Genomic DNA, 57,671 nt, shown 5'->3' with positions numbered 1-57,671 from the left:
TCACCCGGACCTGGTGAAATAACAATGGCTTTCGGTTTCATTGAACGAATATCATTAACTGTTACAGTATCATTCCGAACAACCTTTACTTCTTCACCAAACTCTGCAATTTGATGATACAAATTATACGTAAACGAATCATAATTATCGATGAGTAAAATCATGAGCGCACCTCCAGCAATGCCTTTGCCTTATTTAACGTTTCTTCGTATTCTTTCTCCGGCACTGAGTCATACACTATACCGGCACCCGCCTGAACATAGGCTTTCCCATCTTTTACAATCATCGTCCGAATCGCAAGTGCTAAATCCATATTGCCTGAAGTGGATAAATAACCTATTGCCCCAGCATATATGCCGCGTTTGCGACGCTCCAAGTCATTAATAATCTGCATCGCTCGAATTTTCGGCGCTCCTGAAACAGTTCCAGCAGGCAGGCTTGATGCAAGAACATCGACTAAATGTGCATCATCTCGCAATTTGCCAGACACTTCCGACACGATGTGCATAACGAATTTATATTTTTCGATTTCCATATATTTCGTCACTTGCACCGTTCCGATTTGTGCAACGCGACCGACATCATTTCGTCCAAGATCGACTAACATTTTATGCTCGGCAATTTCCTTTTCATCCTGTAAAAGCGATGTCGCCAATGCTTCATCTTCTTGTGGTGTTTTCCCACGAGGTTTCGTTCCTGCAATCGGATTCGTCGTCACAATACCATCCTGAACTTTTACTAGGCTTTCAGGTGATGTTCCTAAAATCGTATAATCGTCAAAATCAATATAAAACATATAAGGAGATGGATTTGACGTACGTAATTTCCGATAAAGCGAAAATGGATTTTCACTATAATCCGCTTCAAAAGTTTGTGATAAAACAACTTGAAATATATCACCTTTACGTATATGTTCTTTCGCAGTTTCAACCATTTCGATAAAGCAGTCCTTTTTAATCGTTGGAGAAAATTTCACTTCAACAGGGTTATTAGGTGTTAACTGTGTTGCTTTAGTAAGCATCTGTTCAATTACATCCACTTTCTGCTGCATTTGTTCAGCGGAATAGCCTTTTTCAAAAAGATCGAGTGCAACAATCGAAATTTGCTGCAATAAATGATCAATTACGATAAATGTTTCATAAAAATATACATGAACATCTGGCATATTATAGTTGTCGCCTACAATTTCCCCTATATTTTCAAAGTGGAAGGCTGTTTCATAGCCGAAATAGCCAATTGCTCCACCGAAAAAGGCAAACGGAAATTGCTCATCACAAATCGGCAGTAATTCTTTTAACTTTGCCAGCACAGGGAGTTGCTCGGTTGCTAAAGGCTCGTCATGAATACGGAATGTGCTCGTTGTTGCATCACCTTTTAACTCCCCTACAGGATTAAATGCAATAAATGAATAGCGCCCATTATGTTTAAATTTAGCATTCGATTCAAATAATACTTTTTTTGTCCCCTGCACTGATTCATAAATAGAAATCGGTGTATAAGTATCTCCATTTATTTGCTTTACTACATAACTTCTCATCTCAACTACCATGCTCATCTCTCCTCAACTCAACTAAAAATGCATACAAAAAGGCCCTTTCGTTATTAAAGGACGAAAGAGCCGTGGTGCCACCTTTATTGACTAAAAAAATTAGTCCACTCAAATCTCGTAACGTGAGAGCTACGGCACGACATTTCCTTCGTGCAGCTAGAAATTCCATTCATAAAGTGCGTTTACTAACTTCCACCGACCGTTAGCTCTCTAGAAAACGAAACTTTACTACTCTTCTTTCATCATTGCTTTTACTATACATTATATTGTAAAGCTTAAATATATTTTTTTCAAACTATTTCGAATTAATTATAAATATAAAGTTGCCCGTGTGACTTTGCATAATATAGGCTTGCATCAGCATGAGCTGTTAATTGTTCATAAGAAGCTTGCTTTTCTGGCAATTGATTTGAATGTATAAAACCAAAATGTATCGGTACTTCCAAAATCCCCATTTTAGAATGTACTACTTTTGATTGTAGCTTCTCTTCTAACTCCATTAACAGTTCGAAAAATTCCGATTCTGATATACCCCTTATAAATGCCTCTCCTTCATTTTTGGATAGGACATTAACTTCTGCATTATGTTTAAAAATGAAGTGATAAACCGTTTCAAATAATGTAAACAACAACTGTTCTACGAATAACTTACCAAATAACTCTTCAATTTCATCCGTAATAAAACACCAATGGAAACAATACAGTGTTTCATTATTTTGAAGGGCATGTTCAACATGCTGTACGATTAGCTCTTTCGAAATGACATTTGGATACTTGATAGATAAGGTGGAAGTATCATCTTCAAATAAATCTGACAATACACTTTTAACATTATTTATATCCAACGGTTTTCGATGTGAATTTTTAATAATTTCTCTTAGCTCTTTTGTATATTGAAATTTATCACCTAGATTAAAATTATTAATATATTCTTCTATATTTATTAAAAACATAATATTTTGTTGCTCTTTAAATCGAAGGTATGCATATTCAAAAAATATAACACTTTCCTCTAGTTGCCCTAAGTTTAATGTTAAGATTGCTTCTGCAAACGAAATCTTTGCATCATAAAATGTTTGTCTATCTTTTATAAGTTTTAAAAAAACCTGCTTTACTTCTTGAAATTCCTCATTGTTGCCCATTGTTGCAAAATAATAGAGCGCCCCTATATACCCTCTAACAATCGTGATATTTGATTCGCAAATGTTATTTTTATAAAACTTCGCCAAGCTCATTCCTATTCTTGCTTTTTCCAATTCCTTTTTATGGACTAATTGGGCAGCAATATTATAATAATTCACCACAATTAGGTCATGATACTTTAAAAAATGTGCATATTTGATTGATTTTTTTGTTGCTTCTACCGCTGCATCAAAGTCTCTAACAATAACTTGTAAAAGGCTATATAAATAATAAAAATACATTTTATTTTCATCTTTCCCATATGTTAAACATAACTTTTCATACTCTGTCATAACAACGTGGAAATTTTCATAGCTTCCGTTTTCATAGTAAGCAGAAGCTAGATACTGATAACAGATCAGTGCATCATCATACCGTTTTTCTTGGAGCGTAATAGGTAACGTAATTGTTCCAAATTGGATAACTTCCAAAAATTTCAGGTCTTTATACAAATTTTTTAAATGTTCTATTTGATTTGAAATAATCATGGAACACGTCCACCCCAATCATTTATTAGCCCGAACACCGCTTCATAAACTTTGCTTGCATCATCAATTGCTTTTTCGAAAGTCCAAGACAATGGTATTTCATATTTTTTATGTATTTCGTGCAATTCATTTACGACAGTATTCTGCAACATAGCTAATTTTTTGGGATAATTCTCATATTCAATATATTTCGAGTCAAAAAAGGGTCTTAAACTTTTATTGCTATATTTCTTTAGTGCATCAAAGTTTTCCTTAACTTCTTCTTTTATAGCCATTTTCTTAGAAATAAAATCATCTAACTCATTATAAATATAAATAGCACATAAAAATGCTAACCTTTCATTCTCATAAAGAGCAAGCTGTATATAACGTTTTATTGGTAAAGTTTTAATAATCCCTAATATTGAATTCCTATATGGATAGATCATTGTATTTTCCGGATTGGATATACGATTGATTTCTTCATTAGATATTGAATACCAAATATCCAATATCCAAATAGAACGTTGGTAAGATTCTTCAACAAATGGAAGTACAAGTGTAAATAAATCAAGTTCATCAATCATTTGTTGAAATTGATTTAACTTCTCATCCGAAATTAAAAACATACAGTCTGATTTATCTAATTTAGCTTGCATGTTATCACCTCAAACAATTGTCAGTTTAATCCATCATATCATAATGTTTTCATAATATATATTTCATTTCTTTATCATTATTAAGTCAAAAAAAGTGATGAATGAAAAATAATCTTCAATCACCACTCCTTTATATTTTTTATAGAAATAGACACTATTTAATTTGAACGTTGGCAAATCATATCATATAAATATTTCGCCTGTTCGAATTCTGGCTGTAATGTATAAGCTTGTTTTAAATGATATTTTGCTTTGTCTGTATCTGTCGTGGAAACTGCATATAATACACCCAAATTGTAGTGTGCATCTGCATTATTCCAATCCTCTTCAATTACAAACTCCAATTCTGGTTTTGCAAAATCGAACATTTCCATTGTACAAAGTAATATGCCGTAAGCTAAACGAATTTGCAGATCTTTTGGCGCAAGCTCTGCAGCACGCTGCATATATGGCAATGCCAATTTAAAATGTTGCTCACGCTCAAAGGATTTCGCCAACATATAATACGCATCTGCTCCTTCTATACCAAAATCAATCGACTTTTGATACAGTTTTGCAGCTTCCGTATAACGCTCTGCTTCATAATATAGATTTGCTAAGCCATAATATGCCGTGGCCGCTTTTTCATCAACCGTTATCGCTTTTTGGAAAAATCGTTCTGATCTTTCGATATCTCCCATAGCTGCAAGGAGTGTACCAAAATTCACATAACCTATTGCATCATTTGGATTTGATTCAATTGCTTGGGTAAAAGCTTGTGCAGCTTCTTCATAACGCTTCTCCTGAAATGCTTTAATTCCAATTTCATTATAGTTTGTATCCATTATTCCACCTCAAAACAAAAGTATAGACGCTCAATTATTATGAACGTCTACCGTAAATTACCCTACATATGTTAACTTTTCGCTATTTTTAAACACGCCATCGATTGTACCGCCACCTAGGCACTCTTCTCCATCATACAGAACAACAGCTTGTCCTGGTGTGATTGCTCGAACCGGCTCGGCAAATTCAATATAAGCTGTACCGTCTTCACGCATTGTTACGGTTACCGGTGAGTCTTCCTGACGATAGCGGAATTTAGCCGTGCAGTTAAATGTGCCCGTTTTCGCTTCCCCTGTAAAACTCATTTTTACGGCAGTCAATGCATCGGAATACAGTGCATCGTGATGGAAGCCTTGGCCAACATATAATACATTGCGTGTTAAATCTTTACCTACAACAAACCATGGTTCGCCGTCTCCGCCGATTCCAAGGCCGTGACGTTGACCTAATGTATAGTACATTAAACCATCGTGTGTACCTTTTACTTCACCATCAAATGTTTCCATATTGCCTGGCTGTGCAGGAAGGTATTGGCTTAAAAATTCTTTAAAATTACGTTCACCGATGAAACAGATACCTGTTGAATCTTTTTTCTTCGCTGTAGCTAAACCTGCTTCTTCCGCAATTTTACGAACTTCAGGCTTCGGTAAATGTCCGATTGGGAACATGACCTTTTCAAGCTGATCTGAAGTTAACTGATTCAGAAAATACGTTTGATCTTTATTATTATCAATGCCTCGAAGCATTTTCACACCGTTTTCGTCATGTGCTACACGTGCATAGTGGCCTGTCGCTAAATAATCCGCGCCAAGTGCCAGTGCGTGCTCCAAGAAGGCTTTAAATTTAATTTCTTTATTACACATAACATCCGGATTCGGTGTACGACCTGCTTTATATTCTTCCAGGAAGTACGTAAATACTTTGTCCCAATATTGTTTTTCAAAATTGACCGCATAATATGGAATGCCGATTTGGTTGCATACTGCGATTACATCATCATAATCTTCTGTCGCTGTACATACGCCAAATTCATCTGTATCATCCCAGTTTTTCATAAAAATACCGATTACATCATAGCCTTGTTGCTTTAATAAATAAGCGGCAACTGATGAATCTACTCCACCACTCATACCGACTACAACTCTGATTTGAGATGGATCTCTTGTTTCTACCATTTACTATTCACCTTTTCTTAGACAAATCGCGTAAAAGGCGCGAAGTCTTCCTTATATATTTACGAAGTTAGACGTTTCACAATTTCAGCAGTACGCTTACCTGCTTCTCGCACTAACTCATCTGTTAATCCTAACCCAAAACTGAAACGAATGGAACTACGAAGCTCAGGCGCATCTTGTCCAAACATTGCCACTAATACATGGGATGGATCGATCGAACCTGCTGTACATGCAGAACCACTCGATACAAGTACTCCAGCCATATCCAGATTGATTAAAAATGACTCTACATCTGTTCCTGGGAATGTCACGTTAAACACATGTGCCAACACGTCTGTTTGATGACCATTTATATGGAAATCGATATTTGCCACTCTGAACTGTTCAATTAAAATATTTTTAAAATTATTATATTTTTCTTTGCGCAGCTGAAGCTCTTCTTCGACTAAGTCTGCAGCCTTTGAAAATGCTACAACAGCCGGTACATTTTCCGTTCCTGCGCGTCGTTTTTTTTCTTGAGAACCACCGTGCAGTAAGCTTGAAACTTTTACACCTGTTTTTGCATATAAAAAACCGATGCCTTTTGGACCGTTTATTTTATGCGCAGAAACACTTAATAAATCAATATGAAGTGCTTCAACATCAATCTTCTCTAAGCCAAAAGCTTGGACGGCATCAGTATGGAATGTTGTTATATGGTTTTTTAAAACCTCTCCAATTTCAGCGATTGGCTGAATCGTACCAATTTCATTGTTGCCATACATAATCGTTACCAATATCGTATCTTCACGTAAAGCAGCCTTTACTTGATCTGCACTTACTCGGCCTGTGCGATCGACAGGTAAATAAGTCACCGTAAAGCCTTCTTTTTCAAGCTTTTCACATGCATGTAAAACGGCGTGGTGTTCAATTTGAGTGGTAATAATATGCTTCCCTTCATGTTGGCGGGCATAGGCAGTACCAAAAATAGCCATATTATCGGCTTCTGTACCTCCACTTGTGAAAATTATCTCAGACGATTTCGCGTTGATTTTTTGAGCCAAGCTTGTTCTCGCCTCATCCAGTGCTTTACGTGCACGGCGTCCTACTGTATGAATACTTGATGCATTTCCACTTTCCTCCGCCATTGCACGGGCCATCACCTCAATGACTTCAGGTGCTACTGGTGACGTGGCTGCATGATCGAGGTAAATTGTATTTTTCAAACTAACTAACTCCTTTAAATAACACTAAATGTAAAACATATAGCCGTCAGATACTTCATTATTTGTATATTTCGCTAAATCTTCAATTGTAGTTGTGTCCAAAACATTTTTTACTGCATCCCGGATGCGCATCCACAATTCACGTTGAGGAGCCTCTTCATTTTCAATTCCTTCGACCGGTTGAATCGGACCTTCCAATACGCGAATAACATCTGCAGCTGAAATTTCGTTTGGCTTATGTGCTAACATATAACCGCCATAAGCGCCACGTACACTTTTTACAAGTCCTGCATTACGGAGTGGAGAAACTAACTGCTCCAAGTATGCTTCAGATAACTCTTTGTCTGCTGCAATTTGACGCAAAGGAATTGGTCCTCCTCCATATTGTTTAGCAAGTTCTATCATTATTGTTAAACCGTAACGACCTTTTGTTGAAATTTTCATTGTAACACCTCTATTTTCTAGTCCATTTATAACATCTATTATACCATAACTCCTTTTAAACCACTCGGAAATACTTTATTATAAATGATATAAAGTTTATGTTCTATAAAAAAGTAAAGGAGCGAACAATTGTGCAGAACGAACCGCTCGCCTATAAAATGAGACCTCGTACCATTCGGGAAATTGTCGGACAACAGAATATTATTGGCCCACATACACCACTTTTTAAAATGATTGAAAAAGACCATATTCCGTCAATGCTGCTATATGGTCCTCCAGGAGTAGGAAAAACTTCAATCGCAAATGCCATTGCTGGTAGTACAAAGCTCCCTTTTTTCGCTTTAAATGCAACTCATGCCGGAAAAAAAGACATTGAACAAGTTGTGATGGATGCACGGATGAGCGGAAAGGTCATTTTGTTTCTCGACGAAATACATCGCTTCAACAAATTACAGCAGGATACATTGCTGCCGCATGTTGAAAACGGCTCAATTATCCTTATTGGTGCAACAACTGAAAATCCATTTCACGATGTCAACCCAGCCATTCGTTCAAGGTGTGGGGAAATTTTACAGTTGGAACGGCTCACAATAGAAGATGTAAAACAGTTACTTCACATGGCATTAAAAGATAAAGAACGTGGATTAGGGAATGAAAAAATAGAAGCAACAACTACACAAATCGAAAATATTGCAAATGCTTCAAACGGCGATGCGAGGAAAGCTTTAACATTGCTTGAATCTGTATATTATGCTTCAGATGAAGTGGATGGAGTTACTGAATTAAATGATAATGCGATAGAGGCACTCGCTAAACGGATTGGTGTTTTCGGGGATAAAGGGGGTTCGAATTTCTATAATTTATTATCAGCCCTTCAAAAGTCTGTCCGCGGCAGTGACCCAAATGCAGCACTTTATTATTTAGCCCACTTATTGGAAAGTGGAGATTTAATTGCAGTATGCCGGCGACTTCTCGTCATGGCGTATGAAGATATCGGTCTTGCAAATCCAAGTGTAGGTGCAAATGTACAGGCAGCAACTGAGGCAGCCGTAAAGCTCGGTTTACCTGAAGCCCGTATCCCCCTCGCAACGGCTGTAGTGGAAATGTGTCTTTCTGACAAATCAAATTCAGCCTATAAAGCGCTCGACAAAGCAATAGCTGCGATCCATGATGGAAAAACAGGTGCTATTCCGAACCATCTTAAAGATGCACACTACGCGGGAGCGGCAACCCTCGGTCATGTCGGATACAAATACCCACACGATTCCCCAATTGGAACATTTGGAGGCTGGGTTCAACAGCAATACTTACCGGATGAACTAGTAGGGTTGGAATTTTATCAACCTGTCATTGCTGGGGAAGAAAAAAGAATGGCTGCAATTTATGAAAAATTAAAATCATTCCGCAATGAAACAAAAAGTTAATCTGCGGTATTCTAACTCATAATTATAAAAAGAGCCATTTTCAGCTTAAGAAAATGGCTCTTTCATTATTTTATTCGTAGGACTTCGTAAAAGCATAAAATTTTTCCATGCAGTTTTCTAAATTTTCTGCAACTTGCAACTCTACTTCTTCTTGACCACTTAATTGCTGGATACTCTTTTTAATTTCAGAAATTAATTCTTCATTATTTTCCAAAAGGGCATTTGGAATGCAGCCTGCGCTAATATGATAAAGCTCAATAATATGTGCACGTGCATCCGCATCATCTTCTGCAATTAAATTCGAATGAGCTAAACCAGTAAAATAAAGAAGTTTTGAAGTAATGTCCATATATAAAGTCCAGTAAGTAGTTGATGGTGGCATTTCTCCATTGCTTTTTGCAATATAATTAATAAAATTGAAAGCTACCTTCTGCAATAGCTCGTCAAGCTGTTCATAAGCTTTTGACCAATTAGGCTTTGTATCAATATTATCAAAAACGATATTATCCATTTTCAATTGTAGACTAGGTAAATTCAATAAATCATTTTTCATTTCAATTGTCATTCTATTGTCCTCCTTGCATCCCCATGCATTATAATCAATACGTATCTTTACTATAACAAAAAAAAGGTATTATACTGCAAAAACGAAGAATTAACTTAAATCCTGCCATATTTTTGCCATTATTAACCCCTTTAATAGAATATTATGTCATTTGCCATTGAAAAATTCGCCCTTCAGACGAGAAAAGTACTTTTCGTACAATAGCATATCTTCAGAACATGTGGCTATAGAGTGTACTTTAATCTTTCCATCTTCAAAAACTTTAATTAATTGATTAGAACTATAAAAAACCCATTTAAAAGGTGTAATCCACATTTCCAGATTACTTTCTTCATTTTCAAGAAAAAATTGTTTTTCTTTTATCGTTTTAGCCATCTTCCAAAACCCTTCACTTAACATGTAACTTTTCGTTGAAAAATCATACTCAGGTTCTACAATTTGCTGCGTATCATAAATGTGAATCATTTGTAAATCGGCATCAATCGCGATTTCTACTGTATCCACCAAATCGTATAGATTAAGCCCCCGGTACTCCAACTGTAGAATTGGCATTGTGGTAGTCCCCTTTCACACTCTTCTTATTATTTTATCACAATAATAATAACCAAAAAAATGAAATGAATAGTCATTCAAAAAGACGTGACAATGTGAGGAAAATACTGTATAAATTAATAAAAGCATGTAATTTGTTGTAAAATAACGACATTTTATGGAAAGGTGATATTATGATTCATCAATTAAATGCAAAAGATTTACAAGAAAAAAACACAATTTTAATGATTGTCTACGGGATGGCCGCTTTTTTAGGCAGCGTTGCCCAACTTATTATTGATCGTCCCATCGGAGTCGCTCTATCGTTAATTATCCCTTTGACTATTACACTTATATGTTACTTTATCCAACGAAAAGTAGTAGTATTGCATCCTTATTTTCCATACGTCGTTATCATCGCGTCAGTCTTGACTGTGTACGGTACAATCATTACCAATAAAGTAACATTAGCGACAATTATTTTAAGTATTTTTGTACTAATTTTAAGTAGTGTCCACAATCGAATAAAAGTTCTGTGCGCAGGATATATTGCCTCTACTCTTGGTTTGGTATTTAATTTCACTATGGATACTGAAGGTTTTGCCGTTGATCCAGCAAATGTTTTCGTAGTTCAAACCTTAATGTTTGTCGCTATTCTTCTACAAGTGAGACAAAATAAAAAAATGTTCAGCAATATTGAGAATTATATGATTCAGGCAAACGAGCGCGCTGTTCATGAAGAACAATTGCATCAGCTTCTGGAATCTTCCGTGCAAGGTATCACTTCGAAACTTGAACTTATAACAGACAGTACTAATCAATCGAGTGCTGCACATCAACAAATGTTGGCTTCTCTAAAAGAAGTGAGAACCGGGGCACATAAACAATCCGATCACGTACAATCCATTGTTCAAAACACCGATTTAACGAATAGAGAGCTACACTCCATCGTTACAGAGCTTAATAAAATTGTCACTGAAGCGGAAGATGGAAGTGTGAGTGCTGTAGATGGAGTCAATTCCATGACAAAGCTCAAGCAGGAAATTGATCAGTTTACTGCATTTTTCAATGACCTTAATATGACATTTATGTCCTTATCAGATAAAATAAATGAAACGAATCAGTTTGCTTATTCAATTCATAAAATTACGGAACAAACCAATTTATTGGCATTGAATGCCTCTATAGAAGCTGCGCGTGCAGGCGAACATGGAAAAGGATTTGCGGTAGTTGCACAGGAAATCCGTAAATTGGCAAGCTTGACAGATGATACTGTACTAAAGATTGATGAAAATTTAGCACAGGTCAATTCGTATAATAAACTTGCTCTTGATCGATTAACGTATGGATTAAATCATGTCGAAATCCAAGTTCAAATGATTGAAAATTCTAATAATACTTTCACGAATTTATTTCAAGCTATGAATAATTTACAGCAAAATTTAACTCAGTTTTCAACAAGCGTAAAATCGATAGAAAAAAATGGCGAATCAGTACAAGTTGCAACAAACGAATTCGCTGCAATTATTGAGCAAAGTACTAGCTCCATTGATGAACTATGCAACGTTTTAGAGAGAATTTCTAAAGATCAAGACGATGTGACGAAAAATATTGAAGAAACTTATCAACAAGCATTAAAAATAATTCAATAAATATATAGGTATCCGAAAGGACATCTCAGTAGACATCCTTTACGAAAAAAAGCTGTGTAAAAAGTCATTTTGACTTTTTACACAGCTTTTTCCTTATACTATCCTTGAACGCGGTTAATTTCCACATCTTTTAAAATGGTATTGATTACCCAGCTTGCTGAAATTAAACCAGCAACAGATGGTACGAATGCATTTGAAGAAGGCGGTAATTTTGCTTTACGAATTTCTGCTTCAGGTTTCCCTACATATTGCGCGACATCTGGACGTACAACAATAGGTGATTCATCAGAAAACACAACTGTAATACCCTTTTTGATACCCTCTTTACGGAGCTTAGTACGGATTACTTTTGCAAGTGGATCAGTATGTGTTTTCGAAATATCGGCAATTTGGAAACGTGTTGGGTCCATCTTATTAGCTGCACCCATACTTGAGATAATTGGAATATCACGCTTTAAACATTCCTTCATAATATGAATTTTGTACATGACTGTATCGGATGCATCAATAACATAATCAATCCCCTGTGCAAAAAACTCTTCATATGTCTCTTCCGTATAGAACATATGCATATCAATTACTTCACATTCTGGGTTAATATCTGCAATGCGTTCTTTCATAACTGCTGATTTTGACTTCCCTACTGTTGATAAATACGCAACTAACTGACGGTTTACATTTGTTATATCGACATTATCTTTATCGACTAAAATTATTCGACCGATACCACTGCGTGCACATGCCTCAGCTGCAAAAGAGCCCACCCCTCCTACACCTAAAATTGCGACTGTTGTATTTTTTAATTTTTGTAAGCCCTCTGTACCGATAGCTAGCTCATTTCGTGAAAATTGATGTAACATTTAATTTTACCCCTCAATCTTTATCATTCTACTAGGCATTATAACGACAACAATTCTTATATGCAAGCAACATATTAAAAGTATTCGAGTGTTGATAAAGTTTTAATTTAATCTTCCAGTTAAATAAAATAGTGTATTTTTCAACAAAAAAAATACCCTTCTAACTTATTAGTCGAAGAGTAGAGAAATTAAATACGAATCCCAAATGTGCCGTCTTGCTAAACAACATCGTTTTGATCCCGCATGAATAGCAAGGGGGTGCACTAGTCGTAACTTTAAACGTCCCGCTCCAAATGGGGCATGTTTGCCGCTACGGTAATAAGTAGCTCCCAACGATTTAATGTTCGGTCAAAAGTGTTAAGTAACAAATTTAGCGACGAACACTTTAGGATTCGTGTTAAATAGATATTAACATCAAATTTCTGATAATTCAATTAAAATATCATTTTTAGTTCAAAATAATAAAAATGTACTATTTCACTTGAAATATTTAGAAAAACTCGACAGCTTTAAACTTCTTTTCAAGCTGTCGAGTCCTTTGTTTTATTATTTTTTCAAAGCGACGCGAAGACTTAACTCTTCTAGCTGTGCATCTGAAACTTGTGATGGAGCCTCTGTTAATAAACAGCTTGCCGTTGCTGTTTTAGGGAATGCAATTGTATCACGTAAGTTAGTGCGGCCAGCAAGTAGCATCACTAAACGGTCAAGACCCATTGCTAAACCACCATGTGGAGGAACACCGTAGTCAAACGCTTCCAATAGGAAACCAAACTGTGCACGTGCCTCTTCTTCAGAGAATCCTAGAAGTTCGAACATTTTCGCTTGTAAATCAGGCTCATAAATACGTAATGATCCCCCACCAAGCTCATAACCGTTTAATACGATATCATATGCTTGTGCACGAACTTCTTTAGGGTTTGTATTCATTAACTCTAAATCTTCATCGAATGGACGAGTGAATGGGTGGTGCGCTGCATAATAGCGACCTTCCGCCTCATCGTATTCGAATAATGGCCAATCAACAATCCATAAAAATTCGAATTTCGACTCATCGATTAAGCCTAATTCTTTTGCTAATTTTAAACGTAATGCACCAAGTGCATCTGCTACTACAGAAGATTTATCTGCAACGAATAATAATAAGTCGCCTGCTTGTGCTTCAGTTGCTTCGATAATCCCGTTCGCTGCATCACCTTCAAAGAACTTTGCGATTGGGCCATTTAAGCCTTCTTCTGTCACTTTTAACCAGGCTAAACCTTTCGCGCCATATCGTCCTGCAAATTCACCTAATGCATCAATGTCCTTACGAGAGTAATTTGCCGCCGCGCCTTTTACGTTGATTGCTTTCACTTCTCCGCCATTAACTACAGCATTTGCAAATACACCGAACGCTGAGTCTTTTACGATATGAGAAAGTTGTTTTAACTCTAATCCGAAACGTACATCTGGCTTGTCTGAACCGAAACGATCCATAGCCTCCTTATAACTCATACGTGGGAATGGCGTTACAACATCAATTCCCTTCACATCTTTCATAACTTGTGTTAAAAGACGTTCGTTCATCTCAATAATTTCATCCATTGATAAGAATGAAGTTTCGATGTCCACTTGTGTAAATTCAGGTTGACGGTCAGCACGCAAGTCCTCATCACGGAAACAACGGGCAATTTGGAAGTACTTCTCGAATCCACCTACCATTAGTAGCTGTTTAAATAACTGTGGTGATTGTGGCAACGCATAAAATTCACCGTCATGAACACGAGATGGAACTAAATAGTCACGAGCACCTTCTGGAGTCGACTTAGTTAAGATTGGTGTCTCCACTTCAAGAAAACCTTCATTTTGCAGGAAGTTACGAATCGTACGTGTTACATCTGAACGCATTTTAAATGTGTCATACATTACTGGACGACGTAAATCTAAATAACGATATTTTAAGCGTAACTCTTCCGAAACTTCAACATTGTTATCAATTGCGAACGGAGGATTCTTTGCTTCGTTAATAATTGTTAACTCAGAAGCCACCACTTCAATTTCGCCTGTTTGCATATTTTTATTTACTTGTGACGCATCACGTAAAACAACTTTACCTTTTACTTCAATTACATATTCATTACGGATTTTTTCCGCTATCTCCAATGCATCCTTCGCTTGATCACCGAAAACTACTTGTACGATTCCTTCACGGTCACGCATATCCACGAAAATTAATCCACCTAAATCACGTCGTTTTTGTACCCAACCTTTTAAAACAATTTCCTGCCCTGCTTCCGCAGCAGTTACTAAGCCACATGCATGTGTTCTTTGTGCCATTATAATTCCTCCAACTATTTGTTTTCTAAAACGTAATGTACAAGCTGACCGAATTCCAATTTCGTCTGATCACCTGTTTTCATTGCTTTTACATTTACTACTTGTTCTTCCAGCTCTGTCTCACCTAGCACAATGACAAACTTTGCTTGGGCTCTGTCAGCAGCTTTCATTTGTGCTTTCATCTTGCGGTCCAAATAATCCATATCTGCTGAAATGCCTTTTGCACGGAATGTACTTACGAGCTCTACAGCTTTTAATTTCGCCTCTTCACCCATTGCTACTACGTACATATCTAACTCATTTTCAGTAGGCAATTCAATGTTTTTCGCTTCAAGCGCCAATAATAGGCGTTCAATTGAAAGGGCAAAACCAATACCTGGTGATTCTGGTCCGCCTATATCTTCCACTAACCCGTTATAGCGGCCACCACCACAAAGTGTTGTAATTGATCCGAAACCATCTCCAGTAATCATTATTTCAAATGCTGTATGGTTATAATAATCCAAGCCGCGCACTAAGTTTGGATCCACTTCATAGGAAATCCCTAATACATCTAAATATTGTTTTACTTTAGTAAAGTATTCGGCAGATCCTTCCGTTAAATAATTCGTTAATGCCGGAGCCGTTGCCATCGCTGGATGCTTTGAATCAACTTTACAATCTAAAATGCGTAAAGGATTTTTTTCCAGACGGCTTTGACAATCACTGCAAAGCTCCCCCACTATTGGTGTGAAATGCGCGATTAATGCACTGCGGTGTGCATCACGTGTATCTTTGTCACCTAATGAATTAATAACTAATTTTAAATCTTTTAAACCGAGTGTTGTATAAACATCCATTGCAAGTGCCATTACCTCGGCATCAATTGCAGGGTCGGCTGAACCGATTGCCTCAACACCAAACTGTACAAATTGTCTGTAGCGGCCCGCTTGTTGACGTTCATAGCGAAACATTGGTCCTGTGTAATAAAGTTTTACAGGTTGGTCTACTTGACCAAACATTTTATGTTCGACATAGGCACGTACTGCCGATGCTGTGCCTTCCGGACGTAATGTTAACGAACGATTTCCCTTATCCATAAATGTGTACATTTCTTTTTGGACAATATCAGTTGTATCACCTACGCCACGTTGAAATAGCTCAGTGGATTCAAACATCGGTGTACGAATTTCGTTATAACGGTATTTATCGCATAAATCTCTAATGACACGCTCTACATACTGCCATTTTTCTGATTGACCAGGTAAAATGTCTTGTGTTCCTTTAGGTACTTTAAAATTCATGAAAAGGACTCCTCTCTTATTTGACCAAACATTCGGGGAAAATAAAAAAGCTTCCGCCCCTTGCAAAAAATGCAAGGGACGAAAGCTATTATCATCTTCCGCGGTTCCACCCTAATTGATGTATTTCTACATCCTCTCGTATTCGGATAACGGCCGATTCCGTCTTCCCCTACTAGAAATTTTTTCGAGGAAACGCCTCTCAACTGTTGTTCACCTGTTACATACTGTAGGAAAGATTACAGCCCATGTCTTTCCCTCTCTTTTCAGCATTGGCAACCGCTACTTTTTTGGTCATTGGCAATGTTACTTTTGTTAAATTAACACTAATCTTAATGATGTCATGTCAAGTTGTCAACCATTTTCAATAAAACGCTATATTTTTTGTCATATTTACTTTTATAATAGAGGAGTATATATTTTTAGCATTGTAAAAGTACAAACCAATTAAAAGGAGGAAGCTATGAATAAAAGCAAAATATTAATAGGTCTATCACTTTTATTATTATTTACAAACATTCTCCCGTATAATTTTTCCAATAACCAAGTATCGGCAAATGGCGAGCACTTATTTGTAAAAGCAGAAAAATTATATTTGCGTGAAGGTCCTGGACTTTCCTACCCTGTGCTTGAGACATTAAAAGAAGGAACAGAGTTGCTGTCGATACAAAAAGAAGGAGATTGGCAACATGTCAAATATGGTGACGTTGAAGGATGGGTTGCAGCATGGCTAGTCAAATCAGTCGAAAGTAAATCGGCTGCTAAATCCGAAAAAACGGTCATTGCTCAAGTAAATGATTTAAATCTTCGTGCTGGTCCGTCATTATCTTCTTCGGTATTAACAAAGCTTTCTTCCGGGACGGAGAGTAAATTTTTACATCAAGAACAAGATTGGATTCAAATTCAAAATGGAGAACTGGTCGGTTGGGTATTTGAAAAATATGTGACGATTAAAGAAGAGACGATATTGGAAACACCCTCTACACCTTCGAACACCAACAATGAAGAGTCGAGTGTATCACCTCAGCAATTTGATCCAAATACATTCACCATTAATGTAAATGCCGTAAACATTCGGAAAAAACCTGATTTAACCGCAAAAAAACTTGGCGTGGCAACAAATGGCCAGCAATTTAAAGTAATTAGCCGGGATCATAACTGGGTTGAAATTGAATATAAAAAAGGAGATAAGGGTTGGATTTATAGCTTTTATGGAACATTTACAAAACAGCTGAAATCTGAACAATCTTCTGAAAAAGAACAAGAAGAGGCGAATAACTTTGTCACAGTAATTTATAACGGGACAAATTTACGTGAATCTGCATCCACTTCTTCAAATGTCGCGACTCGTGCAGATGCTGGTAATACATATCCGATTGTGGGAAATGAAGGCGATTGGTATAAAATCGAATTAAATGATGGGAGAACAGCCTATGTTGCAAACTGGGTTGTAACTGAGAGTAGTGCAACAGGCCAAACTTATCAAAACAATACAAAACAGTTAGAAGATCGAAAAAAAGGGACTTTAAAAGGCGTAACGATCGTACTGGATGCCGGTCATGGCGGAAATGATCGTGGGACTACAGGAGCTCGTGGGACAGATGAAAAAGATATTAACATCATGACAACAGAATTGCTCAGATCTAAACTGCAAGCTGCTGGTGCAAATGTTGTGATGACACGTGAGTCCGATGTGTTTGTCGACTTGCGAAAACGTGTCGCTGTTTCGCATCAGACAAATGCCGATGCATTCATCAGCATTCACTATGATGCAATTGAAGATAGTTCTGTTAGTGGCTTTACAACTTATTATACGAATAGCTATCAGCAGGAACTTGCCGAATATGTTCATGCAGGACTCGCATCCAAAGTTGACCTTAAAGACCGCGGAGCACGCTTTGGTGATTATTTAGTATTGCGTGAAAACCGTCAAAACGCTATTTTATTGGAGCTAGGCTATTTAAGTAATCCATCTGAAGAACGAGCAATTACTACAGATTACTACCGAGAACAAGCAACACTTGGAATTTATCAAGGTTTACTCAACTACTTTGATGCCCAACTTGAACAATAAGAAAAATGAGCTGTGTTATAAGTCCAAATTGACTTTAACACAGCCCTTTTTAATTATTCCTGGATTATTTGATACAAATAAAACAATTCATCTTCATTTAAAATTCGTGGGACAGGATACAACGGATTCGCCTCCTGTATAGCACGCTCGACCATTAATGGCACATCTCGGTTGGTGATTCCCTTTATTTTCGAAGGTATATTCATTTTTAGATTTAATGCTTCAATCTCCTCTATAAATAGCTGAGCTTTTCTTTCGTCATTATCATTAATATTCCCGATTCCTACAATATTGGCAAGTTCGGCTAATGGCTTTGTTGCACTATCCCCGTAAAAACGCAGGACATGCGGTAAAATTACAGCATTTGCAAAGCCGTGGGGAATTTGATAAAAGCCACCTAACGTATGCGCGATTGCATGAACATAACCAACATAGGCGCGTGTAAATGCAAGCCCTGCTAAATAAGAGGCGCGTTGCATTTCAGCCCTCGCTTTCATATCGGACCCATCCTCATATGCCCTTAACAAGTGCTTAAAAATAAGAATAACAGCTTCTCTGGCATATTTTCTTGTTTCTTCAGTATTGCTTTTTCCTATATAGGCTTCTACAGCATGTGTTAATGCGTCCATTCCTGTTGTAGAAGTGATGTGTGGCGGTAAATTAACAGTCAATACAGGATCTAGAACAGCATAATGCGGTACAAGTACAGGATCCATAATGGCAAACTTTTCATGTGTATCACTATTTGAAACAACTGCTGCAATCGTTCCCTCACTTCCAGTACCGGCCGTTGTAGGAACTGCAAAGAAGGGCGGTATTTCTTTTCTTACTTTAAATAAGCCTTTTAAATCAGGAATAGATTTTGTAGGTTGTGCGATACGAGCCGCGACCGCTTTTGCACAATCTATCGGCGATCCCCCTCCAAAGGCAATAATCCCCTCACAATCATGCAAATAATAAAGTGCCAATGCTTCCTCAATATTAGTGAATGTCGGGTTTGGCACAGTTTTACTGTAGATGACGTACTCAATATTTTGCTCATGCAGTTCTACTAATAATGAATCCATCAATTGGAGCTTATTAATCCCTTCATCTGTAATAATCAGGACAGTCTTCAAATTTAACTTCTGGATAAGTACCGGTAATTTCAATATACTGTTTTCGCCTTGCAGTAAATCAGGCTTTCTCCAGTTCATCAGCTTCATACCAATACGCATCGAACTTTGAAATGTTCTACAATAAGCTGTATACATCGTAACACTCCATTTCTCTCTATTTATGTACCCCTCCATTTAATATTCCGCATATCTGCTGGAAATTCCTTGCTTCACATAAAAATACCCAAATAAAAACGAACCCATTTCGGATTCGTCATTTCAATACTTATTCATTTGCAAAAAATACTTTATCTGCAAATGGTATAGGCTGTACTTCAAAGTCAGTTTCACTCATTGCTATAACAGATATATCTATGGACAGTTCGCGTAAACGCTCCGTGAAATCCGATTCAATTAATGGTTGGAAATCGTTAAACTGATTGTCCGTAATGATCATTAAATCGCGTTGATTATTGATTTTGTCCTGGTCAAATAGATCAAGTGCCTTCTGTAAAGCTGGGACAATTTGTGCATTACCATTTAAATGTTTGTATAAGAAGCGTTCAAACAATGTAATCTGCAGAGCTCCCTTTTTAAAGATAAGAGGTTCAGCTATTGTATGACTAAACGGAAGAATAATTAGATCCCTCTTTTGCAAAGCACAAAGGTTAAACAAGGGCAGAATTGTTCCTTTACTAAAGCTTTCATACTCACTCATTGAGTCAGATTGCTGTACAATCACAATCATAGGTGAGTATAGATTTTCCATTTCATCAAAAGGAACGTACAATACATTTCCACACGTTACTGTTCGATTCTTCAGTAATAGTTTTTGCTGTTCTTGTGGAAATAAAAAGTCCTTATCCTGTATTTTGGGCAGCGTTGCCTCTACTTCTTCAATCATTTCTTCAAGAGCAATGGAAATTTCAACTACTTCTTTAAACAATGGTTCATGCTTAAATTTAGCTAAAAGTATTTGTTGCTGCTCTTCTTCTAAAGCCTGAAATGATGCATTACGATATAGAAAATGAAGAATTTCATCTGTTAAAACAGTCCTATCATTTGTCATGCGAAACTCCTCCACCTGTTTTTCAAATCAATATCGATAGTATAGCGAAAAATAAAATGAAAAAGTAGTAATTTTAACTGACAAAGTCCAACTAACTTGTGTTAAGAACAATGCAAATTTGAATAAAAAAACGACATCCATAATTAAGGATGCCGTACCATACCGTTTAGTATGTAATTATAATTTTTGAGTTAAACCGTGTAATGTATCTTTTAACTCGCGGTCATGGTTTGAAAGCTCTACTAGGTTAGCTAAGCGTTCATGCAAAATTGGACGCTCAATTACCAATTGCTCATCTAACACTTGAACTAATAATTCAAGAAGCATACGATTTTGAACTAATAATGCTTCTTCCACACGATCAGGATTAATTGTATATTCTTTCACTTTTTTTGCCATTTAAAAACAGCCTCCCTTTTGTTTATACAACGTTATTTTAGCATATGTAGTTTGATTTTGTGAATTTTTTTCAAAATCATAGAGCCATTCAGACATTTTTAGTAATTTTACAGCAAACAATACATAGGCAAATTATTCCTTATGATATTTATACATGTGTTATAATTATTTTTACCTATTAAATAGGCATTTCTATTAATCAGCATTAGCTCGATGAAAGGAAGATTGATTTGCTACCAAATATTTCTCAAGTGGACTACGAAATTCGGTTAGTGACACAGTTACTAGCCATCCGTTTTTTACGTCCATTTAACGGAAAGCTGGCAACTTCCCGTGCCATATCAGACGATACGTATGGCTTTGTAACAGAAGATAGCTTATGCCGGGATTGGTTATTATCCATTTATAAAAGTTATTCATTTTATGATGGTTTTGAGACAATGGAAGATTGTCTATCATACATCTACTCGACGAGCTATGACAACGAATTATATCGTATCGTTAAATTTTATAATCAATATTATGCTGTTGTTTATGAAAATTCGCAGCACCAACAAGTAATTGGAAAAGATATTTCCTATTATGCGAAAAATAATCTTTTTTTATGTTCAAAACGTCCTCCATCAAACTTAATGGTAAGAAATCGCAGTAAATCAACACCTATTCCAATCATATATTATGAATTGAATGCCTTCGATCCCACAATAACAATATACAAATTATTAAACAATCATCCAACAGGTTATATCGAAGTTCCTAATGATGATAATATTGAGTATGCGGTATTGCTGGGAATAACCTTTAAAGATGTTTGGTATCGATGTGATACCCCACACGCCATCGCTCATAATCGCGCTATTTTAAATCTCTATTTTATGAAGGGCCATAATTTGACTTTATTTGGAAAATATTCGAAAGCAATTGCGATTAATCCCTTCCAGCGTCTCATCTATTTTCAAAAAGGAAGAATTGAACCATTCCAAATGGATGTAGAGGATTATCGAAATCAGCAACGGTTACTACCCTATCGTGAAGTTCGCAGATTCCAGGAATTCCTAAGAACTAGACCTGTTGATTTAATTTAAAACCGTCATACAATGGCACGGTATAGAAAAAGATGTGCTGATTGTATGAACAATCAACACATCTATTTGCATTTAACCTTCTATTTTTTTAACTTTTTCAATTATCTTTTCATAAATCGGTATCATATGCTGCTCCGAACATTTTTGAGCTACTTCATCGATGGCAATCCATCCTACCGCGCTATTTTCATCTGGTTTTGATTTAAGAGATGCGTCATCCGCAACTTCAAACACATATGTTGCATTAAAATGCAAATGCGCAGCGACATATTTCCCATTTTTCATATGTCCGATAACCGGTAATATATCTAGGGAAATCATTTCTTTTTGAATAGGCTTTACTTCTGTAAGTCCTGCTTCTTCCATAAGTTCCTTTTTTGCTACATTAAATAGATTCGGGTCCCCATCTGCATGACCGCCAGTCCACCCCCATGAGTTGTAAATATTATGGTAAACCATTAAAACATGTGTACGGGCAGGATTAAATACAAAGGCTGAAGCAGTAAAGTGCAGCACTTCATTATTTCGTGTAAGTACATCCGATAAAGTTACCATTGCACGCAACATAATATCCTTATCTGTTTCTTCCTGTTCATTAAAAGGTACGTATAATTGTATTTGATCATGTAAATTCAAAATGATTTTCCCCCTATCAGTTTCCCTTTTTTATATTGTAAGGGATGGAAATATAAAAACATAGCGAAAAGGAGCGCCTAAAATAAAACTTTAGACACTCCAACATATAATTCAAATTAAGAAATCAGTGATTTTACAACTTTTGAAATTGTTGCGCCATCTGCTTTGCCGTCCAATAATGGCTTTGCAATTTTCATTGCATCCCCCATATTCATGCCAGTTACAATACCGGCTGCCTGAAGTTCTGCGACAATCTCTTCTTCAGTTAGCTGTTTTGGTAAGAAGCTTTTTAAGATCACTAATTTTGCTTCTTCTTTTTCGATTAAGTCTGCACGGTCCGCTTGCTTTGCCCCGTCCAGTGACTGATTCGTCTGTTTAATCTCACGGTTAATGATTGCCGTTTCCTCTAGCGGTGTTAATTCAGAGCCTTTTTCTTTTTCGGCTGAATCCAATGCAGATTTTACAAGTGTTAAGACACCTTTAGCCAATGTGTCCTTATTTTTCATTGCTAGTTTTAACTGATCAAATACAATTGTTTTTAACATGTTTCAGACTCCTTTGAATTTATAAGCATAACAGACGCTTATCGTATTACCTTTATTGTAACATGTATCCAAGTAATACATGAATTATTTAGCTATGAATTGCAGGATAAAACTCTATTCCTGACTATTTTCTGCATAAAAAGAAAAGTATAAGAAGTCACCCCCCTATACTTTAAAAATTAGTTATTCAATTCATAGTGCTTGCCTTTTAAGAGATAGAATAAATGCTCTGCAATATTTGTCGCGTGGTCTGCTGAGCGTTCGATGCAACGGCATACATAAGATAAGCTCGTTATTTGTGACACCTGCTCATTGGAAACCGTTAATTTCATTAAATTACTGATTGTATTGCCGGTCAACTCATCAACCTCGTCATCAAGCTGTGCAATTTCTTTTGCTTTTGTCGTATTTTCTTCCAAAAATGCCTCGACAATTTGACGTAACATTAATATCGATTTATGGAACATTTCCTCAATTGGCTCAATACTCGATACAAATGGTTCTTTTCCGATTCGAATTGTTTCCTTTGCAATATTTACCGCATGATCTCCTATGCGTTCCATATCGGTAGCTGCTTTAATTACTACGATTAATCTTCGTAAATCCGTAGCAACAGGCTGTTGCTTTGCTATAAGTAAAATAACACGGTCATTAATTGTTTCTTCCAACCGATTAATTTTTAAATCCGTCTTTATTACCTGAAGAGCTAAATCAATATCTTTGTTAACAAACGCTTTAAATGCAGTTTGCAACGAATCTATACTTAAATCACAAATTTCCATTAAATCTTGTTGTACCGCAATTAAATCATGTTCAAATCGCTCCCGAATCATATTCACAAAACCCCTTCCCTATCCAAATCGACCTGATATATAATCTTCTGTACGCTGATCTGACGGCGTCGAGAAAATCGTATCTGTTTGATCAAATTCAATCACTTCTCCATTTAGGAAGAATGCAGTTTTATCCGAAATACGAGCAGCTTGTTGCATATTATGTGTGACAATTACAATCGAATATTGTTCTTTCATTTCCTGCACAAGTTCCTCTACTTTCAAAGTCGAAATTGGATCAAGCGCTGACGTCGGTTCATCCATTAAAATTACATCAGGTTCAATTGCTAAACACCGCGCGATACAAATACGCTGCTGTTGACCACCCGATAAACCATATGCATTTTCGTTTAAACGGTCTTTCACTTCATCCCAGATGGCTGCCCCCCGTAATGACTTTTCCACAATTTCATCTAAAATTTTCTTGTTTTTAATACCGTGGATCCGCGGACCGTAAGCGATGTTATCATAAATCGATTTTGGAAATGGGTTTGGCTTTTGGAAAACCATGCCGACTTTTGTTCGTAGTTCTTCCACCTCATAACCATTTGCAAAAATATTACGTCCTCTATAACTAATTTCACCCGCTGTACGTACGATAGGTACAAGTTCCACCATGCGATTTAAAGCTTTGATATACGTAGATTTCCCACAGCCTGAAGGACCGATAATGGCTGTCACTTCATTCTCCTGCATATTTAAATTAATATCTTTTAAAGCATGGTTACTCCCGTACCATAAGTTAAAATTATTTGATTGCATAACAATGGATTTACTATTAATTTCATGCACAGCATGCCTCGTTCCATTAAATTCAGTTAAAATTTGTACCATTCCATTTCACTCCTAGTAACGTTTTTGGAACTTATTTCGAATAAAGATTGCTATCGAGTTCATCGTCAATAGCACAACCATCAATACGATAATGCCTGCTGATGCAACATATTGAAATGCTTCCTGTGGACGCTTTGCCCAGTCAAAAATTTGCATCGGCAATGCCGTAAAAGTATCCAGGTAGCCAGTCGGCAAAAATTGTAAAATTACTGGGATTCCAATTACGACTAATGGGGCCGTTTCCCCAATTGCACGGGATAATGCCAAAATACTACCTGTCAAAATACCAGGAATCGCCGCTGGAATTATAACACGGACAATAGTTTGCCACTTTGTCGCTCCCATTCCAAATGAAGCTTCCCGCTGCTCGTTCGGTACTGCTCGGATCGCTTCTTGAGCCGCTACAATAATAACCGGCAGTATTAATAAACTCATCGTCAACCCAGCCGCTAAAATACTTTTTTCAAAACCAAACAATCGTACGAAAATTGTCAATCCAAGTAAACCGAATACAATGGAAGGGACACCCGCTAAATTGGAAATATTCATTCGTATAAAATCATTTAGTTTATTTTGCTTCGCATATTCTTCCAAGTAAATGGCTGTACTCACGCCTAAAATAATTGATACAGGTGCCACAACACTCATTAGCCAGAGTGAACCGATTAAAGCGGCTTTAATTCCTGCATTTTCAGGGATTCGAGAAGCAAAGTTTGTAATGAACTCCCAATCCAAAAAGCCTATTCCTTGCGATATAATCCGATACAGCAGCATCCCTAATGACACAAGAGCAAAGCTTGTGGCAATAAAAAAAATGAACTTCCACACTTTATTTGAAATGAGACGTTTATTCATTCGCTTCATGACTAGGTCTTCCTGTATATAGCGCATTTTAATACTCCTCTCTGAAGCGTTTTGAAATGTAGGATGCAAGTAGATTCATCATCAATGTAAATATAAATAATGTGAATCCTACTGCATAGATCGAGTAGTAAATTGTCGTTCCGTAACCTGCATCACCTGTAGTTACTTGAACAATATAGGCTGTCATAGTTTGAATGGAATCTGTAAACCCAAAGTCGAATTTTGGTGTAGATCCGCCTGCTAAGGAAACAATCATTGTTTCTCCTATTGCGCGGGAAATACCCAGTACAATGGAAGCGATAATACCGGATAATGCTGCAGGCAATACAATTTTAATTGCTACCTCGAACTTTGTTGCACCTAAACCTAACGCTCCTTCACGAATTGAACGGGGTACCGAGCTCATCGCATCTTCTGACATTGACGTAATCATTGGTAGAATCATAATGCCCACTACAATGCCTGGACTGATTGCATTGAAAATTTTAAGGTTCGGAATAAGTGCTTGCAAAATTGGCGTAATAAACGTTAAAGCAAAGAAACCGTAAACAATTGTCGGAACGCCTGCAAGCACCTCCAAAATAGGTTTAATGATTTTTCGTACACGCTCTGAAGCATATTCACTTAAATAAATTGCTGCACCTAAACCAAATGGAATTGCTACTAAAACAGCGATAAATGTAATTTTAAAAGTCCCTATTATTAACGGCAAGATTCCATACAACGGCTCTTTTCCCGAGAATGGTAGCCACTCTGTACCAAATAAATAGTCCATAATCGACACACGCGTGAAAAACTCTATCGTTTCAAAAATTAATGTAAATACAATCCCAAACGTTGTAAGAACCGAAATCGTCGCTGCCAAAAATAACCCTATCGGCACTAACTTTTCAATTACTTTCTTTCCTTTGCGATTGCGCGAACGCTCGATTAATTGTTGGACACTTGCTTGCTCCTGTTGTTTAAGAGCCATGAGCGAAAACTCCTTCCAAAATTCAATGATACATTTTACTGTTTATTTTCATCAAAAAACGTGAGGGGCATGAGAGCCACCCCACACTATTTCTCACTTCTCTTATTTTAAGCCTTCCAATACTTCTAAACTCTCATCATACTTTTCGGACGGTAAACTTACATAGCCAACAACTTCCGCCATTTCTCCGGCATTCTCTAAAGTAAACTTAATGAAATCATAAGTTGCTTCATTATCTTTTATCGCACTGTTTTTCACGTAAATGAACAGTGGACGGGACAATGGAGAATAGTCACCAGTTTCAATTGTGTCATTCGTAGGTTCGACACCATTCACAGTAACAACTTGCAATTTATCCTTGTTTTCCAGGTAATATGCATAACCGAAGTAACCGATCGCATTTTTATCTGCTGTTACGCCTTGGACCAATACATTGTCATCTTCAGATAATGTTGCAGATTTTACAATGTCTTCCCCATCTAAAATAACTTCATCAAAGTAATCATAAGTTCCTGAATCGGAGCCCGGTGAATAGAAAACAATTTCTTCTGCCGGCCAAGATGAATCGATATCAGACCATTTTTTTGTAGTTCCGTCCTCAATCCAAATTTGCTTTAATTGATCAACCGTTAAATCTTTTGCCCATGTATTTTCCGGGTGTACTACGACCGATAAACCATCGTAAGCCAATTCAAATTCCGTGTATTCAACACCCGCATTTTTAAGCTCTTCCACTTCCGAATCTTTAATTGGACGGGAAGCGTTAGAGAAGTCCGTTTCTCCATTAATGAATTTTTCGAATCCGCCGCCTGTACCGGATACACCAACTGCTACACGTACATCTTTTTGTACTGCTGCGTATTCTTCAACTAACGCTTCTGTAATTGGAGCTACTGTTGACGAGCCATCGCCTACTACATTACCTGATATTTGTGCACTTCCTGACTCAGCCTGTTCTGTTTGCGTTTCTGCTGATGTAGAAGATTCATCTTTTTCCCCGCCACATGCTCCTAAAAGAATTGCTGAACTAAGTAAAGCTGTTGATGTTAAGTACTGCCACTTTTTCATTTGTAATTCCTCCGCTTGTTTTAAAAATGTTTTTTCTTACAATTCCAACTATAATGAAAATTTGTTGAGCAAATATATTCCATTCGTTAATTGACCGTAAAGCTTTGTAAATAAAAAAGACAATTTGCATTATTTTCTGCAAATTGTCTCATTTTCTTATTATTGAACTTTTTTTACACTCTTTATGTTAATTAGTTTAACAGGATGTTCCGTAAATGTAGATTTATCCTTTTTTGTCTTTACAGTATGTACATGTAATAAAATTGTTTTTGCGTCTTTCGGATTCGCATACCCTTCAAATGTTACATTGTAAAGAACTGTGCCATCTCGCAACGTGACAGTAGCTTTTTTTGCATCCACCAGCTCCCTTAAATAAGGGTATGCTTTTACATTACGTTCTCTTTCTGCGCGTACTAGTCTTGGTTCTAATAATAGAAGAAGTCCTTCAAAAATAACGACGTAGATTACTGACATTAAAATGATTAACCAAGGTGGCATGTCCATAATGGCTAAAATCACTGCATTGCTTAAGGCACCAACAATGACGACTGTGTGCAAAATCTTTTTCTTCATTTTATATTTCTCCTTTAAAAAATCCCGTAGTATGAAACTACGGGAACTTTTTTATTCATTTACTGTTTCTACTTCTTCATCTTCATCCAGTTTTTCATCTGAATGCTTAATAATTGATTTTTCTACTTTACTAGTAGATAGACCCTCTTCTGCATATTTGTTTTTTAACTCAAAATAGGAATCAACTAATTCACGTGCTGTTAAATTTGCATGTGGCAAGTAATTATTATTGAAGATTGTAGTTGCCCATGGATAAATGATGGCATAGGCAATTTCAGGATTTTCAAATGGTGCATAGCCAACGTGTACGATATTAATCGTATTTGTTTTCCATTTATCTCGTTGTGGACCATAATAAACAACCTCTGCTGTACCTGTTTTACCCGCTCCTGTATAATCAGCTGTTTCAAACTGACGTTTAGCTGAGCCATTTACTCCAAAGTATACCCGACGCAAACCTTCTTGAACATGAGCAATTTCTGCTTCACTATTTTCAATTTTGTTTAAAATCGTTGGTGAAACTTCTTCAACCACTTGGCCTAAATATTTCCCATCTTTTGAAGGGTTACGAATTTCTTTCAGCATTCGTGGTTGAATACGGTACCCGCCATTTGCAATTGTAGAAATATATTGCGCCAACTGCATCGTTGTATAAGTATCAAACTGTCCAATAGCTAAGTTCAGCAATTTTACATCTGTATCCGGCTCTGCCTGATAACCAACTGTTTCTCCTGGCAAGTCAAGACCTGTTGGCACGCCTAAACCGAATTGTGCATACTCATTACGAATCGTTTGCAGCGTTCCTGGAGCTAGACTAAAGCGCATACCAGGTGAATACGTTCGACCGCCAATACCCATGGCAATTTTGAACATATAAACATTGGAAGACCGTTCTAATGCTGTTAAATCATCTAATATGACACTACCATGCTTATTAAATAGTGTATTTAATGTAATATTCCCGATACGCATTGGAGAATCGAGCATTCTTGTTCCTGGTTTTATAACTCCTTCGTTATAGCCCATTAATACAGTTGCTGCCTTTACTGTTGACCCTGCTTCATAGGCAGTTGTAAATGTACCATATGAATAATCGACAATATAAGGTTTGCCTGTCTCTTTATCTTTTTCTATTTTTTTGCCTACAACAGATAATAGTTCACCTGTTTTTGGACTCATTGCCACTAAAAAGGCACGATCTAATAATTCCGACCCATTTTTCGATTTTAAATCCAGTAGCTGACGCTCTAAAATTTCATCTGCTTTTTGCTGAAGTTCTACATCTAATGTAGTTACTAAATCCTTCCCTGGCAAACCATCAAAAGTCGTCACCGTTTCAACTACTTGACCTTTTTTGTTCGTAATATTTTTTACAACTGACTTTTCACCTTGTAGAATTTCCTCATATTGGGCTTCAAAATAACTCTCGCCTACACGATCATTTCGGGAATAATCCCTTGCTAAATAAAAGTTTAGTTTTGATTTCGGAACACCTTTACTTGGTACGGTTGTACGTCCTAAAATGGCTAAAGGTGATTGGCGGACACGCTTCCAATCCGTTGTTGTATTCACACCAGGTAAATCAGCCAATTGTTCAGAAACCCGTGCAAATTCTTCAGGTGTAACACTTTCCCCTTTAATAATTTGTGGAGATAAATTATACCCTGTCATCATTTCACGATAAATCGCTAGAACTTCTAAATCGAACTCAGTAAGTTGCTCAAGCTCTTTATCTGTAATTCGTTCACGTATTCGACGATCGAATTCTTGGTTGATTTCTTTTGTCTCCAGCTCTTCATTTTCGTTTCTGAACTTCGTCATTTCCTCTTGTGATACTTTTGCTAATGCATCTTCTTGGTTACGTAAAATCCAAAAGTCTAATTTATCTCGATATGTTACTTTATCAGTAGGCTGCTCGATCAAATGTGCAAGCTTTTCTGCTATTTCAAGCATTTCAGCAGATTTTGTCGTTTGCATTTTTGTATAAGTAATTGCATTTTCAGGCTGATTATCAACCAATATGCGACCATAACGGTCAAAAATCCTCCCACGCGGTACGCTTGTATTAACACGTACTTCCTCAGTACGTTCTAATTCACGCACATAATCCTCACCTTTAACAATTTGTAAATACCCTAGACGAAAAATTAGTACAGAGAACAGAACAAATATGGAAAAGAAAAGGATGTTCATTCGAAACGTTAAACTTGACCGTTGCTTTGCCTTCGGATTTTGCTGACGATTTGGCATAATTTTGCGCAACTGAAACTCCCCTCTCTTGCTTTATGTAGATTGTACATGAATGCTTAGTCATGCCTTTTAGTATAACACTGAAAACCTATTGAAAAAAGAGTTCAGATTTATATCATTCATCTTTTAGACGGTTCTATTGTCGTAAAGTTTCATAGGAAAGATGAAGGCTATGCTAAAGGTCGAAATGACATTTAACACAGCCTTCATTCGCAAAAAATATTTAATAAGTTAAGGATTAGGTAAGATAATCCCTGTCCTTACAACCCGTTAAATCATTTATAGATTTCTTACAACAAGTACATCGCATTTTGCAGTTCGTACAATTGCTTCAGATACAGAGCCCAGGAAAAAACGTGCTAGCTCTCCTTTACCTGTGACACCGCAAATTATTAGATCAATTTGTTTTTGCTTAGGAAAATCCCTTGCTATGATTTCCTTAGGTGTCCCATACTCCATTATTTTATATATACTGTCATAACCTAATTGTACTGCAATTTCTTCATATCCATCCAGCATATCCTTCTTACTTTTAGCATATTGATCCGCTAAATCAAAATTGTATCCTTCTGAAAACGCAAAGGAACGAGTATCAATTACATGAATGATATATAGCCTACTGCCGACATTGTTGATTGCAACTTGCACCGCTCTTTTAAATGCAATCTTCGCTTCACTTGACTCATCCACAGCGACCAATATATTTTTATACGTCATGCTCATTTATTCCTCACCTCTTTACACTTTATTCAGACACGATTGCTTTATATGTACTATCCTCTTCAAAAGAGGATATAAATTCAAAAAAAAACAGTTCTGAAACCGAAGTTCCAAAACTGCTTAAAAAAAACTATTAGTAAGTTGTCCAACCTGCATCAGCTGTAATAATCTGACCATTAATGAAACTTGAATCTTCTGAGCCTAAAAAGACTGCTAAGTTTGCGATTTCTTCCGGATTACCAACACGTGGAATCAACGCAGAACCTTTTTGTTGTTGCCCAGCACCATACTGGCTTATGTTTTGCATTGATTGTTGAATATTTGTCATAACAGCACCCGGTGCAATACCATTTACACGAATGCCTGATTGCGAGAACATGAATGCTGTATTTTTCGTTAACCCAACTACTGCATGCTTTGAAGCTGTGTAGGCAGCGCCTGCGCGGCCTCCATTTAAACCACCTGCAGAAATATTGTTTACAATGATACCATGTCCTTGTTTAAGGAACATATCAGTTGCTATACGCATCGACTTCATAACAGACGTTGTGTTTACAGCAAAAATCATATCCCAACGAGCATCCGTAATTTCATTTACTGGCTCAAAACCATCCATGATTCCAGCATTATTTACTAAAATGTCTAATTGACCAAATTTTTCAATTGTTGTATCAAATAATTGTTGTAAGTCTTCATCTTTTATTACGTTTGTTCCGATTGCAAATGCTGTGCCACCATTTGCCGTAATTTCATCTGCAACAGTTTTTGCGCCTTCTTCATTTAAATCGGAAACAACTACCTTGGCACCTTCTTTAGCATATGCTTCAGCAATTGCCTTCCCCATACCAGATGCAGCTCCTGTAACGATCGCTACTTTATTCTGTAATTTCAATTAAATCTCTCCTTTTAAATCGAAGTTATTGTACATCTGTTCAATAAAAATTATAATTGAAAGAAAAAAAATGCACAAACGACAGTTATATGAACTTTAGTTTATTATTCAACACTTTTTTAATTTTATGTTCATTAAAGGGGGAAATATTTTGGATTTACGTGTAAAGAAAACACACGACAACCTACAAAAGGCATTAATAGTTTTATTAAATCAAAAATCATTAGAAAATATATCGGTTGCAGAAATATGTCGCATTGCTGAAATTAATCGTGGAACTTTTTATTTGCATTATAAAAACGTACACGGAGTCTTTGAACGCTACTTTAATGATATCGTTAAAGATTTAAAACTTTCTTATGATTTTCCATATGATGTTACTAAAGATAATTTAGCTATGCTAACACCTGAAATGATTCAAATTTTTCACCACGTCAAAAAGTATGAAGCTTTTTACCGCATTGTTTTTGATGAAAAAACACCTATGCTTTACTATCACAAATTATTAAAGACGATTCGCTTATTCGTTATCGAATCACATACCAAAGAGACGGAGCACATGTCAGACCAGCAGCTTGAATACTTAGCAAGCTATACTGCAAACTCCATCATTGGCCTGCTCCTCCAGTGGCATAAAGAAGATTATGTACTTTCACCTGAAACTTTAAATCAATATATTTATGACTTTTCCCGCTTAAAAGAAACATTGCAAAAGATAATATAAAATAAACTAATGTGGAAGAAATCAATAAAAAAACGCATGGGAAGCGATAATACTTCCCATGCGTATCTTTCAGATAATTATTTTGCACCTGTCGCATTGCTTTCGGTGCAGAAGTAATTAAAATTGAATTTCAATTTTAATTATTTTGCAGCTTGGAATTTAGCTTCTACTACGTCCCAGTTCACTACGTTCCAGAATGCACCGATGTAGTCTGGACGACGGTTTTGGTAGTTTAAGTAATAAGCATGCTCCCAAACGTCTAAGCCTAGGATTGGTGTTTTACCTTCCATTACTGGAGAGTCTTGGTTTGGAGTTGAAGTAACAGCTACACCGTCACCTTCAACGATTAACCAAGCCCAGCCTGAACCGAAACGAGTTGTTGCAGCTTTAGCAAACTCTTCTTTGAAAGCGTCGAATGAACCGAATTTAGCGTCGATTGCTTTAGCAACTTCACCTACTGGAGTGTTTGAACCGCCTGGAGCGATTAATTCCCAGAATAATGTGTGGTTAGCATGTCCGCCACCGTTGTTACGTACAGCAGTTTGTTTGTCAGCTGGTAAAGCATCAATGTTAGCGATTAACTCGTTGATGTCTTTGTCAGCATATTCAGTACCTTCTACCGCTGCGTTTAAGTTTGTTACATAAGTATTGTGGTGTTTTGAATGGTGAATTTCCATTGTTTTTGCATCGATATGTGGTTCTAATGCATCGTAAGCGTAAGTTAATTCTGGTAATTTGAAAGCCATGTTTCTATTCCTCCCTGGAACATATAATTAATGTTGATTACAATACTAGGTTATCAAAAAATGATTCGTCATTCAATCAAAAAAACTGTAATAATAACATTTCAGTCTTTTGACTGACAACCATCTATTTCTTGCATTGCCTGTTGTCTGTAATCTTATTCAATACTAGTGTAAGCGATACAAGTTAAGATTTACAAATATTTGCTCCTTATTAAATCGCAATAATAAATATTACAATCATGACCACCTGTATTATTCCTTTTGTCACAACAGAAGTTAAAAATCCCACTACCGAGCCAATGCCTACTTGAATGGCCTGCTGTAAATTACTGCGAGTAACTATCAATTCACCAATGATAGCACCAATAAAGGGTCCTGCTATAATTCCCGCAAATGGAATGACGAATGGTCCAATTAATAGACCGATAGTGCTCCCCCACATCCCTGCTTTAGAACCTCCAAATTTCTTGACACCTATTAAATTGGAAATCGTATCAGCAACAAATAGCAAAACTACAAATAAAAGCTCAATTACCCAAAACCACCAAGGTAATTCTCCAAAGCCGTAAAATAAACCATAAACAATAAATCCGCCTAGTAAAAATATGACAGAAGGTATAATCGGATAGACTAAACCGATAAACGCGATCACAAATAAAGCTATAATTAGTACCCATGCAATGATATCTATATGTTCCACATCCTTTAAAAGCGTATTCACAAATTATACGAAAAAAACAACGAAAAGATTCAATTTTAACTTATCAAGTTCAAATAACATTTTGTTCATGTTAAACTACTGTTTAAAGGAGCCACATACATATGAAAATTTCGCACATGCAGCTATTTATTCATAGCTTAACCAACCCTAGAAAACTTGGACCTTATCGAATTCTTTCAATAGGAAAAGTAATGCAATATGCCTTTTTAATGATTACGCTAATAACAGCATTTTCATTCGGTCAATTTATTAATGGTGGAACAGACGAGATTTTCAGTTACTCTGAAATCGAACTGTATGCTCAAGATATTCAATGGATTGTTTATCCTATTGCCATTATTTTTTTATTCGTTTTAAATACTTCAATCTATTTTGTGAAAGTAAGTTTATTTGCGCTTGCAGGGCAGTTTTTTATTAAGCCGATGAAGCGTCGTGGAGAATATCGCCAAGTATGGCGGACCGCTGTATTTGCAAGTACATGGGGAACATTTATCACGATGTTCGGAAATTTATTTCCTATTTCATCAACAGTTGCTACCCTTATTAGTATTTTTATTACGATGCTATTTATTATAATTGCCTTAACGAAATATCCGATTGAAAAATAATAAATTCTCCTTATGAATCATATAGTTTAACTACCTGTGTTTGTGAGTTAAATTGTAGAGATAAGGAGGATTTTTTTGCGCTTTTTAATAGCTTCCATTGTGCTTTTATTAATTGCATTTGTCATTAAAGTAGATTTACAAGAAGGCACTCTGCCTTTAACATCCTTTTACGCCTCTACACAGTCCTGTGATGAAATCCTGCAAGAAAGCTATGTTGTCGTAAAAATCCAACAAGATGATACAATTTACAGCCTATTCTCAGCAACTCCCTCTCCAGTTAAAACAACTTTCCCTGAAAGACTTGCACAATTCTATAAATTGAACCCACATTTGAATTTACAGCCACTTGTTCCAGGTGACACAGTGTTCGTACCAATTATCTCTCATGCGAAGGAAAATTGCACAAAATGAATTCGTAACGTTTCTTCCTTGTTCTTCTTTTCATACACTGATAAAATAAGGAACAGTGACGGCTTACATATCGTTATATCTTTTAGGTGATGTAACAACATTAACAAGCCTGAGAAGGAGAGAATTTTTCATGAGTGAAATCGTTCACCGTACGAAAACACGTCCTGTACGTGTCGGTAACTTAACAATTGGTGGGAATAACGAAGTCATAATACAAAGTATGTGTACGACAAAAACACATGATGTTGAAGCAACTGTTGCTGAAATTAAACGTTTAGAAGAAGCTGGATGTCAAATTGTACGTATTGCAGTTCCAGATGAGCGTGCAGCTGATGCAATACCGGAAATAAAAAAACAGATCAATATACCTTTAGTTGCAGATATTCACTTTGATTACAAATTAGCATTAAAAGCCATTGAAGGTGGTATCGATAAAGTTCGAATTAACCCGGGGAATATTGGGCGACGCGAAAAAGTAGAAGCCGTAGTAAATGCTGCTAAAGCGAAAGGGATTCCAATTCGTATTGGTGTAAATGCTGGTTCTTTAGAGCGCCATATCCTTGAAAAATACGGCTACCCTACTGCAGATGGTATGGTTGAATCTGCGTTACACCATATCAAAATTCTAGAAGATCTAGATTTCCATGACATAATCGTATCAATGAAAGCGTCTGACGTTAACCTTGCGATCGAAGCCTATGAAAAAGCTTCTAAAGCATTTAACTACCCGCTACACTTAGGAATTACAGAGTCTGGTACATTATTTGCCGGAACAGTAAAATCCGCTGCGGGGTTAGGTGCCATTTTATCTAAAGGTATCGGTAATACACTACGTATTTCTTTATCAGCTGACCCTGTTGAAGAAATTAAAGTTGCGCGCGAATTACTAAAATCATTTGGTCTAGCTTCAAATATGGCAACATTAATTTCTTGCCCGACATGTGGTCGTATTGAAATCGATTTAATTTCGATTGCTAATGAAGTGGAAGAATACATTTCAAAACTAAGTGTTCCATTAAAAGTAGCTGTACTTGGCTGTGCAGTAAACGGACCTGGTGAAGCACGTGAAGCAGATATCGGAATAGCTGGTGCTCGCGGTGAAGGACTGTTATTCATGAAAGGAAAAACAGTTCGAAAAGTACCAGAAGAAACAATGGTGGAAGAACTAAAAAAAGAAATCGATAAATTAGCGGCTGAAATGGCGGAAAAACGCGAAGCAGAAGCAAACGTATAAAGAAATGGAGCAATGGAAATGACAAACTTAAAGCATCGATTTGGTATTGATATTGATGGGACAGTTACATGTCCTGCTACATTAATTCCACATATTAATAAACAATACAATATTAATATGACGCTACAGGATGTAACGGAATATGATTTTTTAAGCGGGTTTCCATATCCAGTTGATCGCGCACAATTTCAAGCTTGGTTTAAAGAAAATGAACCCCGCCTGTATGAAGTGAGTGAACTGGCTGCCGATGCACAGCATATATTGTCGGCTTGGCAACAGCAATATGAGCTTTATTATATTTCGGCACGTGGGGAAAATGTTTTTGACATTACGAAAACATGGTTCGAAAACTACAAAGTACCTTACGATCATATCGAATGTATCGGTAGTCACAACAAAATAGAAGTGGCAAAAAAGCATCGTGTAGAGGCCTTTTTTGAGGATAAACATGATAATGCAGTGGAAATTGCTGAGGAACTTAAAATCCCTGTCATCCTTTTCGATACGCCTTACAATCAAATGAGCGTACCGAATAACGTTGTTCGTGTTTATAATTGGACAGAAGCAAACGAATGGATTCAAAAGAACTTTTAAAAATCAGCACAAAATTAGAGGCGAGTTAAAAGCAAACACTTTTAACTCGCCTCTTGTTGATTTAAAATATACTCCCATATTCAGTAATCGTCGTTGCCAAGTCGTGGCGGTACTCTGCATGCTGCGGGTTTAAGCTATTGACATTCACTTCATTGCCACCGAGCGAAGAATGTATGTACAAGCCTTCCCCAATATACAATGCAACATGACCTGGGAACATAATTAAATCGCCGCGCTTTAGCCCTTCCTTTTCAATTTTACGTATTGGGAAACCGTCCAATATTTTTGCATCCCGGTAAATGTATGCACCATTCAACATATATGCCATGGATACAAGACCTGAACAGTCGATGCCTAAAGGAGATTTTCCACCCCAGCGATACGGTGTACCAATATATCGAAACGCATCCTGAACAACTTGCTCACGGAAAGCCAATTCATCTGTCGTGTACACTTTTACACGCTTTTGAATCCATTCGGAACGGACATAGCCAACTTCACCTGTTACTAACACTACCTTTGTCCAAGTAGCATCCAAATCTGCTTCCAGCACAACCTGAATAAACGAACCGCGCGTTAACGTAATAATTTTACTGCTTTGAATTTTCGGTCTAACTAGCACATCGGCAAAGTTTTGAATTACAACATAATCCGCATCAACCCATGAAAGTAAATCTTCACTTCCCATGTGCAAATTCGTTTTTAGAGTATAGCCTTCATAACGATAAAACGTTCGAATTTTTACCCATGTCTCTTCGATGTCCTCCAACACCTGAACTGGCATTCCATAAAGTGCTTCATCGGTTAACTCCGAATTTACATCTGTACTCTCGTGTAGATTTGCTATCATTACTTTCACTACTGCGTTCAAAATTTCCCCTCCCCACTATTTCGTAAAATGGTCATACACAACTTTCGAAATTGCTCCAATATATTGCTTTGCCTTATCGTTATCTTCAACTTCAGATATAAACACACCTATAAAATAGTCGCATTCTTTCGTAAAGACAATGCCTGCATCATGATCGACTGTATCAAGACCACCTGTTTTATGAGCCATTTTTACATGATCGACAATATAACGCTTAAGTGACTCATGACTGCGTTGACGACATAATATATCGATTGCTATATCATTCCATTTTTTTGAAAGTAGATGACCTTCATAAATTTGCTGGAACAAACGCTGTATATCAGAAGCATTCGTTACATTATCCATTCCTAGCTTTTGCCGTTGAAAATCCATCATTTTACGTTGCACACGCGTATTTTTAAGTCCGAATTCGTTAAAGTAATTATTCAACGTATCCATACCTAAAAAATCGATACATACATTTGTCGCAGTATTATCACTTGTAATAATCATCCATAACAATAACTCATACAGTGTAGCACTCGTTTGCTCTTGTTCTGTAAGGACACTAAAATCAACGACATTCTCGTCTGCAATTTCCACTATCTGCTGCAGGTCACCGTTCGTTTTTTGTAAATGTACCAAAATAGCCATTAATATAGGTACTTTAATAATACTTGCGCTACTAAATACTTCCTGCTCACGTAATTGAAATGCAGGGCTGGATGTTTTATAGTCCTCGACAACGATATGTACTTTGTAAGGACATTGCTCAATTAATTTCTCAATTTGATTTTTCATCCGGTTTACCCGACTACTCGTATCGTTTTATTCGTTGCATCCATCGTAATTGTTTTTCCAAGTGGTAATGACATTGTCGGCAACATATGACCACATGTGACATTCATTAAAATTGGGATATTTAATGGAGCCAAAATTTCTTCAAATACAGTAATTAAATCCAAATTATTTTCCGGATTTTTCGCATCCATTGGTCCGCAATCTGTCCAACCACCAAGTAAAATACCCGCCAGTTCATTTAGTTTCCCCGACGTTGAGAGTTGCGTTAACATACGGTCAATACGTTGTACATTTTCATCGATATCTTCCAAAAATAATATCTTTCCCTTTAAATCAATTTCAAAAGGTGTTCCTAAAGATGCTGTGACAAGCGTTAAATTACCACCTACCAATTGCCCTGTAGCAGCACCAGAAACAAGAGTTTCCAGCGGATCGTCTTTCGCATTTTCAAGTAAATAGTCGCTCCAATTGGTATTGGTAACACTTTTAATGAAATATTCCCAAGTATATTCATCCATATTTTCCTTTATGAATTCTGTCGATGGCATTGGCGTGTGGTAAGTAACAAATCCACATATCTGATTGAAAACGGTGTGCAGTGCAGTTACATCACTATATCCAGCAAAAACCTTCGGATTATTTGAAATCAACTCCAAATCAAGCATCGGTAAAATTCGTGTTGCCCCGTACCCACCTCGAATACAGAAAATACCGTCAATTTCAGCGTTGGCAAACATTTCATTTACCTCTTTTGCGCGTAATGCATCATCTCCACCGAAATAGCCATGACGTGTACGGCAAGTTTCACCAACTACTACACGAAACCCCAACTTTTCTACGGCTTCAATAGCAGGCTGCAAGCGCTCAGTCGGTGTAGCACCTGATGCACTTATTAGCGCAACGGTGTCCCCCATTTTTAACGACTTCGGGATCACAATACTCATCGATTACACTCCTTTTCCTACAAGAACAGCTTTGTATTGTTCTTGTTCCTCTTTATTCGCCAATACGAAATGACCTTCTTCAATCTCAACAAATTCAGGTGGATCCATCTCATATTGATGAACGGATGGATCGTAAACTTGCAGCTTTTTTTGGCGTTCCTTAATAGGGTTCGGCTCGGGTACAGCAGTTAAAAGTGCTTGAGTATACGGGTGAAGCGGATTGTTAAACAGCTTTTCCGTTTCTCCAAGCTCAACAATTCTCCCTTTATAAATTACAGCAGTACGATTTGTAATGAAGCGTACAATAGATAAATCGTGAGCAATGAATAAATAGGTTAAATCGCGGTCCTCCTGCAAATTAGATAATAAATTCAATACTTGAGCACGAATCGAAACATCCAAAGCTGAAATCGGTTCATCCGCTACGATAAATTCCGGCTCCATCACAAGCGCACGAGCAATCCCGATACGCTGACGCTGACCACCAGAAAACTCATGGGGGAAACGAGAAGCGAATTCCGGGAGTAACCCTACTTCCATTAATGCTTTTTTTACTTTTTCAATACGCTCTTGCTCACTGCTATACTTTTTATTATTTATTAATCCTTCCGAAACGATATAATCAACTTTCGCACGCTCGTTTAATGAAGCACCAGGATCTTGGAAAATCATTTGTATTTTTTGTGTAATTTCACGATCCCATTCTTTTGTTATGCGCCCATTGATTGGTTTACCATGAAAGAGAATCTCTCCGTTTGCAACTGAGTTGAGACGCATTATCGCTCGCCCTATCGTTGTTTTACCTGACCCTGATTCACCTACAAGACCGAATGTTTCTCCTTTATATATATCGAAGCTTACATTATCAACCGCTTTAAATTGTTTTTTTCCTGTACCGAAAATGATATCAATATTTTTAATTTCAATTAGTTTTTCTCTAGAAGTTTTACTCATATACTTATTGTCCCTCCCCTTTGAAAAATGCTAGCAACACTTCTGGAGGACTTACCTGTGGCGCTTTTGGATCGAGAAGCCATGTCCTTGCATAATGTGTATCGCTAACTTTAAAGAAAGGAGGACGTTCAACAAAATCAATTTTTAAGGCATACTGATTTCTCGGTGCAAACGCATCCCCTTTAATTTCCTTAAATAAATTCGGAGGCGTACCTTTAATCGAATAAAGCTCTTGCCCTTTTATTCCTAGCTGGGGTAAGGATGAAATTAGTGCCCACGTGTACGGGTGTTTAGCATTGAAAAATACTTCGTTCGTTTGGCCAACTTCGATAATGTCCCCTGCATACATTACCGCAATTCGGTCGGCAACTTTTGCGACTACACCTAAATCATGCGTAATGTAAATTGTCGTCAACAAATATTTCTCCTGCAAGTTAGTCAATAGCTGTAAAATTTGCGCTTGAATGGTTACATCTAAAGCGGTTGTCGGCTCATCACAAATTAAAATCTGGGGATTGCATGCAACTGCGATTGCAATAACAATACGTTGACGCATGCCTCCTGAGAATTCGTGCGGGTATTGCCCATAGCGTCTTTCTACCTCATGAATCCCAACATCGCGCAGTAACTGCAACGTTTTTTCATAGGCGTCTTTTCCTTTTAATCCTTGATGTAAAATAACACTTTCTTCAATTTGCTTGCCAATCGTTTTTAGCGGATTAAGTGACGTCATCGGATCTTGCGTCACCATTGCTATTTTTTTACCTCGCACTTTAAGCCAATCTGCTTCTGTTTTGAATTTTGATAAATCATGCCCATCAAAGATGATTTGACCTGAGTCAATATAACCGTTTTTATCGAGTAGTCCCATAATGGATTTTACTAAAACGGATTTACCTGATCCTGATTCCCCTACAATCGCAAGGCTTTCCCCTTTATATAAATCCAGTGAAATATCACGGATGGCTGTTAATGTTTGACCTCGTAATTTAAATTTAATGACTAAATTTTCGATTGATAATATTTTTTCCTGTTCCATTTAACGCCTTCCTCCCTATACGTGATTTTTCGGATCTGCTGCATCTGCAAATGCATTACCAATAATATAAAAAGCAATTGTAATTACACTCAGCACAATACTCGGGAAAATAAGCTGGTAACGTAAATCTGGTGACATCATCAAGACACGACCTTCGTTAATTAAATTCCCTAACGATGGCTCGCTTACCGGTAAACCTAAACCGATATAAGTTAAAAATACTTCAGCCCCAATTGCAGCTGGTACCGCTAAGCTCATACGCAGCATAATTACCGAAATTAAATAGGGAAGCAGGTTTTTAATAATAATCTTATAGCCAGGTGTTCCTAATGTTTTTGAAGCTAAATTATACTCCCGATCTCGTAGTATAACGATTTGGTTCCGTAAAAATCGCGCCATTTCAACCCAGCCGGTAATACACATTGCAATAATAATTGTCGAAATGCCCGGTCGTAAAATGTAGGCCATTAATATTAAGACAATCGTAGTCGGAATGTTGTCCACTATGTTATAAAGCTGAGTTATCGGCATTTCCAGCTTTCGAGAGTAGCCCCACAATGCCCCGACTGAAAAGCCGATGATTACTTCAATAATGGCAACCGCAAAGCCGATAAATAACGACGTTCTAGTTCCTTCCCAAATACGTGACCATAAATCTTGACCAATTGAGTTTGTACCGAATATATATTCGTCGTTCGGTGCAACATTTCGATCCTGCATTCCCGTTTCAGCATTAATATAGATTTGTGTAGGTGATTTTTGATCTGGTAAATACGGCTGAATAAATGTAAATAAAATTAAACCGATTACAAATATTAATAAAAATACCGCTATTTTATTTTTCCTAAAGGAACGGAAAGTAGATCGCCAATAGGAGTAATTTGAATACGCTGTCTCTTCTGCTTTCGCATCATCAACAGTGGCAAATTCAAATAAGTGATCATTTAATTGGTTATTCGATTTTTCCGAAATATTCTGAATTTCTTTTGTAAATAATCCCATTAGCGTACACTATCTCCTTTCCCTAGCTTAATTCGAGGATCGACAATCGCCATTAAAATGTCCCCTAAAATTAAACCGATAATTCCCAGCGAAGAGAACACTAAAACGAGCCCTTGTACCACGTTGTTATCCTGACGTTGAATCGCATCAACTAACAAACCGCCCATACCAGGTATAGAGAATAACGATTCAATATAAATCGAACCTGTGATTGTAAATAAAATTGTTGCAGGTAAATACTGTGCCATTGGTATAAAGGCATTTCGCATTACGTGACTGAACATAATTGTACGCTCTGTAACCCCTTTTGCGCGCGCCAGTTTAATATAATCCTTATTAAGCTCATCTACCATATAACGACGCATCCACATGGCATAGGAAGCAATCGGTCCCAAAGCTAAACAGAATAACGGTAATATAAAGCTCTTAGGATTGTACTCATCAAATAGCATCGGTAAATTAAACCAATCGGAAATATACATTTGTATCATTAAGAAATAGACCATTGCTGGTACGGCTACTACGAATACAATATAGCCCGTTCCGAGACGGTCAAGCCAACGCCCCTTAAACTGAGCCATAAATATACCAAGGGGCACACCGACAAGTAGAGATAATGCTACGGCTCCTAACCCAAACACAATCGAATACATCATTTTATCTTGTATAATGTCCAAGACAGGTACATCAGTACGGTATGTAACCGATTTTCCCAAATCCCCTTGAAATAGACCGATATAGAAATTTTTAAGTTGGATTAGTAAAGGGTCCCGTAAACCTAAATTTGTTAAATAAACTTCTTGTTGCTCCAGCGACATCTTTTCCGCTGCTGCTCCTAAATAGCCTTCATCCGGCATCAATCGTAACAGGGAGAAAACAATCGTAACAATAATAAATAATGTCAAAATTGATTGTCCTAAACGTTTAGCGATATACTTTATCAAACATGTCTCCTCCTTACAATAAAATAAGAAAGGAGATGCAGAAATATTCCTGTCATCTCCTAATCTTCATGCATTTAAAAAGCGCTAAATTAATTAATTAGAAGCATTTGCTAAAGCTTCAGCACGTGCTTTTTCCCATGCTTCCTTAGCAGACTTAAATTCTTCATTACTCATTGGCTTTTCTAGGATAGATTGACCTTTAAATTTCTCGGATGTTACACCAAATGGTGAATATTGTGATTCAAATGGATTTAATTTTGAAGCAACATAGCCACCGCCACCAACAGCGTATGGAATTACAAATGCTTCTTCAATTAAAAATGCTTCCGCTTTTGCAAATAGTTCATATCTAACCGCTGGATCTACTTCAGCTTTTGCAGCTGCTACCAGCTTATCGTACTGACCATTGTATCCTTCTGCCAATTCTGGTTTGTTATACGATCCACCTTCAGTAAATGGATCTGTATAAGTGGATGGATCTGCAAAGTCTGGACCCCAGTTCGCTTCAATCATAGAGAACTTACCTGGACGACGAATTTCACCTAGGAAGCCTGTTGCAGGACCTGCATAAAGCTCAACATCGATATAATCTGCACCTAATAAGTTTTCCAGCTGTTGTTCAACAACTTGTGAGCGGTTTGCCCATTCAGGCGAACCCGAGTTATACGGCAGCACAACTTTTACTGGGAATGTTGCTTTACCATTTAAAGCTGCCATAGCTGCTTCTTTATGTTGCAATGCTAAATCTTTATCAAATGAATCATTTTCAGTAATAGCTTTTAAAGGCTCTAATAATGTGTAATCAACACCTTCAACGTCTACGAAGTTTTTCGGTGTAATTGTGTTCGACAATAGATCTTGAGGGTTGTATGGCTCAATCGTTAACATCGCTGATACACGATCTAACGCATGGTATAGTGACTTACGGAAATCTTTGTTATTTACTACCACTTTCCAGTTTTCCGGTTCATACTCTGCATCATATTGTGGATCAAAGTTTAATGCATAGAAGTAAGTATAGAAGTTGTTGTTGTTTTGACGTACTAAATCCTTTTTGTCTTCGCTATTTAACCATTCATCTAAAATGGATGTCGGAATAACTGCACCATCAATTTCACCACGTAAAAATAGTTCTGGTGCTACAGTAGCTGCTTCTTTATTGTACTTATAACGAATTCTGTCGATTTTAACAGTTTCTTTATCCCAATATTTCTTATTTTTCACAAGGACACGTTCATTTTGAGGCTCAAACTTATCTAAAATATATGCGCCGTTGTATAGAATATTTTCTCGATTTGTACCGAATGCATCGCCTTTTTCAGCTAAAAACTCACCGCTTACAGGGAAGAAACATACGTAGTTTAACATTGATAAGAAGTATGGCGTTTGACCTTCCAACGTATATTCCACTGTCTTTTCATCGATTGCTTTTATACCAACCTGAGCGAAATCTGTCACTTCTCCGTTGTAAAATGCATCACCGTTTTTAACAACAGTTGCAATCCATGCCGTCGATGACTCATTTTTTGCATCAAGCACGTAGTTTAATCCGTCAACGAAGTCTTGAGCGACAACATCTGCCACTTCTTTCCCTTCGTGATCTACCCATTTCACATCATCGCGTAGTTTGAATGTCCAGACCGTCGCATCATCATTTGATTCCCAACTTTCAGCCAAGCCAGGTTTTACTACTCCGTACTCATCGTACTCAATTAAACCTTCAACGAGATTTGCAGATAATGCGAACTCATTAGTTTCTGCAGTTTTTAAATAGTTTAACGTTTTAATTTCGCCAGAATAAACAGTTCTATATTCTGACGTTTCACCTGAATCTGTAGAATCACCGCATGCTGCCAATAATAGAGCAAACATACTCACTACAATAAATAAATATTTTTTCATGAACTTTCCCCCAATTCTCTATTTTTATTTGGCTATAAAAGCCTCTATTAAAAACCCAATTCCCGAATCATCGCTCATTTGAATGCTTTCCCCTTCAAAGAACGGCCCTCCATCGATTGGATCCTTAACACATAAGCTCGGTCCATCTAAATCAACCATCGTTACATTTTTATTCGCTGCAGCAAAATGTGCCGCTGCACTAACACTAATTTTTGTTTCAAGCATACAGCCAATCATGCATTCCACCCCATTAGCTTCTGCAATGGAGTTAATTTGCTGGGCTTTTGAAATACCGCCAGTTTTCATAAGCTTAATATTTATTAAATCCGCTGCACGCTTTTCGATAACTTCGATTGCTTGCTTAGGCGAAAATACACTTTCGTCTGCTAAAATATTTGTATATGTTTGACTCGTTACGTATTGCATGCCGGAAATATTACTATAATGAACAGGTTGTTCAACCAACTCAATATCAGCTCCACGATCTTCCAGCTGTCCTATAATTTTCACAGCTTCTTTCGGTGTCCATCCTTGGTTCGCATCAACACGTAAAACGACGCCTGGTCCGACAGCGTTTCGAATAGCTAATATACTGTTTACATCACTATGTGGATTTTTTCCTACTTTAACTTTTAGAATAGAAAACCCGCGTTTAACTGCTGCTATACTGTCCTTCACCATTTCTTCTTCGTCATTTACACTGATTGTAATATCAGTCGTAATCTTGCTCCGATATCCACCGAGCAATTTATAGAGTGGAGCATCGTATTTTTTGGCCCATAAGTCATAAAGAGCAATTTCGACCGCTGCCTTTGCACTTGTATTTTGATACATACATTTATCGATTCGTTCACAAAGCAGGGCAATTTCATCAATTTCTATTCCAATAATGACCGGTGCAATGACCTCTTCAATTGCATAGCGAATTGATTGAAGCGATTCTCCTGTAATAACGTGTGTAGGCGCCGCTTCCCCAATCCCAATATATCCATTGTCAGTATAAATAGTTACGAAGATATTTTGTATATTATTTACAGTGCGCAATGCTGTTTTAAAAGGTGTAATAAGTGGTGCTTCAACTAAACCAACGTCTACTTTTTTAATTTTCATAAAACCACCCACCTTAAGTTAAAAACTGCAGCAGTCGAAGTACCTCAAAGTAATCTGTCGTTTCAAACTGCACGGTATTGTGCGCTTTAAATTTAGCCCCGGGATAAAATGAGTTTCGATATGCTTTTATATGGTCTTTATAAATAATCTCTACATTAAATTGTTTGGGCAGTTCGATTTGAAGCTTACTGCGTTCTATTTTCATTGCTTCTTCAATCAGTCTTTTCGTTTCTTTTAATGTAGTTTGTGGGCTAACACTGATTGTTGCATGACCGATTCCTTCTTTTGTTGCAAACGTTATGATTTCGTCATTATGGCGGGAGATGTGCTCTGTTAATGCTTTATCGCCACTAACGAATGCTACAGGCACGCCATGCAGTGCAGCTGCGTATGTATTAATTAGAAACTCACTTGCATATTCGCCATTGATTTTGACATCTGCCAGCAGGCTTAACGTATGGGCAAGCGGGTTTTTTTCACTCCCCCCCTCACTGTGGTAACCGATAAAGATTGCGCGATCAAAGCTTTCATCCAATCCAGCAACCATACACATTGGCTCTTGTGTCCAACCACGAATAATTTTAACGTTCTCCGGTAAGTTTTCGATTAAAATATTACGCCCAGAATCATGAGCATCTTTCAGTAATATTTCTGAAGCCCCACCGGCAAATGCGCCCTCTATCGCAGCAAGCACTTCTTTTGTCATTTGTTGCTGAAATTGTACATAGTCAGAAGTATTTAGTTCGGTTTCACTCCATACGGTCGTTCCTGTAATTCCCTCAATATCTGCACTTATATATACTTTCATCTGAATTTATACTCCTTTAGTTCATTCTGTTCAATTGTGGCGATAATTGGACCATACAAGCATTGGTCTTTATTTGATTTCCGCGCCCATGCTCTATTTCCATAATCATAATGCCACCACTCTGCTTCGTAATTTTGAAATCCTGCTTGTGTCATGCAATGAAACAAGATACGCCGATTGATATGCGCTGCTTCATTTTCCGAACGATGCTTTTCAAAATAGGCGGTAGCCGATTTTTCCTCCGTCGCATCAAATGCTGTACCTAAATCCAACGGATATCCCCGCTCGTCGCCTAACGTTAAATCAATTGCTCCTCCTGTTAAATGTGGCGATGGAGAACTGTTTTCTATGCTTGGAAATGCAACATACTTTAACGTCTCGTATTCGATTTGTTCAATTGTCCATTGCGGAAATTTTAATCGTATTTTATTTTTAATATCGTTATATAAAAACGACTGAACTTGCAGCGGGCGAAACCCATCGTACAAAATAAAGCTCATCGTTTCCGGTATTAGCTGAAGTGCTTTTATTAATTTACTTGCAGCTTCCTGCCGCAAATATATTTTATTAAGACTATTTGGGATACCTTCAAAAAAATATTGTGGCTTGAGATATAATTTATTTACTATTGGCTTTATTTCCACTAAAGGATCCCCGTTTTCCATTAAAGCAGGAATCTTTTCCGCTGTTGCGTTTATGGATATGGGAAAAGAATAATTTTTTATAGTGATGAATACCTCCTACCTATTCGAACATCAAAATAATTTTCTAACATAATTTTAATGTGTTTGAAAAACAAAAGTGACTTACATTATTAATATGTCTAAAAATTTTGATTTTTCAATCTTTTAAGTATAAATTTAAAATATCACATATATTTCGATTGTGGAAGTTTTTTTCTTGTAAATTTGCTATTAGTTTAATATCAATGTAATGACCCTCTGTAATGTTACATTTTTTGTAAAATTTATTATATTTTTATATGAAAAAAGTCTTTCACAGAATAATAATGTAAAAGACAAGCCATTGTAGAAGGTTTCCACTTAGAAAATTGTATTTGATTATTTAAAAGAGTAGTTTTTGTACTATATGATTATGTCTGCCAGTTGTTGTTTCTGCCTGTGACAATGAATTAATAATCGCTTCTTCTGTCGCTTCGGCTGCTGCCATAAATAAAGAGTTCATTACTTCTTGGTCGTCACGCAATTGCTGGCGTATTTCCAAAGTATCATCGTAATGATGCTGAATTTTTCTAGCTGTTGTAAATCCGATTACGATATCCCCACTTCCATTTGAGAAATGGCTACCAGTGCGTCCTAATCCAATACCGCAACGTTTAATCACACGTTTTAACTGACGGCTGCTAAGCGGAGCATCTGTTGCAAGTATTATAATAATCGAACCATCAGTCGGACTCATAGTCGATTCACTGTTATTTGAAGTAGTAATGTAGCGTTCCTTTAGCAATTCATTTGCCTTTCCAAAATTACTTAATACGAGGCAACCGACTATATATTGTTCTCCATCATTATCATTTACGACACGTGATGAAGTGCCAATGCCCCCTTTATGACCAAAGCACATCATTCCTTTGCCCGCCCCGATTGCCCCCTCTTCGGCATGATTGTTGTTCGAGGCCTTATGAATCGCCTCTATGGCATGCTCAGGTTTTACAGGAAAATGTCGAATCGAATTTAAATAGCTATCATTACATTCACCAACTACTACATTCACCGTACCGGTCGTTATTCCAATTTCTTCATTTTGCTCAAGCAAATATTGGAGCGTGCCCTGTGTAACATTTGCAACGCCAAAAGTATTTGTAAGCATAATTGGGGATTCAATTAACCCTAGCTCTTCCACTTGAATTAGACCGGTCGTTTTTCCATATCCATTTAAAACATAGCTTGCTGCCGTTACTTTTTCCCGATATAAATTTCCTGTATGCGGTAAAACTGCCGTTACTCCTGTACATGCTGCATCACCAGAATCATTTATTGGATAATCCAGTGTAACATGACCAACCTTTACCCCTTCGACGTCCGTAATGCAATTTTTGTCTCCTGTATGTAATTGCCCGATCTTAATGCCCATATCGCGTACTTTCATAATCATAGCTCCTTTGTTTAGGGGGTTTTATAAATCTATCGTAATAGTAATTCCCAAAAAAGGACAGCAAAAATGAAAACACACCCCTCAATTTTAACTGAGGAGTGTATTACTAATTCAAAATGTTATACATCTGATCAAACTTCTTTAATTGAATTTATAATTCAAGAATCCCTCTCGTCCAACGATCTACAAAAGTCTCAAATGTAATGCCGTACCGGTTATACACTTCATGATATACAAAATAACTACCAAGCTTTTCAAGTAACTCATCATCGATTCGCATCTCCAACACTCACTTTCCACTTTTTTCACGACTCTCTATTCCATATACTATCCACTTATAAACTATTGTGACCCAACATCGAACATCGTATACATGAACAGATACAGCAAGATGAAAAATTAATAACATTTTTAATGGAAAATCGCTTTCTTCATTTTGAATTCCAATCTGTTACAAACATTTCACATTCTACTACTAAATTCATGCGTTTCCTTTTGCACATTTTAGTAAAATGATAGTAATGACAACATTGGAGGGACTCTAATGAGAAGTTCTATATTATTTTTAATTACGGCAATTTTGTTAGCAGGTTGCGGAGAAACGATTGGTGATGTTAAAAAGGCAGCAGCTGGTATTAACTCCAAGGCTAATGAAGCGGCAACCGCCATTTCTACCGATGTACATTCCATTCGTTCGGTCGAAATTGAGTTCGACAATGAAACTTTTACAATTAACGATTTATTTAAAACTATATTACGCGATGTGCAGTGGTATTATGACGAAAATGAGGACGAGCAACAATTAAAAATAACTGGTACATGGCAGGATAATGGACTTTTTGCAGATGGGAATTTTTCAGAAGCCGAGAAGCAACAATTGATTGAAAATAGTAAAATTGAGGTCGTTTTGTATTTCCATAAAGGGGTGCTAGAGGAGAAAAAAACAACTGTCAGCATGAATCAAAATGGACAAACAATTATTGATCAAAAAGGCAGTGAATCCCTTCACCACTTTTACAAGGTCTACACGATGAATTGAAATTTTGTTTACTCTTTCCTGTTAAGGGAAATAGACATATGTAAATACTTTTAGGAGGTTATACTATGTCAAATGGATTTTCAGATAAAGTAAAAGGTACTGGGAACAAACTAAAAGGGGAAGTAAAAGAGTCAGTCGGTCGAAATACAAACGACCCATCCCTGCAAGCTGAAGGAAAACGTGATCAAGTAAAAGGTAAAGCACAAGAAAAAATTGGCGATGTTAAGAAAAACATCTCCGACAGAATGGACAATAGATAATAAAATACAAATCCCCAAAACTAGTAATCTATCGTTACTAGTTTTTTTTGTTAAAAATTCTTTAGTTTATTTCTAACAGCAAATAAGACTCAACTAAAAAGAACTTTTTATATATTATAATAATCCACTTCCTATTTATAGGGAATTTGTTATACTTTAGTAAATCTTATAATTAAAAAGGGGCAGTAACTATGACAATTGATCAATCTATACCCCTATCAAAAGATCGATTATTTAATTGGTTAAAAACCTTAAGTAACCAACTTTCGAAAGGTACGCTTATCATTGATATTAACGATGAGAATCTATCAATTCTACATGCAAACCCTTATTTTTTTAAATTAACTTCTTTTGAAAATGAACAAATCATTAATCAAAACATCAGCATTTTAAACGGAAAACGTACTAGTAAAAAGTCGATTGAAGCATTAAATTTACATTTAAAATCCGGCTCCCCTAAAAAATTAACGATTTTACATTACAATAAAGAAGGTTCTGCCTTTTGGAATTCGATTACATTGCATCCTATTAGGAATAATGAAAATATAATTCAATATATATTATTGACCTGCGAAGATACAACAGAAGAAACGTTAAATAAAATGATTTATAAATTGGAGCACGAAGTATATCAAGCGATCGATCATGAAAGTAATTTACAGTCAATATTGAATTTGATTTCGGAAAAAATTGAACTCTTTTATATTCGGGATGTCTATTGTACGATTCATTTATATAATGAAAACTATGATATTAAATCTATCGGTTCCTATACATTACCAGTACACGTAATTAATAAACTTGCCTTTTTTGAAATCAAATCAAATTCCAACTTCAATAAGAGCGCTATATACTTAAAAGATTTTACTGACACCCCACTATATAACGATATTTCAGAAAATTATGAATTAGGAACGATTCAAGGTTCCTGGACAAAGTTGATTTTGACGCCACAAAATGAAATAAGCGGTATCTTAACATTATTTAATCAAGACAGTACCGAATTAAAGCAAATTGATATCAATTATTTAAATCGATTAACGCTACTTATTCAGCTTGCCATTAAATATGCGGAACAAAAAATTCAACTGCGTCATTTAGCCTTTTATGATGTAGAGACTAATTTACCGAATTTACATTATTTTAAGACGCAATTTTCAAAATGGTTAAATACAGGGGATTCAGGTTTTGCTGCAATTATCCACCCTGCCGAATTTAACAAAATTGTGGATTTATATGGGCGTAGTGCAGGTGCTGACCTACTAAGTCAAATGGCCAATCGATTGAGCGAGTATTTAGCTGTAGATGATGTTCTCATTTCACGATTTTCTAATTCCATCGTTCTTGGAGTAAAAGGAGAAAGTGATAGTTTTACCTCTTATTATCAACAGATTGAGTTACTTACACTTATTCCCTATTTAATTGATGATAAAGAAACCTATATCACTATAAAGATCGGCTATACAAATTTCGACCAATCCTTAACAGTAGATCAAATTATACATCAGTCGGATATTGCCTTATCTAAAGCTCGTAACAGAAGCGGAAATAGTTTTGAAGCATATGAAGAAAACAGTACAAAGCAACTGATAGAGGAAATGGAGATTTTCAATCAATTGGCATACGCGCTCCATCACGAAGAATTTTTAGTATATTTACAGCCGAAAATAAATTTTACAACACTTGAGGTGGAAGGATTCGAGGCATTATCCCGGTGGAATTCAAGCAGACTCGGTTTTATTTCACCGATTAAATATATTCCAATAGCTGAACAAACCGGGAAAATAAAAGATATTGATTTGCTGAATTTTAAACATATTTTGAGTTGGCTACAAAATCGTTTGAATAAAGGGAAAAAAATATTACCTGTATCTCTTAATATTTCACCGGATCATTTTTACGACCCTCTATTTTTAGAAAATATTAGGAATATTTTTAATCAATTTAATATTCCTCCACAATATATTAAACTTGAGGTAACAGAAAGCATTGAATTAGTGGATTTGAGTAGAGCAAAGGAAATTTTAAATCAATTAAATGCACTTGGAATTGGATGTTCCATTGATGATTTTGGTGTAGGTTTTTCTTCCTTAAGCTACTTACCTCAATTGCCTTTTTCTGAAATAAAAATTGACCGTAGCTTTGTTAGCTCAATGAATGAACCCGGCATGTATGCGATTGTACAAACCATTATCCTACTTGCAAAAAATATTAAAATGCGAGCGATTGCTGAAGGTATTGAAACTAAGGAACAACTGGTAATGCTTCAGCAACTCGGCTGCCCTGCTGGCCAGGGATACTATTTCTACAAACCGATGTCGATTAACGATGCCGAACAATTATTGGACATAGAAAAAACAGCTGACGAGAAATAATTTCCATCCCCGTCAGCTGTTTTTTAGTTTAAATTATTTGGTAGATCCTCTGATAAAAATGCGATTAAATCCTGTAAGTTTTGCTCACTTACACCATGGCCTACCGGATATGATTTAAATGTAACATTCGTGCCATAATCATTGAAGAAACGCACTGCATGCTCCGCCCATTCAAATGGGTAATCGTAGTCATATTCACCATGGGAAATGAAAATTTTAGAATGATTCATCGTTTTTTTACTATACTCAAGTGCAGCAAACTCCGGCAAATAGCCACTTAACGCTGCTGTCCCACGAATAGCATCCCCCATAACCATTGCAAGGGATTGTGCCAATGCTGCGCCTTGATTAAAACCAACCACATAAATTTGTTGTTCATCTAAATTGTATTCTCGAACGGCTTCATTAATAAATGCTTCAATTCCCTTTAATACCTTATCAAAAATGGCGCGATTTGGTTTACCTTCCTCTTCGAAAGTATAGAAGGCATAGCCAGGTCGATGTTTAATAGGTCCTTGCAAACTAAAAATATGGCACTGTGTTGAAAATGAATTAACTAATTGTAATAAATCATTTTCATCACTTCCTAAACCGTGTAATAAAAAGATTGCAGGTTTTTTCTCTGCATTCATTACAGGGGCTTTGTGTAAAAAAGTAAATGGTGTATTCATTTTGTTGTATCTCCTTTTAAGAAAGCGTCATTTTATTGACGATTTGGTCGGTAAAATAAGCAACATAACCGTCCATCGTTTTTAACGTTTCGTCAATATTACCTTGTGCTAAAATTGTCGCTTTATTTGCACAGACTAATGTTAAAAAATCAACACGTAATGCATGCTCTACTGATGCATATGCATAATCATAAATTACATCTTCATCTTCTACTTTTAAAGTTTCATATTGCTGGTGGAAGGCTTTCGTATAATCATCCATCTTTTCCGCAACACTGTTACGAATTTGCATTTGATGTACCATTAATTCGTTTTCAATATATGATACAGTCGGTAATTCGCCTCCATTAAATGTAGAACGAACAAGTTCTGTCCACGCCATTTTATTTTCAACGAAGTAGGCCATATTTAACATTAGACGGTCATAAAAGTCTATTGTTGAAGTGGAAGATTCTCGTTTATCATTAATATTTTGTTGAATCATTGTTTGAAATTTTTGAGGATCTGCTTTACTGGATAATAAAAATAGTGCTTTTTCTACATATGTAGCAATGTCCTTTTGTACGGCTGTCATAATTATTCACTTCCTTATTCTGTTACTTCGTTTTCCAATTACTATCGTACCATTCCTCCAACAATATCGCACGTTTTCAAATACATTTCAACAGGGAGTTTGCATGGAAAATAAGCTATTAAATTGAATGCACTCTAAATAAGTGGGCATGAATACGAAATAAGTAAAAAATGCCACTTGCCCTAGTAGACAAGTGACATTTAAACTTTGAATTAAAGTGCTTTTACTTTAGCAACAACGTTTTCTACAGTGAAGCCATATTCTTTTATAACAATTTTTTCTGGAGCTGATGCACCGAATTTATCAATTGCAAGAACGTCACCTTCAAAGCCAACATATTTATGCCAACCGAATGAAGCACCCATCTCAATTGCTAAACGTTTTGTAACAGCTTTTGGCAATACCGATTCCTTGTATTCCTTAGATTGCTTTTCAAAGCGGTCCATAGACGGCATTGATACAACAGATGCATCAATTCCTTCTTCGAGTAGCGCTTTTTTCGCCTCTACAGCCAAGCCTACTTCAGAACCCGTTGCAATTAAAATAGCATCCGGTGTTTCTTTTATTGAAGCTGCAACCACATAGGCTCCTTTTTCAACACCATCATATACAGCATCTTTCGCTACGTCTAATACCGGTAAGTTTTGGCGGGATAATACTAATACAGTTGGAATTGACTTGCTTTCTACAGCCAATTTCCATGCCGCAACAGATTCATTAGCATCTGCCGGTCGAATTACCGAAAGATTCGGCATTGCACGTAATGATGCTAAATGTTCGACTGGCTCATGTGTCGGACCATCTTCACCTACTGCAATTGAGTCATGTGTAAACACATATGTTACAGGTAGGCCCATTAATGCGGATAAACGAATCGCTGGACGAACATAATCAGAGAATACAAAGAAAGTTCCGCCAAATACATTTAATCCGCCATGTAATGCCATACCATTCATTGCAGCACCCATTGCAAATTCACGAACACCAAACCAAATATTTCGACCTTCTGGAGTATCAGCGAAGAAGTCACCTGCGCCTTTAATAGTTGTTTTGTTTGAACCTGCCAAGTCAGCAGAACCACCAAAGAATGACGGAGTTGTTTTTGCAATAGCATTGATTGCATCACCAGAAGATGAACGTGTTGCTACTGCAGTGCCAGCTTCGTACACTGGTAACTCAGAAGCATAGTGTTCTGGTAATTTATTTTCCATTGCGTTCACAAATTGTGCAGCCAACTCAGGATATTCGTTTTTATAGTTCTCGAATAATTCATTCCATGTTGCTTCGGCCTGTACACCTTGTACTTCGCTTGCTGTTTTAAATGTTTCGTACACTTCATTAGGAACGAAGAATGATTCGTGTTCCCATGCGTATGCAGCTTTCGTTAAAGCTACTTCATCAAATCCAAGTGGTGCACCATGGCAATCTGCTTTACCTGATTTATTTGGAGAACCAAAACCAATCACTGTCTTAACTTCGATAATAGTTGGTCCACCAGTATTTTGTTTCGCTTTTTCTATTGCTGTATTAATTTCAACAATATCTGTGCCATTTTGAACTTTTAAATAATTCCAACCGTAAGATTCAAAACGTTTTTGGATGTTTTCTGAGAATGACTTTTCAAGATCACCATCAAGTGAAATATCATTTGAATCGTATAGCACAATCAGCTTATCCAATTTCAAGTGTCCTGCTAGTGAAATCGCTTCTGCAGCAACACCTTCCATTAAATCACCATCGCCACATAGCGCAAATGTATAGTGGTCTACGATATCTAAACCTGGCTTATTGTATGTTGCAGCTAAATGACGCTCAGCCATTGCCATACCTACTGACATCGCAATACCTTGCCCTAAAGGACCTGTAGTAGCTTCTACACCTACAGTATGGCCATATTCTGGATGCCCTGGAGTTTTTGAATTCCACTGACGGAAATTTTTAATTTCTTCCATCTCTAAACCATATCCACCTAAGTGCAATAAACTATATAAAAGCATTGAGCCATGTCCAGCTGATAATACAAAGCGGTCACGATTGTACCAATTTGGATTTTGTGGGTTATGACGTAATTGCTTCGTCCATAAAGTATAAGCCATTGGAGCTGCACCCATAGGTAAACCTGGGTGGCCTGAGTTCGCCTTCTCTATTGCGTCGATTGATAATGTACGGATTGCGCTAATTGCTAACTGATCCATCTGTTGTGTCATTATGTGACATCCTTTCTCGTACGATAATTCTACATCCTATAGTTTAGACAAATTCCCCTAAGAAAACAATCATTTCTAAAGAGTTTATTAATTTATGTCATACTTTATAAGAAATGTGTCATATTATTAAACATTCTAATTTAGAAAGTTTTTTTGCGATTTTATTTGTTTTAGTTTTTCAGGCGTTACATCATTGCCTTCTTCATCAATAACTTTCATATGCTCTATCGTATCCCGCATAGTCGATCGGAATGTGTCTAAATATTCCTTGCGAAGTGCCGTACGTTCCTTTGCTAGTTCTTCCGTTAACTTTCCTTCTTTTGCTAATTTTGAAAGCTCATTAATCCGAGCTAATTTTTCTTTTGATAACATCTCAATCTCACCTTTCTTCGTACCAATAATACAAAGGTATAAAAAAAAGACTGGAAGGGCAAGTAAAAACGCTTTGTGATAAGCCCCCAATATCTTAAAAACATTGAAATAGGAAGGTTTTTGTAAAGTAGCACTCTTAACTTTTGCAATTCAATGCATTAAAATATGGGCATCTTTTTATTCCCCAATCTTCCATATAAAAAAAGCCACTCCTTAATTAAGTGGCTTCGTCTAAAATAAATGCAAATTTTTCGATATTTTCATCTGCCTCAATAGGAATACCAAATACAATAACAGCTTCATTAATGATTTCAACTCCAGTAAGCTTATTTGTCATCCTTTCGTAAACCTTGGGATTCATTTTAATTTTCTTTACGTGCTTACCTTGTGAATATAGATAATCCAAATCTCGATGAATTTGTTCTAATAGAATGTCCAAATATTCTCCTCCTTTCCCGTTTAATAATTTCTGATTTATATTATTCCACAAACTAACGAAAAATATTTCATAATAGGAAAAAGCCATGTTCGAATGACATGGCTTCAGATTGTCGACAAAAGGCATCGAGAGCTCGTCTCTCGATGCCTTTTGTCATTTCTTTTATCAAATTAGGTCCCGA

At 36.7% G+C, this 57,671-nt stretch carries 59 protein-coding genes, 1 other RNA gene and 2 other annotated features (1 of these 62 running past the window's edge); of the genes, 12 read left to right on the top strand and 48 right to left on the bottom strand.

The genetic code is table 11. The annotated features are described in order from the left end of the window. The 8 genes from H9632_RS15695 to cymR form a co-directional block, all read right to left on the bottom strand. Nucleotides 1-164 carry the 5' portion of an anthranilate synthase component II gene (locus H9632_RS15695; RefSeq protein ID WP_191705015.1) on the bottom strand. Its footprint begins 418 nt before the window's first position, so only the first 164 of its 582 coding nucleotides appear in the window; its start codon is at nucleotides 162-164; its stop codon lies off the left edge, out of view. After that, nucleotides 161-1,549 carry an anthranilate synthase component I gene (gene trpE / locus H9632_RS15690; protein WP_191705014.1) on the bottom strand — a complete coding sequence of 463 codons (1,389 nt, stop codon included), beginning with the start codon at nucleotides 1,547-1,549 and terminating at the stop codon, nucleotides 161-163. Before trpE ends, H9632_RS15695 begins: the two co-directional genes overlap by 4 nt. A 53-nt stretch (nucleotides 1,550-1,602) precedes the next feature. After that, nucleotides 1,603-1,804: a binding site (T-box leader), on the bottom strand. A gap of 50 nt (nucleotides 1,805-1,854) precedes the next feature. Continuing rightward, complete coding sequence (locus H9632_RS15685) at nucleotides 1,855-3,219, bottom strand: hypothetical protein (RefSeq protein ID WP_191705013.1); 1,365 nt, start codon at nucleotides 3,217-3,219, stop codon at nucleotides 1,855-1,857. Further along, entirely contained in the window at nucleotides 3,216-3,857 is a 642-nt protein-coding gene (locus H9632_RS15680) for an ATPase (protein WP_191705012.1), read from the bottom strand. The genes H9632_RS15685 and H9632_RS15680 overlap by 4 nt, the downstream gene beginning before the upstream one ends. A gap of 158 nt (nucleotides 3,858-4,015) precedes the next feature. Beyond that, nucleotides 4,016-4,681 (bottom strand): tetratricopeptide repeat protein, encoded by a 666-nt coding sequence (locus H9632_RS15675; protein WP_191705011.1) that lies wholly within the window; start codon nucleotides 4,679-4,681, stop codon nucleotides 4,016-4,018. A gap of 57 nt (nucleotides 4,682-4,738) precedes the next feature. Beyond that, nucleotides 4,739-5,857, bottom strand: a complete 1,119-nt coding sequence (mnmA, locus tag H9632_RS15670; protein WP_191705010.1) for a tRNA 2-thiouridine(34) synthase MnmA — start codon at nucleotides 5,855-5,857, stop codon at nucleotides 4,739-4,741. A 59-nt stretch (nucleotides 5,858-5,916) separates the two neighbouring features. Beyond that, nucleotides 5,917-7,062, bottom strand: a complete 1,146-nt coding sequence (locus H9632_RS15665) for a cysteine desulfurase family protein (RefSeq protein ID WP_191705009.1) — start codon at nucleotides 7,060-7,062, stop codon at nucleotides 5,917-5,919. Between the two features lie 24 nt (nucleotides 7,063-7,086). Next, on the bottom strand, nucleotides 7,087-7,506 hold the full coding sequence (cymR, locus tag H9632_RS15660; protein WP_191705008.1) for a cysteine metabolism transcriptional regulator CymR: 420 nt from the start codon (nucleotides 7,504-7,506) through the stop codon (nucleotides 7,087-7,089). Between the two features lie 131 nt (nucleotides 7,507-7,637). Here cymR and H9632_RS15655 point away from each other — a divergent pair, with 131 nt between their 5' ends. Further along, the gene (locus H9632_RS15655; RefSeq protein ID WP_191705007.1) at nucleotides 7,638-8,930 is read left to right on the top strand and encodes a replication-associated recombination protein A; all 1,293 of its coding nucleotides are present in this window, start codon (nucleotides 7,638-7,640) and stop codon (nucleotides 8,928-8,930) included. 70 nt (nucleotides 8,931-9,000) lie between these two features. Here the strand turns inward: H9632_RS15655 and H9632_RS15650 are convergent, their stop codons facing one another. Together H9632_RS15650 and H9632_RS15645 are read right to left on the bottom strand one after the other, a co-directional pair. Then, a complete protein-coding gene (locus H9632_RS15650; protein ID WP_191705006.1) occupies nucleotides 9,001-9,495 on the bottom strand; it encodes a GTPase in 495 nt (164 codons plus the stop codon). A 147-nt stretch (nucleotides 9,496-9,642) separates the two neighbouring features. Further along, nucleotides 9,643-10,047, bottom strand: a complete 405-nt coding sequence (locus H9632_RS15645; protein WP_191705005.1) for an aminopeptidase — start codon at nucleotides 10,045-10,047, stop codon at nucleotides 9,643-9,645. A 173-nt stretch (nucleotides 10,048-10,220) separates the two neighbouring features. Here H9632_RS15645 and H9632_RS15640 point away from each other — a divergent pair, with 173 nt between their 5' ends. Then, nucleotides 10,221-11,678: a methyl-accepting chemotaxis protein gene (locus H9632_RS15640; RefSeq protein WP_191705004.1), complete on the top strand. Its 1,458-nt coding sequence runs from the start codon at nucleotides 10,221-10,223 to the stop codon at nucleotides 11,676-11,678. Between the two features lie 98 nt (nucleotides 11,679-11,776). On the opposite strand, the gene H9632_RS15635 is transcribed toward H9632_RS15640, so the two are convergent. The 4 genes from H9632_RS15635 to hisS all read right to left on the bottom strand — a co-directional run bounded on the left by H9632_RS15635 (nucleotide 11,777) and on the right by hisS (nucleotide 16,134). Continuing rightward, complete coding sequence (locus tag H9632_RS15635; protein WP_191705003.1) at nucleotides 11,777-12,538, bottom strand: tRNA threonylcarbamoyladenosine dehydratase; 762 nt, start codon at nucleotides 12,536-12,538, stop codon at nucleotides 11,777-11,779. A 194-nt stretch (nucleotides 12,539-12,732) separates the two neighbouring features. After that, a non-coding RNA gene (gene ssrS / locus H9632_RS15630) (6S RNA) lies at nucleotides 12,733-12,933 on the bottom strand. A 151-nt stretch (nucleotides 12,934-13,084) separates the two neighbouring features. Then, on the bottom strand, nucleotides 13,085-14,851 hold the full coding sequence (aspS, locus tag H9632_RS15625; protein ID WP_191705002.1) for an aspartate--tRNA ligase: 1,767 nt from the start codon (nucleotides 14,849-14,851) through the stop codon (nucleotides 13,085-13,087). A 14-nt stretch (nucleotides 14,852-14,865) separates the two neighbouring features. Then, entirely contained in the window at nucleotides 14,866-16,134 is a 1,269-nt protein-coding gene (hisS, locus tag H9632_RS15620) for a histidine--tRNA ligase (RefSeq protein WP_191705001.1), read from the bottom strand. A gap of 71 nt (nucleotides 16,135-16,205) precedes the next feature. Beyond that, nucleotides 16,206-16,438, bottom strand: a binding site (T-box leader). A gap of 156 nt (nucleotides 16,439-16,594) precedes the next feature. On the opposite strand from hisS, the gene H9632_RS15615 reads away from it, so the two are divergent. Then, nucleotides 16,595-18,205 (top strand): N-acetylmuramoyl-L-alanine amidase, encoded by a 1,611-nt coding sequence (locus tag H9632_RS15615; protein WP_191705000.1) that lies wholly within the window; start codon nucleotides 16,595-16,597, stop codon nucleotides 18,203-18,205. 53 nt (nucleotides 18,206-18,258) lie between these two features. Here H9632_RS15615 and H9632_RS15610 read toward each other — a convergent pair whose 3' ends face one another. The 3 genes from H9632_RS15610 to H9632_RS15600 all read right to left on the bottom strand — a co-directional run bounded on the left by H9632_RS15610 (nucleotide 18,259) and on the right by H9632_RS15600 (nucleotide 20,770). Then, nucleotides 18,259-19,458 (bottom strand): iron-containing alcohol dehydrogenase, encoded by a 1,200-nt coding sequence (locus tag H9632_RS15610; protein ID WP_191704999.1) that lies wholly within the window; start codon nucleotides 19,456-19,458, stop codon nucleotides 18,259-18,261. Between the two features lie 130 nt (nucleotides 19,459-19,588). Beyond that, nucleotides 19,589-20,371, bottom strand: a complete 783-nt coding sequence (locus tag H9632_RS15605; protein ID WP_191704998.1) for a vWA domain-containing protein — start codon at nucleotides 20,369-20,371, stop codon at nucleotides 19,589-19,591. A 177-nt stretch (nucleotides 20,372-20,548) separates the two neighbouring features. Beyond that, the gene (locus H9632_RS15600; RefSeq protein ID WP_191704997.1) at nucleotides 20,549-20,770 is read right to left on the bottom strand and encodes a phosphate-starvation-inducible protein PsiE; all 222 of its coding nucleotides are present in this window, start codon (nucleotides 20,768-20,770) and stop codon (nucleotides 20,549-20,551) included. Nucleotides 20,771-21,000: 230 nt separating this feature from the next. Between H9632_RS15600 and H9632_RS15595 the strand changes: the two genes are divergently transcribed. Then, nucleotides 21,001-21,855: a hypothetical protein gene (locus H9632_RS15595; RefSeq protein WP_191704996.1), complete on the top strand. Its 855-nt coding sequence runs from the start codon at nucleotides 21,001-21,003 to the stop codon at nucleotides 21,853-21,855. Nucleotides 21,856-21,927: 72 nt separating this feature from the next. On the opposite strand, the gene H9632_RS15590 is transcribed toward H9632_RS15595, so the two are convergent. The 11 genes from H9632_RS15590 to H9632_RS15540 all read right to left on the bottom strand — a co-directional run bounded on the left by H9632_RS15590 (nucleotide 21,928) and on the right by H9632_RS15540 (nucleotide 32,043). Then, the gene (locus H9632_RS15590) at nucleotides 21,928-22,491 is read right to left on the bottom strand and encodes an NUDIX hydrolase (RefSeq protein ID WP_191704995.1); all 564 of its coding nucleotides are present in this window, start codon (nucleotides 22,489-22,491) and stop codon (nucleotides 21,928-21,930) included. 116 nt (nucleotides 22,492-22,607) lie between these two features. Next, entirely contained in the window at nucleotides 22,608-23,036 is a 429-nt protein-coding gene (locus tag H9632_RS15585; protein ID WP_191704994.1) for a GatB/YqeY domain-containing protein, read from the bottom strand. A 179-nt stretch (nucleotides 23,037-23,215) separates the two neighbouring features. Continuing rightward, nucleotides 23,216-23,869: a phosphate signaling complex protein PhoU gene (phoU, locus tag H9632_RS15580; RefSeq protein ID WP_191704993.1), complete on the bottom strand. Its 654-nt coding sequence runs from the start codon at nucleotides 23,867-23,869 to the stop codon at nucleotides 23,216-23,218. Nucleotides 23,870-23,887: 18 nt separating this feature from the next. Beyond that, entirely contained in the window at nucleotides 23,888-24,631 is a 744-nt protein-coding gene (gene pstB / locus H9632_RS15575) for a phosphate ABC transporter ATP-binding protein PstB (RefSeq protein WP_225223881.1), read from the bottom strand. An 84-nt stretch (nucleotides 24,632-24,715) separates the two neighbouring features. Continuing rightward, nucleotides 24,716-25,594: a phosphate ABC transporter permease PstA gene (gene pstA / locus H9632_RS15570; RefSeq protein WP_191704991.1), complete on the bottom strand. Its 879-nt coding sequence runs from the start codon at nucleotides 25,592-25,594 to the stop codon at nucleotides 24,716-24,718. A gap of 1 nt (nucleotide 25,595) precedes the next feature. Then, the gene (gene pstC, locus H9632_RS15565) at nucleotides 25,596-26,540 is read right to left on the bottom strand and encodes a phosphate ABC transporter permease subunit PstC (RefSeq protein ID WP_191704990.1); all 945 of its coding nucleotides are present in this window, start codon (nucleotides 26,538-26,540) and stop codon (nucleotides 25,596-25,598) included. 102 nt (nucleotides 26,541-26,642) lie between these two features. Next, nucleotides 26,643-27,608 carry a PstS family phosphate ABC transporter substrate-binding protein gene (locus H9632_RS15560; protein ID WP_191704989.1) on the bottom strand — a complete coding sequence of 322 codons (966 nt, stop codon included), beginning with the start codon at nucleotides 27,606-27,608 and terminating at the stop codon, nucleotides 26,643-26,645. A gap of 159 nt (nucleotides 27,609-27,767) precedes the next feature. Continuing rightward, nucleotides 27,768-28,181 (bottom strand): response regulator, encoded by a 414-nt coding sequence (locus H9632_RS15555; RefSeq protein WP_191704988.1) that lies wholly within the window; start codon nucleotides 28,179-28,181, stop codon nucleotides 27,768-27,770. 51 nt (nucleotides 28,182-28,232) lie between these two features. Next, nucleotides 28,233-30,443, bottom strand: coding sequence for a peptidoglycan D,D-transpeptidase FtsI family protein (locus H9632_RS15550; RefSeq protein WP_191704987.1), 2,211 nt, complete (start codon nucleotides 30,441-30,443; stop codon nucleotides 28,233-28,235). A gap of 267 nt (nucleotides 30,444-30,710) precedes the next feature. After that, nucleotides 30,711-31,154 carry a universal stress protein gene (locus H9632_RS15545; RefSeq protein WP_191704986.1) on the bottom strand — a complete coding sequence of 148 codons (444 nt, stop codon included), beginning with the start codon at nucleotides 31,152-31,154 and terminating at the stop codon, nucleotides 30,711-30,713. A gap of 130 nt (nucleotides 31,155-31,284) precedes the next feature. After that, on the bottom strand, nucleotides 31,285-32,043 hold the full coding sequence (locus H9632_RS15540; RefSeq protein ID WP_191704985.1) for an SDR family oxidoreductase: 759 nt from the start codon (nucleotides 32,041-32,043) through the stop codon (nucleotides 31,285-31,287). Nucleotides 32,044-32,194: 151 nt separating this feature from the next. Here H9632_RS15540 and H9632_RS15535 point away from each other — a divergent pair, with 151 nt between their 5' ends. After that, complete coding sequence (locus tag H9632_RS15535) at nucleotides 32,195-32,767, top strand: TetR/AcrR family transcriptional regulator (RefSeq protein WP_225223878.1); 573 nt, start codon at nucleotides 32,195-32,197, stop codon at nucleotides 32,765-32,767. A 140-nt stretch (nucleotides 32,768-32,907) separates the two neighbouring features. Here the strand turns inward: H9632_RS15535 and H9632_RS15530 are convergent, their stop codons facing one another. Both H9632_RS15530 and H9632_RS15525 read right to left on the bottom strand, forming a co-directional pair. Then, nucleotides 32,908-33,513 (bottom strand): superoxide dismutase, encoded by a 606-nt coding sequence (locus tag H9632_RS15530; RefSeq protein WP_191704983.1) that lies wholly within the window; start codon nucleotides 33,511-33,513, stop codon nucleotides 32,908-32,910. Nucleotides 33,514-33,724: 211 nt separating this feature from the next. After that, nucleotides 33,725-34,204: a DUF456 domain-containing protein gene (locus tag H9632_RS15525; protein WP_191705030.1), complete on the bottom strand. Its 480-nt coding sequence runs from the start codon at nucleotides 34,202-34,204 to the stop codon at nucleotides 33,725-33,727. A 131-nt stretch (nucleotides 34,205-34,335) separates the two neighbouring features. Here H9632_RS15525 and H9632_RS15520 point away from each other — a divergent pair, with 131 nt between their 5' ends. From H9632_RS15520 to H9632_RS15505, 4 genes are all read left to right on the top strand, one after another. Then, nucleotides 34,336-34,842 (top strand): DUF1189 family protein, encoded by a 507-nt coding sequence (locus tag H9632_RS15520; protein WP_191704982.1) that lies wholly within the window; start codon nucleotides 34,336-34,338, stop codon nucleotides 34,840-34,842. 75 nt (nucleotides 34,843-34,917) lie between these two features. Then, the gene (locus H9632_RS15515; protein ID WP_191704981.1) at nucleotides 34,918-35,253 is read left to right on the top strand and encodes a hypothetical protein; all 336 of its coding nucleotides are present in this window, start codon (nucleotides 34,918-34,920) and stop codon (nucleotides 35,251-35,253) included. Between the two features lie 130 nt (nucleotides 35,254-35,383). Then, nucleotides 35,384-36,487 carry a flavodoxin-dependent (E)-4-hydroxy-3-methylbut-2-enyl-diphosphate synthase gene (gene ispG, locus H9632_RS15510; RefSeq protein ID WP_191704980.1) on the top strand — a complete coding sequence of 368 codons (1,104 nt, stop codon included), beginning with the start codon at nucleotides 35,384-35,386 and terminating at the stop codon, nucleotides 36,485-36,487. Between the two features lie 18 nt (nucleotides 36,488-36,505). Then, nucleotides 36,506-37,081, top strand: coding sequence for a hypothetical protein (locus tag H9632_RS15505; RefSeq protein WP_191704979.1), 576 nt, complete (start codon nucleotides 36,506-36,508; stop codon nucleotides 37,079-37,081). Between the two features lie 61 nt (nucleotides 37,082-37,142). Here H9632_RS15505 and H9632_RS15500 read toward each other — a convergent pair whose 3' ends face one another. From H9632_RS15500 to H9632_RS15440, 13 genes are all read right to left on the bottom strand, one after another. Beyond that, nucleotides 37,143-37,952 carry a C40 family peptidase gene (locus H9632_RS15500; RefSeq protein ID WP_191704978.1) on the bottom strand — a complete coding sequence of 270 codons (810 nt, stop codon included), beginning with the start codon at nucleotides 37,950-37,952 and terminating at the stop codon, nucleotides 37,143-37,145. Nucleotides 37,953-37,967: 15 nt separating this feature from the next. Continuing rightward, nucleotides 37,968-38,735, bottom strand: a complete 768-nt coding sequence (locus H9632_RS15495) for a serine hydrolase (protein ID WP_191704977.1) — start codon at nucleotides 38,733-38,735, stop codon at nucleotides 37,968-37,970. A gap of 5 nt (nucleotides 38,736-38,740) precedes the next feature. After that, a complete protein-coding gene (locus tag H9632_RS15490) occupies nucleotides 38,741-39,679 on the bottom strand; it encodes a S66 peptidase family protein (protein ID WP_191704976.1) in 939 nt (312 codons plus the stop codon). Nucleotides 39,680-39,682: 3 nt separating this feature from the next. Further along, nucleotides 39,683-40,633 (bottom strand): oligopeptide/dipeptide ABC transporter ATP-binding protein, encoded by a 951-nt coding sequence (locus H9632_RS15485; protein WP_191704975.1) that lies wholly within the window; start codon nucleotides 40,631-40,633, stop codon nucleotides 39,683-39,685. Nucleotides 40,634-40,637: 4 nt separating this feature from the next. Beyond that, nucleotides 40,638-41,672, bottom strand: a complete 1,035-nt coding sequence (locus tag H9632_RS15480) for an ABC transporter ATP-binding protein (protein WP_191704974.1) — start codon at nucleotides 41,670-41,672, stop codon at nucleotides 40,638-40,640. 15 nt (nucleotides 41,673-41,687) lie between these two features. Then, nucleotides 41,688-42,674, bottom strand: a complete 987-nt coding sequence (locus tag H9632_RS15475; protein WP_191704973.1) for an ABC transporter permease — start codon at nucleotides 42,672-42,674, stop codon at nucleotides 41,688-41,690. Next, entirely contained in the window at nucleotides 42,674-43,618 is a 945-nt protein-coding gene (locus tag H9632_RS15470) for an ABC transporter permease (protein ID WP_191704972.1), read from the bottom strand. The genes H9632_RS15475 and H9632_RS15470 overlap by 1 nt, the downstream gene beginning before the upstream one ends. A 93-nt stretch (nucleotides 43,619-43,711) precedes the next feature. Further along, complete coding sequence (locus H9632_RS15465; RefSeq protein ID WP_191704971.1) at nucleotides 43,712-45,520, bottom strand: peptide ABC transporter substrate-binding protein; 1,809 nt, start codon at nucleotides 45,518-45,520, stop codon at nucleotides 43,712-43,714. A 24-nt stretch (nucleotides 45,521-45,544) separates the two neighbouring features. Then, entirely contained in the window at nucleotides 45,545-46,630 is a 1,086-nt protein-coding gene (locus H9632_RS15460) for a dipeptide epimerase (protein WP_191704970.1), read from the bottom strand. Nucleotides 46,631-46,643: 13 nt separating this feature from the next. Further along, nucleotides 46,644-47,438 (bottom strand): M55 family metallopeptidase, encoded by a 795-nt coding sequence (locus H9632_RS15455; RefSeq protein WP_191704969.1) that lies wholly within the window; start codon nucleotides 47,436-47,438, stop codon nucleotides 46,644-46,646. Then, nucleotides 47,435-48,082 carry a M15 family metallopeptidase gene (locus tag H9632_RS15450; protein WP_191704968.1) on the bottom strand — a complete coding sequence of 216 codons (648 nt, stop codon included), beginning with the start codon at nucleotides 48,080-48,082 and terminating at the stop codon, nucleotides 47,435-47,437. The genes H9632_RS15455 and H9632_RS15450 overlap by 4 nt, the downstream gene beginning before the upstream one ends. Nucleotides 48,083-48,503: 421 nt before the next feature. Further along, complete coding sequence (locus H9632_RS15445; RefSeq protein WP_404829037.1) at nucleotides 48,504-49,547, bottom strand: P1 family peptidase; 1,044 nt, start codon at nucleotides 49,545-49,547, stop codon at nucleotides 48,504-48,506. A gap of 157 nt (nucleotides 49,548-49,704) precedes the next feature. Beyond that, complete coding sequence (locus H9632_RS15440) at nucleotides 49,705-49,842, bottom strand: hypothetical protein (RefSeq protein ID WP_191705031.1); 138 nt, start codon at nucleotides 49,840-49,842, stop codon at nucleotides 49,705-49,707. A gap of 255 nt (nucleotides 49,843-50,097) precedes the next feature. Between H9632_RS15440 and H9632_RS15435 the strand changes: the two genes are divergently transcribed. The 3 genes from H9632_RS15435 to H9632_RS15425 all read left to right on the top strand — a co-directional run bounded on the left by H9632_RS15435 (nucleotide 50,098) and on the right by H9632_RS15425 (nucleotide 53,227). Beyond that, nucleotides 50,098-50,592: a 23S rRNA methyltransferase gene (locus H9632_RS15435; RefSeq protein WP_191704966.1), complete on the top strand. Its 495-nt coding sequence runs from the start codon at nucleotides 50,098-50,100 to the stop codon at nucleotides 50,590-50,592. Between the two features lie 65 nt (nucleotides 50,593-50,657). Beyond that, nucleotides 50,658-50,852 carry a CsbD family protein gene (locus H9632_RS15430; protein ID WP_191704965.1) on the top strand — a complete coding sequence of 65 codons (195 nt, stop codon included), beginning with the start codon at nucleotides 50,658-50,660 and terminating at the stop codon, nucleotides 50,850-50,852. A gap of 191 nt (nucleotides 50,853-51,043) precedes the next feature. After that, the gene (locus H9632_RS15425; protein ID WP_191704964.1) at nucleotides 51,044-53,227 is read left to right on the top strand and encodes an EAL domain-containing protein; all 2,184 of its coding nucleotides are present in this window, start codon (nucleotides 51,044-51,046) and stop codon (nucleotides 53,225-53,227) included. Between the two features lie 23 nt (nucleotides 53,228-53,250). Here H9632_RS15425 and H9632_RS15420 read toward each other — a convergent pair whose 3' ends face one another. The 5 genes from H9632_RS15420 to H9632_RS15400 all read right to left on the bottom strand — a co-directional run bounded on the left by H9632_RS15420 (nucleotide 53,251) and on the right by H9632_RS15400 (nucleotide 57,490). Then, nucleotides 53,251-53,898: an alpha/beta hydrolase gene (locus H9632_RS15420; RefSeq protein WP_191704963.1), complete on the bottom strand. Its 648-nt coding sequence runs from the start codon at nucleotides 53,896-53,898 to the stop codon at nucleotides 53,251-53,253. Between the two features lie 16 nt (nucleotides 53,899-53,914). Continuing rightward, nucleotides 53,915-54,472: a DNA helicase gene (locus H9632_RS15415; RefSeq protein ID WP_225223876.1), complete on the bottom strand. Its 558-nt coding sequence runs from the start codon at nucleotides 54,470-54,472 to the stop codon at nucleotides 53,915-53,917. Between the two features lie 212 nt (nucleotides 54,473-54,684). Next, nucleotides 54,685-56,679 carry a transketolase gene (gene tkt, locus H9632_RS15410; protein ID WP_191704962.1) on the bottom strand — a complete coding sequence of 665 codons (1,995 nt, stop codon included), beginning with the start codon at nucleotides 56,677-56,679 and terminating at the stop codon, nucleotides 54,685-54,687. A 135-nt stretch (nucleotides 56,680-56,814) separates the two neighbouring features. Beyond that, complete coding sequence (locus H9632_RS15405) at nucleotides 56,815-57,051, bottom strand: DUF896 domain-containing protein (protein ID WP_191700270.1); 237 nt, start codon at nucleotides 57,049-57,051, stop codon at nucleotides 56,815-56,817. A gap of 217 nt (nucleotides 57,052-57,268) precedes the next feature. Continuing rightward, nucleotides 57,269-57,490, bottom strand: coding sequence for a lactate dehydrogenase (locus H9632_RS15400; protein ID WP_191704961.1), 222 nt, complete (start codon nucleotides 57,488-57,490; stop codon nucleotides 57,269-57,271). Nucleotides 57,491-57,671 lie beyond the last annotated feature (181 nt).

This window comes from Solibacillus merdavium (assembly GCF_014836935.1).
GTDB classification, from domain to species: Bacteria; Bacillota; Bacilli; order Bacillales_A; family Planococcaceae; genus Solibacillus; species Solibacillus ferritrahens.
Note: the sequence above shows the minus strand (reverse complement) of the source record. Positions and strands in the feature narration are given on the sequence as shown.

What these genes read in the sequence shown, in the direction of transcription:
- trpE (WP_191705014.1), bottom strand. Translation starts at nt 1,549, where the DNA reads ATGGTAGTTGAGATGAGAAGTTATGTAGTAAAGCAAATAAATGGAGAT.
- H9632_RS15685 (WP_191705013.1), bottom strand. Translation starts at nt 3,219, where the DNA reads ATGATTATTTCAAATCAAATAGAACATTTAAAAAATTTGTATAAAGAC.
- H9632_RS15680 (WP_191705012.1), bottom strand. Translation starts at nt 3,857, where the DNA reads ATGCAAGCTAAATTAGATAAATCAGACTGTATGTTTTTAATTTCGGAT.
- H9632_RS15675 (WP_191705011.1), bottom strand. Translation starts at nt 4,681, where the DNA reads ATGGATACAAACTATAATGAAATTGGAATTAAAGCATTTCAGGAGAAG.
- mnmA (WP_191705010.1), bottom strand. Translation starts at nt 5,857, where the DNA reads ATGGTAGAAACAAGAGATCCATCTCAAATCAGAGTTGTAGTCGGTATG.
- cymR (WP_191705008.1), bottom strand. Translation starts at nt 7,506, where the DNA reads ATGAAAATTTCAACAAAAGGTCGTTACGGTTTAACAATAATGATAGAA.
- H9632_RS15650 (WP_191705006.1), bottom strand. Translation starts at nt 9,495, where the DNA reads ATGACAATTGAAATGAAAAATGATTTATTGAATTTACCTAGTCTACAA.
- H9632_RS15645 (WP_191705005.1), bottom strand. Translation starts at nt 10,047, where the DNA reads ATGCCAATTCTACAGTTGGAGTACCGGGGGCTTAATCTATACGATTTG.
- H9632_RS15640 (WP_191705004.1), top strand. Translation starts at nt 10,221, where the DNA reads ATGATTCATCAATTAAATGCAAAAGATTTACAAGAAAAAAACACAATT.
- H9632_RS15635 (WP_191705003.1), bottom strand. Translation starts at nt 12,538, where the DNA reads ATGTTACATCAATTTTCACGAAATGAGCTAGCTATCGGTACAGAGGGC.
- aspS (WP_191705002.1), bottom strand. Translation starts at nt 14,851, where the DNA reads ATGGCACAAAGAACACATGCATGTGGCTTAGTAACTGCTGCGGAAGCA.
- hisS (WP_191705001.1), bottom strand. Translation starts at nt 16,134, where the DNA reads ATGAATTTTAAAGTACCTAAAGGAACACAAGACATTTTACCTGGTCAA.
- H9632_RS15615 (WP_191705000.1), top strand. Translation starts at nt 16,595, where the DNA reads ATGAATAAAAGCAAAATATTAATAGGTCTATCACTTTTATTATTATTT.
- H9632_RS15610 (WP_191704999.1), bottom strand. Translation starts at nt 19,458, where the DNA reads ATGTATACAGCTTATTGTAGAACATTTCAAAGTTCGATGCGTATTGGT.
- H9632_RS15605 (WP_191704998.1), bottom strand. Translation starts at nt 20,371, where the DNA reads ATGACAAATGATAGGACTGTTTTAACAGATGAAATTCTTCATTTTCTA.
- H9632_RS15600 (WP_191704997.1), bottom strand. Translation starts at nt 20,770, where the DNA reads ATGGCAAAAAAAGTGAAAGAATATACAATTAATCCTGATCGTGTGGAA.
- H9632_RS15585 (WP_191704994.1), bottom strand. Translation starts at nt 23,036, where the DNA reads ATGTTAAAAACAATTGTATTTGATCAGTTAAAACTAGCAATGAAAAAT.
- phoU (WP_191704993.1), bottom strand. Translation starts at nt 23,869, where the DNA reads ATGATTCGGGAGCGATTTGAACATGATTTAATTGCGGTACAACAAGAT.
- pstB (WP_225223881.1), bottom strand. Translation starts at nt 24,631, where the DNA reads ATGCAATCAAATAATTTTAACTTATGGTACGGGAGTAACCATGCTTTA.
- pstA (WP_191704991.1), bottom strand. Translation starts at nt 25,594, where the DNA reads ATGCGCTATATACAGGAAGACCTAGTCATGAAGCGAATGAATAAACGT.
- pstC (WP_191704990.1), bottom strand. Translation starts at nt 26,540, where the DNA reads ATGGCTCTTAAACAACAGGAGCAAGCAAGTGTCCAACAATTAATCGAG.
- H9632_RS15560 (WP_191704989.1), bottom strand. Translation starts at nt 27,608, where the DNA reads ATGAAAAAGTGGCAGTACTTAACATCAACAGCTTTACTTAGTTCAGCA.
- H9632_RS15555 (WP_191704988.1), bottom strand. Translation starts at nt 28,181, where the DNA reads ATGAAGAAAAAGATTTTGCACACAGTCGTCATTGTTGGTGCCTTAAGC.
- H9632_RS15545 (WP_191704986.1), bottom strand. Translation starts at nt 31,154, where the DNA reads ATGAGCATGACGTATAAAAATATATTGGTCGCTGTGGATGAGTCAAGT.
- H9632_RS15530 (WP_191704983.1), bottom strand. Translation starts at nt 33,513, where the DNA reads ATGGCTTTCAAATTACCAGAATTAACTTACGCTTACGATGCATTAGAA.
- H9632_RS15520 (WP_191704982.1), top strand. Translation starts at nt 34,336, where the DNA reads ATGAAAATTTCGCACATGCAGCTATTTATTCATAGCTTAACCAACCCT.
- ispG (WP_191704980.1), top strand. Translation starts at nt 35,384, where the DNA reads ATGAGTGAAATCGTTCACCGTACGAAAACACGTCCTGTACGTGTCGGT.
- H9632_RS15505 (WP_191704979.1), top strand. Translation starts at nt 36,506, where the DNA reads ATGACAAACTTAAAGCATCGATTTGGTATTGATATTGATGGGACAGTT.
- H9632_RS15495 (WP_191704977.1), bottom strand. Translation starts at nt 38,735, where the DNA reads ATGAAAAATCAAATTGAGAAATTAATTGAGCAATGTCCTTACAAAGTA.
- H9632_RS15490 (WP_191704976.1), bottom strand. Translation starts at nt 39,679, where the DNA reads ATGAGTATTGTGATCCCGAAGTCGTTAAAAATGGGGGACACCGTTGCG.
- H9632_RS15485 (WP_191704975.1), bottom strand. Translation starts at nt 40,633, where the DNA reads ATGAGTAAAACTTCTAGAGAAAAACTAATTGAAATTAAAAATATTGAT.
- H9632_RS15480 (WP_191704974.1), bottom strand. Translation starts at nt 41,672, where the DNA reads ATGGAACAGGAAAAAATATTATCAATCGAAAATTTAGTCATTAAATTT.
- H9632_RS15475 (WP_191704973.1), bottom strand. Translation starts at nt 42,674, where the DNA reads ATGGGATTATTTACAAAAGAAATTCAGAATATTTCGGAAAAATCGAAT.
- H9632_RS15465 (WP_191704971.1), bottom strand. Translation starts at nt 45,520, where the DNA reads ATGAAAAAATATTTATTTATTGTAGTGAGTATGTTTGCTCTATTATTG.
- H9632_RS15460 (WP_191704970.1), bottom strand. Translation starts at nt 46,630, where the DNA reads ATGAAAATTAAAAAAGTAGACGTTGGTTTAGTTGAAGCACCACTTATT.
- H9632_RS15455 (WP_191704969.1), bottom strand. Translation starts at nt 47,438, where the DNA reads ATGAAAGTATATATAAGTGCAGATATTGAGGGAATTACAGGAACGACC.
- H9632_RS15445 (WP_404829037.1), bottom strand. Translation starts at nt 49,547, where the DNA reads ATGAAAGTACGCGATATGGGCATTAAGATCGGGCAATTACATACAGGA.
- H9632_RS15435 (WP_191704966.1), top strand. Translation starts at nt 50,098, where the DNA reads ATGAGAAGTTCTATATTATTTTTAATTACGGCAATTTTGTTAGCAGGT.
- H9632_RS15430 (WP_191704965.1), top strand. Translation starts at nt 50,658, where the DNA reads ATGTCAAATGGATTTTCAGATAAAGTAAAAGGTACTGGGAACAAACTA.
- H9632_RS15425 (WP_191704964.1), top strand. Translation starts at nt 51,044, where the DNA reads ATGACAATTGATCAATCTATACCCCTATCAAAAGATCGATTATTTAAT.
- H9632_RS15420 (WP_191704963.1), bottom strand. Translation starts at nt 53,898, where the DNA reads ATGAATACACCATTTACTTTTTTACACAAAGCCCCTGTAATGAATGCA.
- H9632_RS15415 (WP_225223876.1), bottom strand. Translation starts at nt 54,472, where the DNA reads ATGACAGCCGTACAAAAGGACATTGCTACATATGTAGAAAAAGCACTA.
- tkt (WP_191704962.1), bottom strand. Translation starts at nt 56,679, where the DNA reads ATGACACAACAGATGGATCAGTTAGCAATTAGCGCAATCCGTACATTA.
- H9632_RS15405 (WP_191700270.1), bottom strand. Translation starts at nt 57,051, where the DNA reads ATGTTATCAAAAGAAAAATTAGCTCGGATTAATGAGCTTTCAAAATTA.